This is a genomic window from Pseudomonas fragariae (ex Marin et al. 2024) (assembly GCF_059621105.1).
Map to the genome: position 1 here is coordinate 2810364 of NZ_CM184369.1, position 56523 is coordinate 2866886.

Genomic DNA, 56523 nt, shown 5'->3' on the forward strand with positions numbered 1-56523 from the left:
CCGAGAGCATTCTGGACGCCCGCTGGGTCGATAATGGCCCTGGCTGGGTCGCACTGCGGCTGAAAGATCGTGCAACCGTTCTTGCTCTGCAGCCTGACCATGTTCAACTGGACGGCTTGAAAATCGGCGTTATCGGAGCGTGGGACGCTGATGTGGACGGTGTAGATGCCCAATTCGAGGTGCGTGCGTTTGTTTCCGGCGACGGTATGGCTGAAGACCCGGTGACCGGCAGTCTCAATGCCGGCATCGCTCGCTGGTTCCTGGAGGAAGGCCTGGCACCGGAGCGCTATGTCGTGAGTCAGGGCACTGCGCTCGGACGCAAGGGGCGGGTGTCCGTTCAGCGTGCAGGTGAGGATATCTGGGTGGGCGGCTCGACTGTGACGTGCATCGACGGAAGGGTTACGCTCTAGAGGATCGGGCTGGAAAGCCCCATGTGCGAGATACAGGCAGCACCAAAGCCTTAGACTCCTTTGCCCTTGATACCAGGCAGCAGATGTGTGACGCGGAGCGTCACGAAATGCATGCCAACTCGGAGCATTGGCGCGTTAGTCAAAACAGACTTGTGTATACCGACGCGCTCAATCCTTCAGCGCAATCTTCTTGCCGCGTCTGGCGGCGATGTCGCTGGCCTGGCCGTCACGCTGCTTGCCGGTGCGGGCCTGGGTGATCAGGGCAGGGATCAGCGGGCCTTCCGGCAGGTTTTTCCAGAAGCGCGAAGGGAAGTGACCTTCCATGACCTTGGGGTTCAGGCGCGCAGGGTTGAAGATGTGGCTGTAGTAGGTCAGCCACAGTTCGCCATGCGGGTCTTCCACCTGCCGGGCCATGGTCTGCCAGGCTTGCGGGCAGCGTCGCTCATGAATCAGTTGTTGGCCGTCGTAATACACGCCGTCCTGAGGCGTGGCGATCATCCAGCGATGCTGACCCATACGGCCGATGAAATGCTCGCTGGCACTGAGCAGAATATCGTGGGCCGGTTCGTGCCAGGCCACGTACTGCGGACGCATCAGAGCTTCGTCGGCAGCCACGGGCGGCAGCGCGACAAACCGCAGAAACGCATGCAGATGATGGGCCTCACGCCTTACCGATTTGAGGCGGCGATGCAATTCACTGCCGAGTTTGTCACCGGCCATCATGGCGGTGCGATCACCGTGGGTCACGCGCCACAACACTTCGTACAGAAGGCTCCAGCGCTGATCGCCCCGATAGTGCGAGGCGCTCTCCAGCAACTGCACCAACTCCAGCGGAACCCGTGCCTGAAAAGGCCCGGCTTCCCTGGGGTACTCTTCTTCACTGCCGAACAGGTCGGCGGCATCCGGCGACTTCCAGCTGACCTGGCTGGGGTCGATTTCATGGCTCAACAGCCAGCGAGCCTGTTGTCGCCAGGTCTCGAACAGGTCGTCGCAGTCGAGGCAGATCATCCCCACAGGCCCATTTGCTGAGGCTGAGGCCGGTCGCGCAACTGGTGATGCAGGAACTCGCTGGTGGTTTCCGCGTGCGGCGGGTGGTAATCACTGGTAATGATGAACGGCTTGGCCTTGGCCAGTATGCAGCGCATGCGGGTGAGGTCTTCGTAGCGGATGCGTCGCTGTCTGCGCAGCTCGACCAGCCGCTGCGTGGTGCGGATGCCAATACCCGGCACCCTGGCGATCAGCGCCGGGTCCGCCTGGTTCAGGTCCAGCGGGAAAACCTGGCGGTTGCCCAGCGCCCAGGCCAGTTTAGGGTCGATGTCCAGCGCCAGATCACCGGGGCCGTCGAGCAGTTCACCCGCGGTAAAACCATAGCCGCGCAGCAGAAAGTCAGCCTGATACAGGCGATGCTCGCGCATCAGAGGCGGTGCCGCCAGGGGAACGCTGTTGGGGCTGTTGGGTATCGGGCTGAACGCAGAATAGTAGACCCGGCGCAGCTTGAAGTTGCTGTACAGCGACTGCGCGCTGTGCAGGATGGTGCTGTCGTCGGTGGCATCGGCACCGACAATCATCTGCGTGCTCTGCCCGGCAGGCGCAAAGCGCGGCGAGCGAGGCTCGTTGCGCACCGTCTGCTCACCGGTGTAAATCGTCTGCATGGCCTGCTTGATCGACGCGACGTCTTTTTCCGGGGCCAGGGTCTGCAGGCTCAGGTCAGTTGGCAGCTCGATGTTCACGCTGAGACGGTCGGCGTAGCGGCCGGCCTTTTCGATCAGCGCCGGATCGGCGTCAGGGATGGTCTTGAGGTGGATGTAGCCGCGAAACTCATGCACCTCGCGCAACAGCCGGGCAACTTCGACCAGTTGCTCCATGGTGTAGTCCGCGGAGCGAATGATCCCGGAACTCAAAAACAGCCCGCTCACGCAATTGCGGCGATAGAAGTCCAGGGTCAGGGTGACCACTTCTTCGGGAGTGAAGCGCGCACGGGGCACATCGCTGGAGCGACGGTTGACGCAGTACTGGCAGTCGTAAAGACAGAAGTTGGTCAGGAGGATTTTCAGCAGCGACACGCAACGCCCGTCCGGCGTATAGCTGTGGCAGATGCCCATGCCATTGGTGGAACCGAGCCCGGACTTGTCCTGCGAGCTGCGCTTGGGTGCTCCACTGCTGGCGCACGACGCATCGTACTTGGCGGCGTCTGCCAGAATGCTGAGCTTGTCGATAAGCTGCATGAAGTGCCCCTTGACTGTTTGTATATACAGTATAGGGAGGCGTGCAGTGTCACAAGTACCGCACGGCGGAGTTGTGCGTGGCGATTCTGAAACTGATCTGCGCGGGAGTTTATCTGCGTGGCTGGAAAGCAAGGTGCCGGCATGAATGTTATTTAATAACATTTATCCGGTTGATATGTAATACTGTAACAAATAGTTGCAGGTTACTTTTACTTGAAAAATCCTCCTGACGCTTCGACAGCAAGCGCTTCGATAGCAGGTTCCGTGCTGGCTCAGTCGGCCTGGAAGCGCGTCCTGTTTTCCCTGGCGATACTGATATTGCTCTGGCTGGCCATTGGCTGGTCGGTGGCGATTCCATGAGTGCCGCCATCGCTCTGGAAAACCTCACGGTGGCGTATGAACGCCGCCCGGCCGTGCACCACATCAGCGGGCGCTTCGAGGCCGGTAGCCTGACGGCTATCGTCGGGCCCAACGGCGCGGGTAAATCGACGCTGATCAAGGCCATCGCCGGCACCATGAAGCCTGCTCAGGGGCGCGTCGACCGGGGGCGTCTGGCAACCCGCACAATTGGCTATCTGCCGCAGGCCGCAGAAATCGATCGCAGCTTTCCGCTGAGCGTTGCGGATACGGTTTCGATGGGCGCCTGGCACAGCATCGGCCCGTTTCGCAGCCTGACCCGCAATCACGCGCGTCTGACCGGCGAGGCGCTGACGACTGTCGGCCTTGAGGGTTTTGAAGGGCGTAGCGTGGGCTCGCTGTCGTCTGGCCAGTTTCAGCGGGTGTTGTTCGCCAGGCTGCTGTTGCAGGACGCCTCGGTGATTCTGCTGGATGAGCCGTTCACTGCCATCGACGCGCGCACCACGCGTGATCTGTTGCAACTGGTGCGCGCCTGGCACGGGCAGGGGCGCACGGTGATTGCCGTACTGCACGATATCGAACAGGTCCGTCAGCACTTTCCGCAAACCCTGTTGATGGCTCGCGAAGCCATTGCTTGGGGTGAGACCTCGCATGTGCTTAGCGACGCCAACCTGCGCAAGGCGCGCAACATGGCTGAATACTGGAGCCCGGATGCCTTGTTGTGTGATGCCGAGGACGACGCATGATGCTCTATAGCCTGGTGGTTGAGCCGTTTATCGAATTCGGCTTCATGCGCCGCGCGCTGGTGGCGTGTCTGGCGCTGGGCATCGGCTCGGGGCCGGTCGGCGTGCTGTTGATGTTGCGGCGTATGAGTCTGGTGGGCGATGCGATGAGCCATGCGGTGCTGCCGGGCGCGGCGGTGGGTTTCATGGTCGCCGGTCTGTCGTTGCCGGCAATGGGGTTCGGCGGCCTGATCGCCGGGCTGGCAGTGGCCTTGCTGTCCGGTCTGGTGAGTCGACTGACCTCGTTACGCGAAGACGCCAGCTTTGCCAGCTTCTACCTGACCTCGCTGGCCGCCGGGGTGCTGATCGTGTCGCTGCATGGTTCCAGCGTCGATCTGCTGCACGTATTGTTCGGCACCATTCTGGCCATTGATGACACGGCGATCTACATGGTCGGCAGTATTGCCTCCTTCACCCTCATTCTGCTGGCGATCATCTATCGCCCGCTGGTGCTGGAGTGCTTCGATCCGGGCTTTCTGCGTGCGGTCGGCGGGCGCGGCTCGCTGTACCACGTTCTGTTCCTGCTGCTGGTGGTGCTCAACCTGGTCGCAGGCTTTCAGGCGCTGGGCACACTGATGGCGGTGGGCATGATGATGCTGCCGGCAACCGCCGCACGTTTCTGGACCCACTCGCTGAGTGGCCTGATGATGATTTCGACGCTGCTCGCGACCTTGTCCGGGCTTATCGGGCTGATCGTTTCCTACCACCTTGGCGTCGCCTCGGGGCCGGCCATTGTGCTCACGGCCAGTGCGTTCTACGGCATCTCCCTGTTGTTCGGGCGCACGGGCATCGTGCGCCGGCTGTTTCCCAAACCTCACCTGGCTCACTGAAAAAGGTACGTCATGAAACGATTGATGATGTTGAGTTCCCTGGCTGCACTGGCGCTGTCGGCATTCGCCAGCCTGGCCCAGGCCAAACCGCTCGAAGCCGTTGCCTCGTTCACGGTCATTGCCGACATGGTCAGTACGGTCGGCGGTGATCGTGTGCACGTCAGATCGCTGATCGGTCCGAACGGCGATCCACACGTCTACGAGCCGACACCCAGTGACGCCCAGGCACTGAAAAACGCTGATCTGGCATTTGTCAGCGGCCTGCATCTGGAGGGCTGGATGGATCGTCTCATCAAGGCTTCAGGCTACAAGGGGCAGCCGGTGGTGCTGTCCGAGGGTATCAAGACCCGCAGCATGGATGAGGACGGCAAGCGCATTGTCGACCCGCATGCCTGGAACAGCGCGGCCAATGGCGTGATTTATGTGCGCAACATCATCGCAGCGCTGAAGAAAGCCGATCCGGAAGGGGCCAGCGTGTATCAGGCCAATGGTGATCGCTACATCGTCGAGTTGCAGCAACTGGATACCTACGCCCGTGATCAGATCCGTTCAATCCCGGCTGCCAGACGCAAGATCCTTACTTCTCATGACGCGTTCGGCTACTTCGGCGATGCCTACGGAGTAACCTTCCTGTCGCCGCTGGGCTTGTCTACCGAGTCTGAGGCGTCGGCCGCCGATGTGTCGAAACTGATCCGTCAGATCAAGACTGAACATGTCAGTGCCTATTTCTTCGAAAACTCCAGCGACCCGCGTCTGGTCAAGCAGATAGCCGAAGCCAGTGGCGCTCAACCAGGGGGTGAACTGTACGTGGAATCCCTGTCGCCAGCCGACGGCCCGGCACCTACCTACGCGAAGATGTTCCGTTACAACGTCGATACCCTGACTGCGGCAATGAAGCGCAATCAGTAAGCCTGAAGCTGCCCGGCGCTCTGATCACAGGCGCCGGGCAGCTCAACGCTTTAGTCGTTGAGGAATTTGAACACAGTGGTCTGGGTGTAGGCCTTGCCGGGATCCAGTCGGGTGCTGGGGAATTTCGGCTGGTTGGGCGCATCGGGATAGTGCTGCGTTTCCAGGGTAAAGGCGCCCCAGTGCGGGTAGACCTTGCCAGCCTTGCCGTGAATGCTGCCATCCAGGAAGTTACCGGTGTACAGCTGTACGCCGGGCTCTGTGGTGAACAGTTGCAGTCTGCGGCCTGATTGCGGATCGCTGACCTCGGCGGCCAGTTTCTTCACGTCACCCTTGGTGTCGAGCACCCAGTTGAAATCAAACCCGCCTTGCTTGGGTTCGGCATATTTCAACTGCTGGTGATCATCCTTGATGTGTTTGCCGAACGCGGTGGGCTTGAGAAAGTCCATGGGCGTGCCAGCCACGGCAGGCAGTTCACCGGTCGGGATCAGCTTGTCGTTGACCGGGGTGTAGTGCGAGGCGTGAAGGGTGGCGACCTGTTTGAGCACATCACCACTGCCAGCGCCGGCCAGGTTGAAATAGCTGTGGTTGGTCAGGTTCAGCACCGTCGGTTTGTCGGTGGTGGCGCGGTAGTCGATCTTCAGCTCGTTTTTTTCATTCAGGCTATAGGTCACTTCAGTCAGCAGGGCACCCGGAAAGCCCATCTCGCCGTCCGGCGACAGGTAGGTCAGCTTCACGCCGACCGAATCACCGCTCTTGGTTTCTTCTGCCTTCCACAGACGCTTGTCAAAGCCCTGCGTGCCGCCGTGCAGCGCGTTGGTCTTGTCATTGAGCGGGACCTGATAGGTTTTGCCATCCAGACTGAATTTGCCGCCTGCGAGGCGGTTGCCGAAGCGGCCGATGGTCGCGCCGAAATAGACCGTACCGTTGTTCTGGTAGCCCTGCACATCGTCGAAACCCAGGACGATGTCTTCGACCTTGCCGGCCTTGTCAGGTACCAGCAGCGATTGCAGCGTCGCGCCGTAGGTGATGATGCTGGCCTGCACGCCGTGACTGTTGCGCAGGGTGTATTTTTCGACGGCAGAGCCGTCGGGCAGTTGGCCGAACGCGCTGTGTTCGCTGGAGAGTGCGGCGGCCTGTGCGGTCAGGGTGCTGATCATCAAGGACAGTCCAAGGGTGCTGAGAAGCGCATGTTTTTTCATCTGATCTGCCTGCTTTTATTGTTATTGGTAAGACTATTTGATCGGATTCAAGCCGATGCATGGATGTATAGCCTATAAAATGGTGCTTGAAAAATAAATTGTAATACTATTTAGTAGTGCCATCGTCGCGGAAGGCTTGTGACTTACCTTAGCCGATCTGTCGAATTTTTTGCCATGCAGCCCGAACGCCGTGCAACGGGTCGGCGCAGGCAGAGGTTGGACAAGACCGCGACACAAACATCCAAAAGTGCCTTTACAACAATAACAAAGGACATTTTTCATGAACTGGCTGCCCGTTTCCGAGCACCGCTTCAAGCTGGCCGAAGGCGCCTTCTGGGATGCCGAGCAGCAGGCTTTGTACTGGGTCGACATTGCCGGGTTTCTGGTGTGTCGTCTGGTCGCCGGGCAGATCCGCCAATGGCGCATGCCGGAGCCAGTCTCCGCATTTATTCCGACCGAGCAGGGTGATGCACTGGTGACACTGGCCAGCGGCGTCTATCGTTTGGACCTGGACTCCGACAAGACTTCCTTGCTGCCGTTCTGCGTGGCAGATCCCACACCCGGCAATCGCGCCAACGAAGCCAGGTGCGATGCACGCGGCCACCTTTGGCTTGGCAGCATGCAGAACAACATCGATGCCGAGGGCGGCGACGTGCCTTTAGTGCGTCGTTCAGGCGGGTTGTTCCGCGTTGAACCTGATGCCCGGGTGACTCGTTTGCTGGACGGGCAGGGCATCGTCAACACCCTGCTGTGGAATGAAGAGGGCAGTGTGCTGTACAGCGCCGATACCCTGGACGACGTCATTTATCACTATCCGGTGCTTGCAGACGGTGGTCTGGGGCCACGCAAGGTATGGGCGGAAAAACACCATCGAGGCTCACCCGACGGCTCGGCGATGGATGCCGAAGGGTATGTCTGGAATGCGCGCTGGGGTGGCAATTGCCTGATCCGCTTTGCCCCGGATGGCAGCGTTGACCGGGTTGTCGAGCTGCCGGTCAGCCATCCCACCAGTTGTGTATTCGGCGGTCCTGGCCTGGAAACGTTGTACGTCACCAGTGCCGCGCCTGCCGATGCAAATGGTCGCTTCGACGGCGCGCTGCTGATGGCGCAGGTTGGCGTCAAGGGCACGCCGTGTCAGCGGTTCGCCGGTTGAGAGGTTGAGAAACACGTCGCGCCGCCGTCTGTTTACGACGGGAGCGTGGTTGTAGATGCAAGGGTGACATTAGGTTACATAGCGGTCATCCGTTATATGGTATGACTATTTGATCGGCTTCGGACGCTCCGGCGTTTGCAACCGCCACCTCGCTGGTCGCTGTAGCTATTCAATAAAAATAAGGAGTTAGCTATGTTGAGTCGTCACGGGATTCGTTCCCTGTGCTGTGCCGCTGTCACTACCGCCATTCTGGGCATGAGTGGCATCACCTCCGCTGCCGAAGAAGTCAAAATCGGCTTTCTGGTCAAGCAGGCCGAAGAGCCGTGGTTCCAGGCCGAATGGGCCGCTGCTGAAAAAGCCGGCAAGGAGCATGGTTTTACCGTCATCAAGATTGCCGTGCCCGATGGTGAAAAGACCCTGACCGCTATCGATAACCTCGCCGCCAACGGTGCCAAGGGTTTTGTGATCTGCCCGCCTGACGTGTCGCTCGGCCCTGCGATTGTGGCCAAGGCCAAAGCGCTGGGATTGAAAGTCATGGCCGTGGATGATCGCTTTGTCGACGCCAAGGGCAACTTCATGGAGGACGTGCCTTACCTGGGGATGGCGGCATTCGAGGTCGGCCAGAAACAGGGCGCCGCCATGGCCACCGAAGCGAAGAAACGCGAATGGGACAAGGATGGCTGGAAGGGCACTTACGCGATCATCAACACCTACAACGAGCTGGATACCGGCAAAAAACGTACGGATGGTTCGGTGAAGTCGCTTGAAGAAGCCGGCTTGCCGAAAGATCACATTCTGTTCACCGCACAGAAAACCCTTGATGTACCTGGCAGCATGGAGGCTACCAACTCGGCTCTGGTCAAGCTGCCGAGTGACTTCAAGAACCTGATCATCGGTGGCATGAATGACAACACGGTCATCGGCGGCATACGCGCTACCGAGTCCGCTGGCTTGCGCCCCACCTCGAAAGAAAACAGAGTCATCGGGATCGGCATCAATGGTACTGATGCGATCGAGGAGCTGAAAAAACCCGATAGCGGCTTCTTTGGCTCAATGCTGCCAAGTCCTGACAAGGAAGGCTACAACACTGCACTTCACGTCTATAAGTGGGTCACCGAGGGCGTGGAGCCACCCAAGTACACCGCCATGGACGACGTGACACTGATCACCCGCGCCAACTTCCAGGAAGTGTTGACCAAAATCGGTCTGTGGAAGTGAGCTGAACGAGGGGCCTGATGTTCAGGCCCCTCACACGTGCGAGGAGATTGGTTCATGCAACAGGCTATCGAGCAATACGCCGCAGGCGGTGCCTTGCGCTTCAACGGCATCGGCAAGGTCTTCCCCGGCGTCAAGGCGCTTTCGGACATCAGTTTCGAAGCGCGCCCCGGCAGCGTCCATGCATTGATGGGTGAAAACGGTGCCGGTAAATCCACGCTGCTGAAAATTCTCGGCGGCTCTTATCAGCCCAACAGCGGCGCCTTGCAGATCGGCGAGCAGAGCTATCAGTTCAAGTCCACCGCCGAGAGCATCGCGGCGGGTGTGGCAGTAATTCACCAGGAGCTGCATCTGGTGCCGGAAATGACCGTTGCCGAGAACCTGCTGCTCGGGCACATGCCCAATCGCTTCGGTCTGATCAATCGCGGTGCGATGTATCGCCGCGCCGGCGAGCTGCTCAAGGGGCTGGCTGACGAAATTGACCCGCACACACGCCTGGGCGACCTTTCGCTGGGGCAGCGGCAATTGGTCGAGATCGCCAAGGCCATGTCGCGCAATGCTCATGTCATCGCCTTTGACGAGCCCACCAGCAGCCTGTCGGCGCGTGAGATCGACCGACTGATGGCAATCATCGTGCGCCTGCGCGACGAGGGCCGAGTGATTCTTTACGTCTCGCATCGCATGGAAGAAATCTTCCGCGTCTGTGATGCGGTGACGGTGTTCAAGGACGGACGCTTCGTCAAGACGTTCGAGCAAATGGCCGATCTCGACCATGACCGACTGGTGACCTGCATGGTCGGTCGCGATATCCAGAACATCTACAACTACCGTCCGCGCCAGCATCAAGGGCCAAGTCTGCGTGTCACCGGTCTGCTGGGGCCCGGCCTGCACGAGCCGGTCACCTTCGCCGTGCAGAAGGGCGAAGTGCTGGGCTTCTTCGGCCTGGTCGGCGCCGGGCGTACCGAGCTGTTTCGCCTGCTCTCGGGGCTTACCCGCAGCTCTGCAGGCACCCTGCAACTGGACGGCAAACCGCTGACACTCAAGTCACCACGTGATGCCATCGAGGCCGGAATTCTGCTCTGCCCGGAGGACCGCAAGAAAGAAGGCATCGTGCCGCTGTCCAGCGTCGCAGAGAACATCAACATCGGTGCGCGCCCCCGGCACGTGAACCTCGGTTGCCTGATTCAGGGTCGCTGGGAGCGTGACAACGCACGCAGCCAGATCAAGTCGATGAACGTCAAGACGCCATCGCCCGAGCAGCAGATCATGTTCCTCTCCGGCGGCAATCAACAGAAGGCGATTCTTGGCCGCTGGCTGTCGATGCCCATGAAAGTCCTGCTGCTGGACGAGCCGACTCGCGGGATCGACGTCGGGGCCAAGTCCGAGATTTACGAGATCATTCACAACCTGGCCGCGGACGGTATTGCGGTGATTGTGGTCTCCAGCGATCTGATGGAAGTGATGGGTATTTCAGACCGCATTCTGGTGATGAGCGAAGGCGCAATCACCGGCGAACTCAATCGCGACGAGGCTGACGAGTCGCGACTCCTGCAATTGGCTCTGCCTCGCACGCGCGGCTGAAAATCGGTTCCTGACCATGAACAATAAAAAAGAGGTGCGTATGTCTACCGAATCCAGCCTGCAGGCTCCCCGTCAGGGCATGAACCTGCGTCGTTTTGCCGATGACTGGGTGATGCTCCTGGCGGCCGTGGGGATCTTCCTGCTGTGTGCCGTGTTCATCGATAACTTCATGTCGCCGCTGAATATGCGCGGTCTGGGCCTGGCGATTTCCACGGTGGGTATCGCTGCCTGCACCATGCTCTTCTGCCTGGCGTCCGGGCACTTCGACCTTTCGGTCGGTTCGGTGCTGGCCTGTTCCGGGGTGATCGCCGGTATCGTCATCCGCGACACCGACAGTGTATTTCTGGGCGTCTCGGCAGCCCTGGCGCTCGGCCTGGTAGTGGGCCTGATCAACGGCATCGTGATCGCCAAGCTGCGTATCAATGCCCTGATCACGACCCTGGCAACGATGCAGATCGTGCGCGGCCTGGCGTACATTTTCTCCAACGGCAAGGCTGTCGGTGTCTCCAACGAGGACTTCTTCATCTTTGGCAGTGGCCAGATATACGGCGTGCCAGTACCGATTCTGATCACCATCGCCTGCTTCATATTCTTCGGCTGGTTGCTCAACTACACCACTTACGGGCGCAACACCATGGCCATCGGCGGCAACCAGGAAGCCGCGCTGCTGGCGGGTGTCCACGTGGACCGTACCAAGATCATCATCTTCGCCGTCCACGGCCTGGTCGGTGCGCTGGCGGGTGTGGTACTGGCCTCGCGCATGACCTCGGGGCAGCCGATGATCGGGCAGGGTTTCGAGCTGACGATCATTTCTGCATGCGTATTGGGCGGGGTTTCGCTGAGTGGCGGCATCGGCATGATCCGTCACGTCATCGCCGGGGTGCTGATTCTTGCAATCATCGAGAATGCGATGAACCTGAAGAACATCGATACGTTCTACCAGTATGTGATTCGCGGCACGATCCTGTTGCTGGCGGTGATCATCGACCGCATGAAGCGCCGCTGACCGGCCAGCGCAGTTAAAGAGCCCTTGTCTATGTATGGCAGGGGCTTTTTATTGCGGGTCAACGGGCCGACTGCGGAAGTCGAGTCCTGCCCGGGTGCCCAGCGTCGGCATTGACTCCAGCGTCAGTGTCCACTGAAAGCGTTCACAGATACGTCGCACCAGAAACAGCCCGAGGCCTTTGCCACTGCCCGTCCTGATCGGGTTTCTCAGCAGCGACAGGTAATGCCGGGAAGCCTGCTCGGTGTCGAACCCTTCACCCGAATCGGTCACGCTCAACACATCATCCTTGAGTCGCACAGCGACGGTGCCGTCGTAGGTGTTATCCGCCGCATTGCGCAACAGATTGCCGACGGCAATGCGTAGCATTGCTTCCGGCACGTGCAGAGTCAGGGTCTGGTGGATCTGCACCGAGAACTTCACCGGCTTGCCGTCGAGCAAATGCTCATGATCCTTGACCAGGCCGGGCAGCAGGCGGTCGAGCTCGATCGGGTCATCCCGGTTGGAGGTCAACGGCTCACGCGACAGGTAAAGCAGTGCAACCATGATTTCCGTCAGGTTTTCCACGGTGGCTCGCATGCGTTGCAGTGGCGGCGCTGCACGCGGCGGCAGTTTCTGCCTGGCGAGGATATCCAGCGCACCGCTGATCACGGCGATGGGCGTGCGGAACTCGTGGCTGGCCTGATCCAGCAGCGCGCGTTCGCGGGCCATGAATTGTTCGACCCGTTCCAGGTGCGCGTTGATGCCGCAGGCAATGTCCTTGAGCTCTTCCTGAGCGTAGTGCACTGACAATCGCTGAGCGGGGTGTTCCGGGTCGAGTTGCTTCATGCCCAGTGCAAGCCCCTGAACCGGAAGATGCAAGCGCACGTACAACCAGGCGATCACAGCAATGATCAGAATCAGATTGAGTACCAGAAACATCGCCCCGATCAGCGCGATGAAGTTCTGCTCCCGCTCCAGATCGCTGATATCGATGGCGGCGATCAGGCGCTCTCTGCCAAGCGAGGTCACCAGCACCGCATAGTCGCGATCGCCATTGTCAGCGTCCTGGCGGTCCAGATCGCCCTCACTGTAATAGCCAGGTGCGAGTGCAGCGAGAGAGGGCGGCATGCCGGCTGCCGGCGTGCTGCCTGACAGTTTCCAGACCTGGATCCTGGCGTCTTTCTGCGCCGCGGGCAGCACGTCGTCTGCAAGCGTGTTGGCGGTCGCGGTCTCAAGCAGATCCTTCCAGATCGGATGATCAACAAGGTCCTGGCTCATGAACGCGAGGGTGGTCAGGCCGGTGGTCATCAGCAGCCCGAAACCGAGAATTATCACGCTGACGAGGCGATGCAGGCTGCCACGTCGGCGAGCGAAGTCAATCATGTGCGCACACGCACAGACGAAAACCGATGCCCTGCACGGTATGCAGCAATTTTTGCCCGGCAGCACGCTCGCCATCAATGGTTTTTCTGAGCAGGTGCATGTGCGAGCGCAGCAGATCGCCATCGGGCACGCTGTCACCCCAGACGAGTGATTCGAGTTGCGTGCGTGTGACCACGTGCGGTGAGTTGCGCATCAGCACCTCCAGCAGCGTTCGTCGGATCGGCGAGAACGGTAACGGTATGCCATCGCGCGTCACCAATTGCGTGCCGAGATCGAAGCGCAGGTCAGCGATTTCCAGTATTTGTCGCCTGTCTGCCCGCGTGTGGTTACGCGCTGCCAGCACTCGCAGGCGAATCTCCAGTTCAGGCAAGGCCAGTGGTTTGACAATGTAGTCATCCGCACCCGATTCAAAGCCTTCCAGCTTGTCATCCAGCTGGTCCTTGGCAGACTGGCACCGGGTTATTCAATTCATTGCGCAGATGACGCAGCAGTGAGATCCCGTCCATGCGCGGCATCATCCAGTCCAGCACAATGACGTCGTAACGGTTTTCCGCGAGCAGGCGGATGGCCGACTTGCCATCCGGTGCGGCGTCCGGCGTATGCCCGCAAGCCTCCAGGTAATCAAACATGTTGGCGGCCAGCGCCAGGTTATCTTCGACAATCAAGACGCTCAGTGATCGTTCGAGCACGGCGAGCTCCCGGTGAGTTGTTTCAAGGCAGCATAGGGTGGTAGTTCAGCATCAGAACTTTCGCGATATGCCGATGAACATCGACGTCGAGCTGTCTGTGTCGTGCTCCAACAGCGGGCTGTCGCTCAGTTCATCCGGCAGGGCGCTATAGCGCAGGTTACCCGAGACTTCCCACTGTTTACCGATTGGCTGAGAAAAGCCAATGCCGACATAGGACACTGTGGCGCTACCGGGACGATACTCGGCAATGCCGCGTCGTTCTTCCTCGTTCAGGGTGCCGTAATAGTAATCCACCCTATTGCCGGACAGGTGGGTGGCACCGATGTTGGGTTTGAAGCGGGTGTTGCCCAAGGTAAAGGGGTACGCGTATTCGAGGTTTAACGAATAGCCATCGCTGGCACCGCTGATATCGTTTTTGGCGACCAGTTCAAGCAGGCCGGCATCACCGCGCAGCTTTGCCGCCAATCCGGCGTCGATGCCATTGTCGCGGTCTTCCAGCAGGTCGCGGTTGATGCCGTTTCGAGCCAGTTCGCGACGACCGAAATCGTCACGATCAATACCGTCCATCTGCAGCGCAAGAATGGCATCGAGGGCAAACGACTCGGTGTTGATCAGGTGGTAACCCGCTGTTACGCCGTTGACGTAAAAGCGTTCTCCTTCGTACCTGATCAGCGGGATCGGGTTGACCTGCGTGCCGACGCCTGCGTAAGGGCTTTCGCTGATGGCGGCGCCCAGGCCCAGACTGAAATCGCCCGGTTCGGCGTGGGCCAGCTGTAAAGACAGGGCAGGCAATACGACAACAGTCAGTGCAGGAAGGAAAAGGTGCTTCATGTCGAGGCTCTCTGAGTGGTCTTTCTGGCGTGCATCAGTGTGCGACTGCGCGTGTCGCCTGCATGTCGGCGTCGCTGCCAGCGAGAGAGTCAGGTGTGCGAGACAGGGTGGCCAGGTAACGCTGGACTGCCGGTACGAAATCGTCCGTGGCGGTCAGGCCGACGTACCCGTCGGGACGTATCAGAAAGATGATGTTTTCCTGAAGGCTTACGCCGTAAGCGTCACGTGCCTGACCGGTTTCATCGACCAGACCGTAGCGGTCATTACTGACGTGCGCGGGGCGAACCGCAACTGCCTGCAGGAATCGCTCGTCGCGGCTGCCGAAAGTATTTATTGCAGCGATGGCCTGCGTACCGAAGGCCAGCAAGGTGAAATGCCCACCTCTGAAAACGTCGAACAATCGTGTGCGTCCGCCGTGCTGCTGCGAGCAGGTGGCATCGGGTGCGCGATCACCTGCCTGGACCTTGCCATCGACGATGTCGGCGCTGTTCACGGAAAGCGAGCTGGCGCGGTAGTTGAGTAATAACTGCCGCTCCTTGTCGCCACGCCTGAATGTGGGCAAGCCGGTGCCAGTGGTGTTATTGAAGAGTTCGCTGGACAACTCCAGCACCGCAGCAGCTACAGGCCTGCGTTCCTCTTCGTAAGTGTCGAGCAGTGCCTCGGGCGCGCCGTCCAGCACCGCTGCCAGTTTCCAGCCCAGATTCCAGGCGTCCTGCACGCCCGTGTTGAGGCCTTGAGCACCTGCGGGGGTATGCACATGGGCGGCGTCGCCGGCGAGGAACACCCGCTCGACCCGATAGCGCTCGGCCAGCCGCACATTGGGGCGGAATACCGAAAGCCAGGTCGGGCTGTGCAGGTGAATCTTCCTGGAGCCCGTAGCTGCCAGCCAGCGGGTCTGGATAGCATGCTCTGAGAGTTCCGGAGCGGGTTCGTCGGCGTCCAGACGCATCATCAGCTGGAACAGGTTCGAATGCGGAAGCGGACACAGGCCGATCATTCCACCTTTGCGCGTCGGCCATATGTGCCATGCATCCCGGGAAAGCCCCTCTACGTGCAGATCGCCAACGATCATCCGGCCTTCCTGAGACGTGGAGCCCGTGAAGTTCACGCCCAGCTGTTTGCGCACAAAACTCTTGCCGCCGTCAGCGCCGACCAGATAGCGGGCATGCACGATGCGAGGCTCTCCCTGACGTGCAACCCGAACAGAGACACCTTCGGCATCCTGTTTGATCTGGAGTGCTTCAGTGTTCCATTCAACCTGAGTGCCCAGTTCAGCCAGTCGATCACGCAACACCTGCTCTGTGCGCCATTGCGGTACGAGCCAGACGTTCGGGTACGGGATATCCGCTGTCTGTTTCTGGTACTTCATCATGTTCCATTTGATCTTCAGGAAAGAAACATGAAACTTCATCGGCGGATAAAGCTGACCGACGCCCAACAATGGCTGGGCGACGCCAAGGTTATCGAACACCTCGATCGTTCGTGGTTGTATGCCTTTGCCGCGAGAACCATTGAAGGGGACAGCCGATTTTTCAATGATTCTGACCTTGATCCCGCGCCTGGCCAGATCGCAGGCCAGCGTCAGTCCGGTCGGCCCCGAGCCGATTATCAGGACGTCGCAAACGTCCTGCTCAACAGGCTGATGTGTATTCAATTTAAAGGTGTTTGACTGGAAATGAATATCGCCGTCTGACATACCTGAACTCCACTTTTGTGTAGGCCACTTCCAGCGGCAGGTGGTTGCCTCTCCTATTTCGGATACGATGTATCCGAAATAGGGTTGTGTCAATAAATCAGATCATTCACAAGGCAGCCAAGCAGACGGACGGTGATCCAGGTTGGCGCATCACCGGGGTGGCGGTAATCGATCACGTTGGGCTTATAATCTGCAAATGACTGAAGACCTGAATTGCCAAGCCGTTCCTGGAAGCCCTCGCTGGTGGATGAACCGCGTACGTCGCGTGGAAAAAAGCAGAAGTCGAGGCAGGCCTTCCGTTTCGGCAGAACGGATCATTGCAACTGCCCTGGAGGCGGTCGACGAGGTCGGCGCGCAGGCGTTCAATATGCGCATGCTTGCGGAGCGGCTCGAGTCCGGTACAGCGACGCTCTATCGGCATTTCGCCAGCAAGGACGAGATACTGGTTTACGTGGTCGATAGCGTGCTGGGCGAAATGAGTGCGGATCAATCCGATGCCGCTGAAGGAGCACCGCAGGAGCAGGGCGGCGATGAGCATGCCTGGCAAAAAGCCTGCGCATCAGGCGCCGAACGCCTTTATCGCGTATTGCGCAAGCATCCGGGTATCTTGCCGCTGTTGGTGTCTCAGATACCGATCGGACCTAACGGGCTCAAGCGCCGCGAGCAGGGCATTGCGTTGTTTCTGGCCAACGGGTTTCCTGCCGAACTGGCTGCCCGCGCCTATACGTCGGTCGCTCACTATGTACTGGGCTTCGCCATACAGCAGCATTCAAACGTTGCAAGCAAAGCCTCGGACGGCGAGGACCTGGTCGAGTTTTTCTCCGCACTGGGTGCGGATGAATACCCGGCGATTGCGGCTGCCGGACGCCATTTACCTGGCGTTTCCGTGGAGGATGAGTTCAGGTTCGGCTTGCAGCTCATCATCGACGGTCTGGATCTTGCGCTTGCCGGGCTCCAGCAAGGCACCGGCAAGCGCTGAAGCAATGACTGCGCCGTTCAGCGGGGATGCGAAGCGAACGCCGAGCTGCCCAGCCGGGTCAGTCCGTAAAGCGCAGCACCGACCGCCAGCATGATGCCTGCCCGCAGCCAGGTTTCCGGACCTTGCTGAGTGAGCAGCAACAGGCACGAAAGAATGCCCAGCAGCGGGATAACCCAGTGGACCTGAAAGTGCCCGGCTTCGACCTTGTCGCGCTTGAGTACCAGCACGGCGATGTTCACGCTGAGAAACACGAAGAGCAGCAACAGCACGACGGTTTCGGCGAGGATGGTCAGGGTGCTGGTGAAGGACAGGGCAATGGCCACCAGTGTGGTCGCCAGAATTGCCAGCCCCGGCGTGCGCCGCTTGGGCAGCACCGAACCCATCACCGCAGGTAACAGGCCTTCGCGCGCCATGCCGAAGGTCAGTCGGCTGGCCATGATCATGGTCAGCAGTGCGCCGTTGGCCACCGCAATCAGTGCAATGACCGCAAACCACGGCGCAGGTATGCCAAGGCCCGAGGCACTGACCACGTCCATCAGGGGGGCTTGCGAATCCTTGAGTTGCTCGACGGGCAGGACCATCGCTGCGCCCATGCCAACCAGCATGTACACCGCACCCGCCGCCAGCAGCGCGCCGAACAGGGCACGTGGATAGACCTTGCGCACGTCCTTGATCTCTTCGGCTAGATTGGCCGAGGTTTCAAACCCCACGAACGAATAGAACGCCAGCAGCGATGCGCCGAGAATCGCCGTCGCAGGCGAGGCGCTATCCAGTTCGAACACCCGTTGCGGCACGCCTTGCCCCTGGCTGACGAACCAGATCGCTGCCGCGATCACCATCAGCAAGCCGCTCAGCTCGATGACCGTCATGACCAGATTGGCTGAAAGCGATTCCTTGATACCGCGTGCATTGAGCAGGCCGACGATGACCAGAAATGCCACGCAGACCCACTGCGCAGGCCAGTCGAGCAGCGCCTGGAAGTAGTCGCCGGCGAACGCCACGGCCAGCCCGGCAGCGCTGGTAACGCCTGCTGCGACCATGGAGAAGCCAACCAGAAACGACAGCAGCGGCTTGCCGAAGGCTTTTTCGGCGTACACCGCGGCACCGCCCGCACGCGGGTATTTGGTCACCAGTTCGGCGTAGGACGCTGCGGTCAGCAAGGCAAAGCACAGGGCAATCAGCAGGGGCGCCCAGATAGCTCCGCCGACGCGTCCGGCGATCGTGCCGGCCAATGCGTAGACGCCCGCCCCGAGCACATCGCCAAGGATGAACAGGGTCAGCATGGGCGCCGTGATTGCCCGGCGCAGCGATGAAGTCTCGGCAGTGGCCATGGTCAAGGATTCCTTTCTCTGCAGGTGCGGGTATCAACAGCAGAGCGTCGCGCGACAGGTAAATTCAAAACGATGGTGGCTGGCCTGGACCAGCGGCGCTGTTTGCCGGCTTGATGCTGCAATAGACACTGCTTGCAAAAAAGGTGGAGCATTGCGTCGCGCAGAGGTCTCAATGAGACATTTGATGGATCAGCCAAGAGGCGCACATGAGTCATAGCAGCCAACAACAGTTCAGGTCAGTCTGGGCAACCCTGCAAGTGTTACGCAAGGAAGTGGCTGATCTGCAGCTCAGTGAACTCGAGCGTGCCGAAAGCCTGCGCGGTCATCAGACGGTGGACGACAGGGAGGTCATTGAACAATCGTTCGCGACGCTGGAACAGGCCATCGATGATATGGAAGTAACGCTTGCCAGCATAGGTGAGGCCACTGGAGAGATCGGCAAGCTTTGAGCGAATGGCAGCGCCATCCTCAAGCGTGCGGCGTGAACCATAAGCAATTTTCCAGGTCTTATTCCGGCCCTGAAATTGATGCCACGCTGTTTCCTTCCAGAGTCTGTTCTCATGCCCGCATTGCCCCGTTTTTCCTGGCGCATCTGGTTGTATCTGGTCGCTCTGTTGCCGATCTACGCGAGCCCTGTCAGTGCTGCCGAAGAACGACAACTGGTCCAGGCAATCAATGATTTTCGCGGCCAGCCGCAGCGTTGCGAAGCGCGTACGACAAACATCTCCAGAGCCCTGGCGCTCAATTCCAGCGTGGTACTGCCGATCGGTTTCAGCGGTAATTTACGTGACGCACTCAAGGCATCCGGCTATCAGGCGGTCACTGTGCGGACCGTACGACTGGCCGGTGTGCAAAGCGCCGACGCAGCGTTCGACATGCTCAGGAGCCGCTACTGCGGTGCGTTGCTCGACCCGCAATACGCGGACATCGGCATCACCCGGCAGGGGAGCGACTGGCGTGTGGTGCTGGCGAAACCGTTGATCGACGAGAGCCTTGAAGACGCGCGCTCGGCTGGACGGGCGCTGCTGGCGCAGGTCAACGCCGCGCGTGCCAAGCCGCGCATGTGTGGCAAGCGGCCTTTCCCGTCGGCTCGGCCGTTGAGCTGGAATACCACCCTGGAAACGGCCGCGCAGGGGCACAGCCAGTCTATGGCCAGCGAGAATTACTTTACCCATCGCGGTTTCGATAATGACTCGCCGGCAGATCGCGCGCGTGCTGCCGGTTACGGCGGACGGCAGATCGGTGAAAACATCGCCGCGGGGCAGAGCACGGCCAGCAAGGCCATGGCGAGCTGGCTGGCCAGCCCGGGGCATTGCGCCAACCTGATGAACCCGATGTTTACCGAAGTCGGCGCGGCTTATGCGACGGCTACCCATGCTGATTACGGTGTGTACTGGACCATGCTGTTTGGTGCGCCCTGATCAGCAGCCAGCACCGTAGCGATCTTGCTCACCTGGCAGTCAGGCCGGGTACCGTTTGTCGCCTGTTCGATGTTATTTGAAAACCGCCGCTGATGAGCAAGGGTCGGTTGTACCACAAGAGGCGCGCTTGAACGGTGCGTCCGGTGGCAACGTCAGCGAGGTGTAACAGACGTCATGAAACGAACCATTGATGCTGCAGAACTGAATATCTGTTTCAGCGAGGACCTCGAAAAGGCCTTATTCAAGTGGTTCGTCGCCAGCTTTCTGATGGGCAAGCGCATTCAGGCAGACATTGCCTGCGAGGCCTATCGCGTTATCGTCGAGAAGCATCAGCGTGACACTCCGCGCAAGCTTGCTCACTGCACTCACCGGGAACTGGTCGCCATGCTGGGGCAGGCACATTATGTGCGCTACGACGAGTCAACGGCGCATCGACTGTCTGCACTGTGCGCAAAGCTCAATGACGAATACGCGGGCAAGATAGGTCGAATTCGCGAAGTGAGTGAGGATCGGAAGCAATTCGAGAAGCGACTCTGCGAGTTTGCCGGTGTCGGCCCCAAGACTGTTGAGATATTCATGCGCGAAGCCGGCAAGGTGCTGTATTGATTATGCCGCCAGTTTATATCGGTTGTGCAGGCTGGAGCCTTGCGCGTGAGTACTGGCCCGACTTTCCTGAACAAGGCAGCCATTTGCAACGCTATGCTTCGCGCTTCAACGCGGTCGAGATCAACAGCTCGTTCTATCGCCCTCATCGCGCTCAGACCTACGCACGCTGGGCGCAGGCGGTGCCCGCCGGGTTTCGCTTCTCGGTCAAGATGCCGAAACTCATTACCCACGAACACCGACTGCGCGAGTGCGAGACCGTTCTGACCACGTTCCTTTCTCAATGCACTGCGCTGGGTGACAAACTGGGCTGTCTGCTGGTCCAGCTTCCGCCCTCTCTGGACTATGCACCGCAGGTAGCTGAGAGGTTTTTCAGAGCATTACGCAATCAGTACGCCGGCAGCGTGGTATTGGAACCGCGCCATGAATCCTGGCGGCAGGCTCAGGCGCTGCTGATCGAGCATCACATTGCGCAGGTAGCCGCCGATCCGTCAGTAATCAGTGAAGGGCACTTGCCCGGTGGGTGGCAGGGTGCTCACTACTGGCGCCTGCACGGGGCGCCGAAAATTTATCACAGTGCCTATTCCGTCGAGCATCTGGAAGGTTTGGCTGGGCGAGCGTCGGCGTCTGTGGCGCGGGAAATCGAGACCTGGTGCATCTTTGACAACACGGCCAGCGGAGCCGCCGTCCGTGACGCGCTCGCGCTGCAGGCACTGGTTGAGCGCAACAGGGCTGGGTAATAGGTGCGAACGGGTGCAGTGCTCAGACCTCAAGCAGCTCACTCAACGCTTCGCTCAGTTGCTCGGCACTGAACGGCTTGGCGACGCAACGCCGGTTGAGCCACGCGTCGGGGATCCCCAGCCGGCCGTACCCCGAGCAAAACATGAAGGGTATGCCGCGATCGGCAATGGCGGCGGCTATCGGAAACGAGTTGCCGCCGATAATGTTGATGTCCAGGATGGCCAGGTCGTACTCGCCGTTACGCGCATATTCAATGCCGTCGTTCAGCGTGCTGGCGTGGTAGGCGGTCGCAAAACCCAGATCCTCGAGCATCATCTCCATCAACATGGCGAGCATGGTCTCGTCTTCCACCAGGAGCACTTTGGGGTGCGAGGTCCGGTCGTCTGATTCTGAACTCATAAGCGGCTTTCCGGTTTGTCTGGCCAGGGAATCAGCATTGACCAGATGATTCCTGTACGGGCGAACTGAATGTCGGCCTGGCCTTTGAGCTCTCGCTCGATGCTGCGGCGTATCAAGCGCAAGCCAAAGCCTTTCACCGTGGTTGCGACGACCGGCGGGCCGCCTGTTTCCTTCCATTCGATCTTCAGCGTCGGGGGAGTGTGTTCGGCAGTCAGCGTAGAGGTCACTGTCACCTGACCTGAGGCCGAAGAAAGCGCACCGTGTTGCACTGCATTGGCCATCAGCTCATGGAGCACCATGGAAAGTGTCAGTGAAAAACGCGGTTCCAGGGTCACCGGATCGCCTTCGAAACTGATCCTGTGTGCCCCCGAATCCTGCTCCTGCAGCTGCTCGATCAAGTCGACCAGTTCGGTAGAGATCCATTCCGCACGCGCCAGTGCATCGTGCGCCTGGCTCAGGGCAAACAGGCGCGCGCCGAAGCTCTTGTGAAAGGATTCCAGTGACGCAGAGCTGTTGACGGTGAGAGAGGCTATGGCCTGAACGGTCGCCAAGGTGTTTTTTACCCGATGATTCAGTTCGTTGAGCAATCCGGCGCGGGTCAGCCGGTCTTCCAGTTGCTGGCGTTCCAGTTTGCTGGAGATCGATTGCGCCAGCCGATGGGTCGTACCGCTCTGCTTTAAAAATGTCGTTTCGCCAATACTGTCCGCCCCCTGATGTACGGGCAGGGTGAAGGAAAATACGCTTCCCGAATCCAGTGAGCTGTCGGCCCACAGACGCCCGCCGTGGGCCGTGATAATGCCCTGGCAGATATACAGGCCCAGGCCGTTGCCGCGTGGGTTGCCTTCCTTCACGGACCAGTAGCGCTGGAAAATGAAAGGCAGGTGTTCGGCCGGAATGCCTATGCCGTCATCACTGACCCTGAACAGCACTTCGTTCTGATCGGCTACCGCATCGATGTTGATTCGGCCACCTTTCGGGGTGAACTTGATGGCGTTACCGACCAGATTGGAAAGTACCTGAAAGATTCGTTCCGGGTCCGCATCGATCACCAGGCCTTGCGCGGCGGTGCAGTTGAGCTCGATGTTCTTTTCGGCGGTCAGCATCACCAGCAGGCCGCAGGCTTCTTCCAGCAGGCTGGTGACACTCAGCGGCAGGCGCGAAAGCTGGTAGCGGCCGGCTTCGATCTGCGCGGTATCGAGCAGGTCTTCCAGGAGGCTGTTCATGCGCGTCGTGGCTTTCTCGATGGTGCCCAGCGCACGCCGGATGTTGCGATTTTCAAAGTGTGTGTCGCCCACCGCCCAGCTTTGCATCATGCCGCACTGCATGATGATGATCGACATCGGGTTACGCAGGTCATGGGAAACCACGGCGACCAGCTCATCACGCAAACGGACCGCTTCCTGTTCGCGCTGCACCTGGCGCTCAAGGTCGCTTTCCAGAGCAGAACGACGAATGTCTTCAGCGCCATAAAGATCTGCGCGCGACCACGGGCTGGCAATGCCGGTAACCTCTTGCTCCCAGACATCGAAAGACTGCCTTGGGTGCAGACGATGACTCGCGGAACTCTCCGGACGGGTACTGACGTGGTGGGTCGGGTTACCGCTCCAGTTCATCGTGGAGGTGAGTTGGGCGCGAAACCACATCACTGCATTATCAATCGGCTTGGGCAGCGTGAACGCGATGACGCCGCTTGCGATGTCTCTGTAAACGGCGCTGTCGGGAAGCTCCCTCTGCATGGAGTTGGTGTGGAAAACCCCCAGACCCTGCAAGCCCGTCGCCCGCTGTCTGGATCGCTGACTGGCCAGGCCGGTGTCGCGTATCCAGGTGTACAGCTCACGCACCTGTTCGATTGAAGGGCAGGTGCCGAACAGATAAACCTGATCGTCAATCAGCACCGCGGCACCGTCTGCCAGGGTCAGCGACATGAGAAGCTCGGGCCGGCTCACCAGCCCGTCGAGTACTTCATGATTGGCGCGACTCATGGCGTCTGCCAGTTGCCCGAGCAGGACAACTTTCTCTTCCCGCTCGCGCTGGATATTAGTCGCGACAATGGCGGAAATTTTCACCGACAGTAACTGACCGATCATCGCGCAGGCATCGCGCAACTCTCTGGACACCCGCAACGGTTCGGGGTGACCGCAGGCAACCAGGCCCCAGAGCTCGCCGCCGTCCAGCAAGGAGATACTCATCGACGAGCGCACGCCCATGTTCTTGAGGTATTCGCAATGCACCGGGGACACGCTGCGCAGCGTCGAGAAGCCCAGGTCGAGCGGTTGCCCGGTCGCCGGGCGCAGTGTTGGTATCAGGGGTACGGGAACGTAGGTGGCGTCCGGAATCACACGGATCCAGTTCAGCCGATACAGCTCTCGCGCCTGGGCGGGAATGTCCGAACCGGGGAAGTTCAGGCCGCTGTAGCTGGGCAGTGGCCCGGTCAGTGCCTGCGCAACGACTTGGCCATGGCCCTCGGGCTCGAACCGGTAAATCATGACCCGGTCGTAACCGGTAAGCGCCTGAATCTCGTGCACACTGATATCGAACAGTGTTTCCAGCGTCGTGGCTGCCTGCAGGTTGCGCAATACCCGGGTAATGATTCTGGACTGCCCATGACCGGTTTCCACGAAGGGCTCCAGCTCGATTATCAGCACATCGTCGGCACGCTGCAGCGAGGCGCTGTAGTGGGCTGTTCCGATCGTCAGTTTTATCGGGTCAATGTGTGGGGCAGCGGGGTGGCCGTACGCATGGTCGATGAGGGCCGACTGTTCGGGCGATAACAGCCATGACAAAGGCTTGCCCAGCAACTCGTCAGCGGCCATTCCGAATTCTGTTGCGCAATTGGCGCTGACCTGCTCAATGCAAAGGGGATCGCCTGCAACGCTGAGCAGTACGCCATGCGGCTGAATCGCGCCAGGAACACGGATCGGCTCTCGGGCACATTCGGCCAGCGCAGCTTCAAGCGCTGCGTCAGGCTTTGCATCCAGCATGTCCTTGATCAATTGCGTGAACTCCATAGGGTGTTTCAGCCGGGAACAGCCAGCCGCTGCTTGGTACGACGTGCAGTCGTTCAACGCTAAACGCGGTTCAGATGGTTTTTTTGTCGGCCGCAACGAAAATTTGAGCGGCCAGCGGCCCGGATGGACAGCGCAAGAAAATGCGAGGTTGCCGCGAAAGTGCGGCGTGGAGACCTGGACGATGCGCTCTGCTGATACAAGCCAGAGATGGAAGGAAGTAGGCCACCATAACAGGTGCCCGTTGAACGCGTAGCTTTAACTGACTATGTCGGGGAAATGCCTGCAAGTTGGCAGGTGTGGGCCTTTTGAGGCCCTGCCTGCCATTTTTTAGCGAATTATCGGCAAGTGCTGGGTTGCTACAGGCCCGCTTGGGCAATCAGCCCTGGCCGTTCAACTTGCGTTCCAGCTCACGATTCTTTGCGCGAAGCGTTTCGGCATCCTGCTCTTTTTCCTTGATGGACGTCGGGGTGATGACCTTGTCTACGCCTTCGGTTTCGGGGTTTTCCTGCGCAATGTCCTTGCGCACCACATCAACCGGCTTGCCGGACTGGTCTGTCGTTGGCGCGGACTGTACAGGCGTGTGGCTGGAAGGCTTGTCAGTATGCTTGCTCATTGCAGTTCCTCTCTGTGTGTCGTCCTGCTTGGAGGAACGAACGGCGCGAAGAGTTCGACGTGTTTTCATGTCGGCACGGTTTGCGTGAGAAAGCAGCTGCAAAAAAAAGCCCCGCCAGACGAGGTCTGGCGGGGCTTTGCTCAAGCTCTGAAAGCCTTAGAGCGCCATGTCACTGGCTGGATTGCTTTTCGCTGGCTGTGCAGCAGGTGCAGGTGTTGGAGCATTACCTGTCTTGTTCACCGGCGGCGGTGGAGTCAGTTGCAGGACTTCGGCGGTGTAAGCCCATTCCTCGGCAACACGATCCGGATTGTTGTTCAGCTTGGTGCCGTAGCTAGGCACGATCTGGTGCAGTTTTGCCTGCCATTCCGGAGTCGCTACCTTGTCCTTGAAGACTTTCTCAAGTACGCCCAGCATGATCGGCGCTGCAGTCGAGGCGCCTGGCGAAGCACCCAGCAGGCCGGCAATGCTGCCGTCCTTGGAAGCAACGATTTCGGTACCCAGCTTCAGTACGCCGCCTTTCTCTTCGTCACGCTTGATGATCTGTACGCGCTGACCGGCTTGCATCAGGCGCCAGTCTTCTTTCTTGGCGTTCGGGAAGTACTCTTTCAGAGCAGCGAAGCGATCGTCGTCAGACATCATCACCTGACCGGCGAGGTATTCGATCAGCGGGTACTGTTCGATACCGACGCGAGTCATCGGCCACACGTTATGCGTGGTAGTGCTGGTCAGCAGGTCGAAGTAGGAACCGTTTTTCAGGAACTTGGTCGAGAAGGTCGCGAATGGGCCAAACAGGATCACGCGCTTGCCGTCCAGAACACGGGTGTCCAGGTGCGGAACCGACATGGGTGGCGCGCCAGTCGACGCGATACCGTAGGCCTTGCCCATGTGCTGCATGGCCAGGGTCTGGTTGTCAGTGACAAGCCACGAACCGCCGACCGGGAAGCCGCCGTATTCCTTGGCTTCAGGAATACCGGATTCCTGCAGCAGATGCAGCGCTGCACCGCCGGCACCGATGAACAGGAACTTGGTGTCGGTTTCGGTAACGGTACCGTCCTTCAGGTTCTTGTACTTGACGCGCCAGGTGCCGTCGTCGTTGTGATTGATGTCTTCGACTTCGCTCGACAACTGCAGATTGAAGTTCTGCTTGGCTTTCAGGTTGGCGACGAACTGACGAGTGATCTCGCCGAAGTTGACGTCGGTGCCGATCGGGCTCCAGGTCACGGCCAGCTTCTGCGCCGGGTCACGACCTTCCATCATCAACGGGACCCACTTCTTGATCTGCTCGTGGTCTTCGGAGTACTGCATGCCGCTGAACAGCGGGCTGGCTTGCAATGCTGCGTAACGCTTGCGCAGGAACTGGATGTTGTTGTCGCCCCACACGAAGCTCATGTGCGGTGTGGAGTTGATGAACGAACGCGGGTCTTTCAGGACGCCGGTCTTGACCTGCCAGGACCAGAACTGACGGGAGATCTGGAACGCTTCGTTGATCTCGATGGCCTTGGAGATGTCGACGTTGCCGTTCTTGTCTTCAGGGGTGTAGTTCAGTTCGGCGAGCGCCGAGTGACCGGTACCGGCATTGTTCCAGCCGTTGGAGCTTTCTTCGGCAACGCCGTCGAGGCGCTCGACCATTTCCATCGACCAGCTCGGCTCCAGCTCGTTGAGCCAGACAGCGAGGGTTGCACTCATGATGCCGCCGCCGACGAGCAGTACGTCGACTTTCTTGGTTTCAGCCGCCTGCACGGGCATCAGGCCCATGGAAATGGCCAGACCCAGGAGGGCCGTGTTCACTTTCTTAAACATTCTGTCATCCATCTGATAAACGCCATCCGCCGACTACTCCTGGGGAAACGGCCTGTCACATGCATCGAGCCTGCGACAAACACTCGCACCCACGGGGACTAGAGGTGGACATACAAGGCCAATATAATACCGCTCGAGACCTCAATTTATGTCCTGCTGCGCTGACTTCTTATCATCATTGGATTCAGCGTCATGAGTGACATTTGCTCTGTTGGTGCGCTGCGATGCCCGAGGGTCTTGCCCTCTGAGCCACGTGCGAAGACACACCTGGTCAGCCTGTTCACGGAGTCTGGGACGCCGCATCGGAGCATGGAGGCACGCCTGACGCGCAATTTTTTGTACGCGTACTGCGACACATCCTCGGTGGCATACCGGCAAAGACGCGGTATTTTCGCATAATGTGCACCCCGGTTGCGAGGTGCCATCATCAAATTGGCCACGAATGCGTTGATTTAGACACTTCACAGCCTTCCACTGCCTATCTGTATCGGCATTTTCGCCCGGGTCTTTAGCCGTCAGACGGATATAGCCCTCACTCGGTCTGAAACCCGCTCCGAACAACGCGCTCATCCGGCTCCCATGCATTCATGAGCCAGACTCATAACGGCGTGTGACTTTACCTGGCTAATCATCGCGCCGACGCCCTGTTAGGTTCCTTATACGGCTGCCATGTCCGTGGCCGCAATGTTCGGATACAGACGTCCGTCAAACAGTTGGAACTTTAGTAGCGCAGACCAGTTAAACACTTGTAACGGGTGATAGCGTTTTGGCTTTGATTACCCCCTGAAAATAAAGGCAGCACGTCAGTGAGCAGGAGTACGCCCGGGCCGCTGACCACACCATAACGCCCGTCGCTTTACAGCAGCGACGGCTATTACCGAGTGATCCTGATGACCGAACCCAAGAAGCACAAGGAAACTGCTGGCGACAGCAGTACCGTGCAGCCCTCACGCCGAAACTTTCTGAAGTTCGGTGCCTCCGGCATTGCTGCGGCCACGCTGTCTACCTGGATCCCTTCCGACGGCCTGCTGCAGGCGGCGCCTTTGGCACCTGCGGCCCCCGTGGTCGAAGACAGTGACGCACCCGCAGCGGGTGAGCAGCGCATCCAGTTGAAGGTCAATGGCCAGGTTCATACCCTGAACGTGCCGGCCAATGCCGTTCTGCTCGATGTGCTGCGTGACCGCCTGCAACTGACGGGCACCAAGAAAGGCTGCGATCACGGCCAATGCGGCGCCTGCACGTTGTTGGTCAACGGCGTGGCGATCAACTCCTGTCTGTCGATCGCCGTTCAGCATCAGGGCGACAGCATTACCACCATCGAAGGGCTGGCCGAGAACGGCAAGCTGCACCCGGTACAGGAAGCGTTCTGGGAACACGATGCCTACCAGTGTGGTTATTGCACCTCCGGACAGATCATGAGCGCGGTCGCGATTCTCAAGGATCCGAACATTGCGTCCGACGACGCCAGCGTCAGAGAGGCCATGAGCGGCAATATCTGCCGCTGCGGTGCCTACAAGAACATTCTGTCTGCCGTGCAATCTGCGCGCTCGAAAATGGGAGGTGTCGCCTGATGCGAACTTTTGACTACGCTCGTGCCGCTTCGCCCGCGCAGGCTTACAGCACAGCCTCTGGCGAGGGGCTGCGCTTCTACCTGGCCGGCGGCACCACGCTGCTGGATCTGGTCAAGCTCGACGTGATGCAACCGCAGCAACTGGTGGACATCAACCATCTGGCGTTGAAGCAGGTCGAGTCGCTGCCCGATGGTCGCCTGCGCATCGGCGCGCTGGTCAGCAATACCGACCTGGCCAGCCACCCGCTGGTGCAGCAGCGCTACCCGGTGTTGTCCGAGGCGATTCTTGCCGGTGCTTCGACCCAATTGCGCAACAAGGCGACCACCGCCGGCAATCTCATGCAGCGTGTACGCTGCCCGTATTTTCGCGATGGTATTTCCGCCTGTAACAAGCGCCAGCCGGGCTCTGGCTGCGCAGCGATCGGCGGGATGAACCGCAGTGTGCACGCAGTGCTGGGCACCAGCGAACACTGCATTGCCACGCATCCGTCAGACATGTGTGTCGGCATGGCGGCCATCGGCGGGCAGGTTACCGTCCAGGGCGTCAACGGCTCGCGGGATATCCCGCTCGCCGACTTTCATTTGCTGCCGGGTGATACGCCAGAGCGCGAACACGCGCTGGCGCCCCATGAGCTCATCACGCATGTGACCCTCGACGCGCCGCTGTCAGGCAGCCGCTCTTCTTACCTGAAGCTGCGCGACCGAACCTCTTACCAGTTCGCCCTGGCATCCAGTGCCGTGATTCTGGTGATGGACGGCAAGCGCATTACCGATGCGCGCATTGCGCTGGGTGGCGTGGGCACCAAGCCGTGGCGTGCCCTGGAAGCGGAACGTGCGCTGATCGGTCAGCGTGCCGACCCGGACACCTTTGCGCAGGTCGCAGCGCTGGCGATGAAGGGCTCGCGGGCCTATGAACACAACGCCTTCAAGATCCCGCTGGGTCAGCAGGTCATCGTCCGCAACCTTCGTGACCTCACGGCCTAGGAATTTCTCATGAGTGAAAACATCATTGGTGTGCCGCAGCGTCGTATCGACGGCGGCAAGAAAGTCAGTGGTCAGGCGCGCTATGCCGCAGACCATCCGATGGGCAAGATGCTTTACGCCTATGGCGTCTACAGCACCATCGCCAACGGGCGCGTGCTGGCCATAAAGGATCAGCAGGCCAAGGCGATGCCTGGCGTGGTCGATATCTTTCACCACGACAACTTCCCCACGTTGCACCGTACTCCGAACACCAAACTGAGCTTTGCCAAGATGCTCTCGGCCAGCAAGGCGGACGAGCATCGCTTGCCGTTCGAGGATGACCGTATCTATTACCCTGGTCAGTTTGTGGCCCTGGTGGTGGCCGAGAGCTTCGAGCAGGCGAGGGCGGCGGCCTATCGCGTGACGGTGGATTACGACGAGCGTCCGGCGGTCAAGGACCTTGCCGAAGGCATGCGCGTCAACGGCGCCCGCGATGGCGGTGCCGGGCACAACCGGGGCAATCCGGACAGCGCGTTCGATGGCGCAAAAGTCAAAGTCGACCAGACCTACACCACGCCGGTGGAAGTGCACAACCCGATGGAAATGCACGCCAGCACCGCCTGGTGGCAGGACGGCAAACTGTTCGTCTACGAAAGCACCCAGGGCGTGGTCAACCACCGCAACCTGCTGGCCAACGTCTTTGACCTTTCCCCCGACCGGGTGGAAGTGCGCGCGCCCTTCATAGGCTCGGGCTTCGGCGGCAAGCTGTGGCCGTGGCCGCATTCGGTCGCAGCCTGCGCCGCTGCCAAAGTCACCGGGCGACCGGTGCAACTGGTGTTGCCGCGTGCGCAGATGTTCACCACCGTGGGCCACCGTCCGGAAACTCGCCAGCGCCTGCGTCTGGCCACCGATGCGAGCGGCAAGCTGGTGTCGATTCGTCACGAGTCGTTCAACAACACCTCGATGCTCGATGACTACACCGAAAACTGCGGTGGCGTGACCAAAAGCCTGTATGCCTGCGATAACGTACTGGTCAGCCACAAGATCAGCCCCATCAACCGCGGTACGCCGACCTCCATGCGTGCGCCGGGCGCGGCACCGGGTCTGTTTGCACTGGAGTCGGCCATTGATGAAATGGCGCTGGCCAGTGGCATGGAGCCTCTGGCATTCCGCAAGCTGAACCTCTCTGACAAGGATCAGAGCGCAGGCCTGTCGTGGTCCAGCAATCACCTGCCTGAAGCCATCGACAAGGCCGCCGAACGGTTTGGCTGGCAGGCACGCAAGGCCGACGTCGGTTCGATGCGCGAAGGCGATGAAATCATTGGTTACGGCATGGGCGCCTGCAATTGGGAAGCCTATCAGGTGCCCACTGATGCGCGGGTCATTCTGCGTTCCGACGGCACGGCTCTGGCTCAGTGCGGCTTGCAGGACATCGGCACCGGCACCTACACCATCGTCGCGCAAACCGTCAGCCAGTTGACCGGCATTCCCATGGAGCGCGTCGAAGTGGAACTGGGCAGCTCGTCGTTCCCGGCAGGCCCGGTGTCCGGTGGTTCGTGGGTCACTGCCAGCGTAATGCCGGCGATTGCCGGCGCCACCCGCGAAGCGTTGCAGAAACTGCGCCAGTACGCCGTCAGCAAGGATGCCGTGTTCGCCGGACAGGACGCCGAAGCGATCAAGGTCGAGAACGGTCAACTGGTCATGGGTGAGCAGCGTGCGAGCTTCGTCGATGTGCTCAATGGCCAGCGTCTGTCGCGTGCCGAGGGCACGTTCCAGAGTGGCATGCCTGAGGCCGGCAAGTACTCATTCCGCTCGTTCGGCGTGCATTTTGTCGAGGTGCGCTGGGACCCGGGCATTTCCAGCCTGCGCGTTTCGCGGGTGGTCAGCGCCATTGACGTGGGCAAAGTGGTCAACCCGCTGGCGGCACGCAATCAGGTGGAAGGCGCGATTGTGATGGGCATCGGCATGGCCTTGTTCGAGGCCGGTGAATACGATCCGCGCAGCGGCATGCCGGTCAATAACAACTACGCCGAGTACGTGGTACCGGTGCATGCGGATCAACCGGACATCGACGTCCTGCTGCTCGATTATCCGGACTACAACCTGGGTGAATTCGGCGCACGAGGTATCGGCGAGATCGGTGTGACCGGGCTGGCCGCAGCAGTGGCCAACGCGGTGTATCACGCGACCGGCAAACGGGTGCGCAGCCTGCCGATCAGCAAGGAAAAACTGATGGCAGGGTTGTAACAATGAAACAGCTTGATTTGCAGGTAGTACAACAGGCGAGGGACTGGCTGGCCAGCGGCAAGGCGGTCTGGCTGTGCACGGTTCTTTCCACGTTCGGCTCGGCCCCACGCGGGCCGGGTGCGATGCTGGTGGCGCTGGGCAGCGGTGAGCATCGCGGCTCTCTGTCGGGTGGTTGCGTGGAAGAGGATTTTCTCGAGCGCGTTGCCGCGGGGCAGTTCGAGCCGGTCAATCAGGTGGTTCGCTATGGCGACGGCGGCTTCGCGCCAACGCGGGCCTTGCCGTGCGGCGGTGTGCTGGATGTGCTGATCGAGTTCATTGCGCCAAAACCTGAGGCCGATGCACATCTGGCGGCCATCGAGCAGGCGCTGGCCGGGCGCGAACTGGTCAGCAGGCAGGTGCACCTGGGCGGTGTGCAGAGAGCGATCGGGCCGGCGACGATGGGCGAGTCGCGTGTGCAGGTCGATGGTGAACGGATCAGCATCCGCATGGGCGCGGTGTATCGTGTGCTGCTCGCCGGGCTGTCGCCGGTGGCAGAGTTCTGCGCCAGTTTTGCCGTTGCGATGGGCTATGAGGTGATCGTCTGTGACCCTCGTGTCGAAGTGACCTCAGGGTTTTCAATGCCAGGTGTCGAGGTGCGTGGCGTGCTGCCTGCGGTGTTCATTGCCGAGGGCGGCTGCCACAGTTCGACGGCCGTGCTGGCGCTGACGCACGATCCGAAGCTGGACGATCTGAGCATGCTCGAGGCGGTACGTACCGAGGCGTTCTACATAGGTGCAATGGGCTCGATGCGCACCAGCAGCAAACGTCTGGAGCGTCTGGGGCGGATTGGCGGGCTGGACGCTCAGGTCCTGGACCGGATCCACGCGCCGATCGGCCTGAACCTGGGCAGCAAGACGCCTTCCGAGATCGCCATTGCGGTAATGGCCGATATCCTGCGGGTGGCCAACGGTGTCAGTCGTGCCGAGGTGTAAGGTGTTGCCGGCAGGCTTCTGCCAGCGCTGAAGGGGTGTCGGCGTCGCGCAGGATGCCAGGGTCATCGCAATACAGTAGGTCACACGCCTCGGGGTTATTCGTGATCAGGGCCTTCGCGCCCTGATCGCTTTCCAGTTTCAGCAGTGCCGGCCAGAATCGTCGACCGATGATCACCGGATGGCCACGCTGGCCTTCATGCATTGGCAGGACGATGCGCTGGGGATCGGCCATTCTGGCCAGGTCATGCAGGGTCTGCGGCTGTATCCAGGGCATGTCCGCAAGAACAACGGCAACCGCATCGGCAGAGGAGTCCATCACTGCCGCAACGGCGCTCGCCAGGCTGTGGCCCATCCCCAGTTCGGCCTGTTCGCTGCGGATGATCGTGATGTTCGAGGCAACCCCCAGCGCATCCGCCTGGTCATCAGGGCGCAATACCACCGCCGTTTTGGCGAATGCGTTTTGCGCGTTTTCCAGGCTTGCCGTCAGCAGGGTCCGCCCGCACGGCAGAAGCGCCTGCCGCTTGTCACCGGCAAAGCGCCTGCTGCGGCCGGCTGCGAGGACCAGGGCGAACACTTCGGGGATCTGGCTGTCTATGCTGCTCAATCCGAAACCTTATGAGTGGGTGAAAGGAGAGGGCGCGTGCGGTTTGCGCGGCGCACCCTGCAGTTCTGCCGATGCACGCACAATGCCTTATTTCGCTGCCTTGCCGGTAGCGGCACGAATCATGTTTTTCGAGGGTTTCAAGTGGACAATCATATTCGTCCTGTCGAACTGGAAAAAGCCTACCGTTTGCTCAACCACGGGCCGACCGTGCTGGTCTCATCCAGCCACGAGGGCACGCATAACGTCATGGCTGCGGCCTGGGCCTGTGCGCTGGACTTCTCGCCACCGAAGGTGACGCTGGTCATCGACAAGATGACCAAGACCCGCGGACTGGTGGAGAAGAGCGGCTACTTTGCCCTGCAGGTGCCCAATCTGGATCAATTGCAGATGACCTTCGACGTCGGCACCCAGAGCAAGGTCTTCACTCCGGACAAGCTGGACAAGGCCAATGTGGACCTGTTTCGCATTGACGGGCATGACTCGCCGCTGGTGGCCGGATGTTCGGCCTGGCTGATCTGCAAGGTCATTCCCGAGCCGCACAATCAGCAGACTTATGACCTGTTCATTGGCGAAGTGGTGGGCGCCTGGGCTGACAACCGCGTGTTCAACGACGGGCACTGGGAATTCGAAAAGGCCGACCCGAAATGGCGCAGTCTGCATTACGTCGCGGGCGGGCATTTCTATACGATCGGTGAGCCTGCGGTGGTGGATACGGGCGACGAGTAATCGCGATGTCTGGCCCTGACGATCCTCGCCGACCGTAAGGGCCTCTTCGTGAGCAAGCTCACTCCCACACAAGCACACTCATTGGTCCCACAGATGGCTCCCGTGGTAGCGAGCTTGCTCGCGAAGGGGGACTGACTGATCAGTCAATACTCAGCGGCTACACCTGCTCCTTGGTGAGCAACGCGAATCGCCATCCCGGCCAGTCCCGCAAGGGCTGTGTATCTTCTGCACCCTCAGTGACGATCCCGCCACACAGTCTGTGCATTGCAGAACTCGCGTACTCCAAAGTGCGACAGCTCACGGCCAAAGCCGCTTTTCTTCACGCCGCCAAAGGTCACGCGCGGGTCTGACGCGCTGTAGCCGTTGATGAACACACCGCCGGTTTCCAGTTCCTCGGTCATGCGCTCTGCCAGTTGCAGGTCGCGGGTATAAATCGTCGCGGTCAGGCCGAAATCACTGTCATTGGCCAGCTCCAGAGCGTGCTGCGCGTCGCGGGCGGTGATGATCGACGCAACCGGCCCGAACAGCTCCTGCCTGAACGAAGTCATCCGGTCGGTGACGTCACCGAGCACGGTCGGCTCGTAATAATTGCCCTGGCCTTCAGCCTTTCTGCCGCCCAGCAACAGCGTGGCGCCTTCGGCGAGCGTGTCCTGTACCTGGGCATCCAGCTCGTCGCGCAGATCGAAGCGCGCCATGGGGCCAATGTAGGTTTCGCCGGAAAGAGGATCGCCCGTTACCAGTTGACGCGTTTGCTCGACGAACCTGCGGGTGAACTCCTCGACCACGCCTTGCTCGATGATCAGACGCTTGGCCGCTGCACAGACCTGCCCGGTGTTCTGGAAGCGGCCAATCACCGCGGCCTTCACAGCCTGATCCAGGTCCGCATCATTGAGCACGATGAACGGGTCGGAGCCGCCCAGTTCCAGCACGCACTTCTTCAGTGCCGCACCGGCCTGGGCGCCGATGGCCTGGCCGGCACGCACGCTGCCGGTCAGAGTGACAGCTGCGATGCGCGGGTCGGCAATGGCGTTTGAAACGCCTTCCGGGGTCACGTTGATGACCTCGAACACACCCTCCGGGAAGCCGGCACGCTTGAAGGCGCCGAGCATCAGGTAAGCGCAGCCCATTACGTTGGGCGCGTGCTTGAGCACATAGGTGTTACCGGCCAGCAGGGTCGGAATCGCGCCGCGCAGCACTTGCCAGACCGGAAAATTCCACGGCATTACCGCGAGAATCGGGCCCAGCGGACGGTACTCGATCCGCGCCTTGTCATGCTCGACCTGAGTTGCTTCGGCCACCAGCATCGCCGGGCCTTGTGCCGCGTACCAGTCGCACAACTGGGCGCATTTCTCGATCTCGCCTCGGGCCTGGGCGACGGGCTTGCCCATTTCCTGGCTGATCATGCGGGCAATGTTTTCGACGTCATCGCGCAGGGCCTGGCCCATGGCGACGATCAGTTGCGCACGTTGCTGAACCGGCGTGCGCTTCCAGCCGGCAAAACCGGCAGCCGCACGCGACAGGCTTTGATCCAGCGCAGTGGCGGATTCGAAGGCATAGTGGCCGATCTGCTCGCCGGTGGCAGGGTTGATCGAGATTGCATGGGTGTTGCTGGTGACAGTAGTCATTGCGCCATCCTGTTGAGGTGGAAGTGGGACCAGAATATAGGCGTGCAATGCTTTCTAAAACTGAATAATAATGAGCGTAACGTTCATGTTTGGAGAGTGATATGGATCTGGTTCAGCTGGAGATCTTCAAGGCAGTGGCTGAACACGGCAGCATCAGCGCCGCCGCGCAGCACATCCACCGGGTGCCCTCGAACCTGACCACGCGCATCAAGCAGCTGGAGCAGGATCTGGGCGTCGACCTGTTCATTCGCGAGAAGCACCGCTTGCGCCTGTCTCCTGCAGGCTGGAATTTTCTCGACTACACGCGACGCATCCTGGATCTGGTGCAGGAAGCGCGTTCTGCTGTGTCCGGGGAGGAGCCACAGGGGCCTTTTGCACTGGGGTCGCTGGAAAGCACGGCTGCGGTCAGGATTCCTGCGCTGCTGGCCGCCTACAACCAGCAGAACGCCAAGGTCGAGCTGGACCTGTCCACTGGCCCGTCCGGAACCATGATCGACGGCGTGCTGGCCGGTAGACTGGTGGCTGCGTTCGTCGACGGGCCGGTGCAGCATCCGTCGCTCGACGGCGTGCCGGTCTTCGAAGAGGAAATGGTCATCATCGCGCCGCTCAATCATGCGCCGGTCAAGCGCGGGCGGGACGTCAGCGGAGAGAGTATCTATGCGTTTCGTGCCAACTGCTCGTACCGCCATCATTTTGAACGCTGGTTCACCGATGACGCGGCAGTGCCGGGCAAGATCCATGAAATGGAGTCCTACCACGGCATGCTCGCCTGCGTCAGCGCCGGTGCCGGGCTGGCGCTGATGCCGCGCAGCATGCTGGAAAGCATGCCCGGCTGCGCCACGGTCAGTATCTGGCCGTTGTCCGAGAAGTTTCGCTACCTGCACACCTGGCTGATCTGGCGCCGGGGCACGGTGTCGCGCAGCCTGGCCCGCTTTGTCGAACTCCTGGAACAGCGCAGCGAACCGGCGAACGTTTAACGGCCTGCAGAAACCCGCTCGGCAATCGCCGCGCCGACTTGCTGAGTCGAAAGCGTGCCGCCCAGATCCGGCGTGACGTCGCCGTTGGCGATCACTTGCTCGATGGCGGTGATGATCTCGTCATGGGCCGCGGTGAAACGCTGATCGCCCTGGCCGAGGAACTCCAGCATCAGCGCCCCTGACCAGATCATCGCGATCGGGTTGGCGATGTTCTGGCCGAAGATGTCCGGGGCCGAGCCGTGGACCGGTTCGAACAGCGACGGGAAGTGGCGCTCGGGGTTGAGGTTGGCTGACGGCGCAATGCCGATGGTGCCTGCGCACGCCGGGCCGAGGTCGCTGAGGATGTCGCCGAACAGGTTGGACGCCACCACCACGTCGAAGCGCTCGGGTTGCAGCACGAAACGCGCGCAGAGAATGTCGATGTGTTGCTTGTCCCAGCTGATGCCGGGGTACTGGCTGGCCATCGCTTCGGTGCGCTTGTCCCAGTACGGCATGCTGATGGCCATGCCATTGGATTTGGTCGCCGAGGTCACGTGCTTGCGCTCGCGTTTGCTGGCCATCTCGAAGGCGAACTTGAGAATGCGGTCAACACCACGACGGGTGAATACCGATTCCTGCAACACGAATTCGTTGTCGGTGTTTTCGAACATGATCCCGCCCAGCGACGAGTATTCACCTTCGGTGTTTTCCCGGACCACGACAAAGTCGATGTCGCCCGGTTTGCGATTGGCCAGCGGGCAGGGCACGCCGGGAAACAGCCGCACCGGGCGGATATTTGCGTACTGATCGAATTCGCGGCGAAACTTGAGCAGCGATCCCCACAGCGAGATGTGATCGGGAACCTTTTCCGGCCAGCCCACGGCGCCGAAGAAGATCGAGTCAAAGCCCTTGAGCTGTTCGAACCAGTCGTCTGGCATCATTTTGCCGTGCTTCAGGTAGTAATCGCAGCTGGCCCATTCGAAGTATTCGAACTCCAGTTCCAGCCCGTGCCGTGCGGCGGCGGCCTGCACCACGCGCACTCCTTCGGGCAGCACCTCCAGGCCGATGCCGTCACCGGCGATGGCAGCGATACGCAGTTTCTTGTTGTTCATGGTGGCGCTCTCTCTGAATCGATCCATTGCGGGTGTGCAATCAATGAGTTGCACAGGCCATCCATGCTATAAGCGCACGATATAAAGATAATCAGCTGATTAATGGACTGAGAAAACACGAATCGTGAATAAATATCCCAGCCTCGATGATTTGAATGTGTTCGTTCATGTGGCCCGGCGTTCAAGCTTCGTCGGGGCTGCGGATGAGCTGGGCATGTCCGCGGCCTACGTCAGCAAACGTATTCGTTTGCTGGAGCAGGGTATGGGTGTGGTGTTGCTGCACCGCTCGACCCGGCAGGTGTCGATTACCGAAGATGGCGAGCGCGTCTACGAGTGGGCCAAGGGCATGCTCGATTCAGTGCAGCAGATGGGTGACGAAGTGGCGGCGCTGCACGGCGAGCCGAGTGGCTTGTTGCGGGTCGTCAGCAGTCAGGGCTTTGGCCGCCGTTTCGTCGCGCCTGCGTTGTCGGAGCTGGCGGCGCGTTATCCGAAGCTGGATATCCGCCTGGACATTCAGGACCGGCTGGTCGATCTGATCGAGGAGGGCGTCGATCTGGATATCCGCGTCGGCAACGAAATCGCCCCGCACCTGCGCGCCAGGCATCTGGCCAACAACTGGCGGGTTCTGTGCGCGAGCCCCGGCTACCTCGACGTTCATGGCACGCCGCTTAATCTTGGTGAGCTGGCCAATCACGATTGCCTGGTGATCAAGGAGCGCGACCGGCCATTCGGCATCTGGCACCTCAACGGGCCGCAGGGTGCCGAAACCGTCAAGGTGACCGGCAGCCTGTCTACCAACCACGGCGAAATCGCCCGTCAGTGGTGCCTGGACGGGCGCGGGGTGTTGCTGCGTTCGCTATGGGATGTGCGCACTGACCTGGCCGAGGGCCGGCTGGTTCAGGTGTTGCCGGATTACCGCCAGGATGCAGACATCTGGGCGGTGCATACCTCGCCGCTGATGAGTTCGGCCAAGGTCCGCGTCACGGTGGAGTTTCTGCGCGACTACCTTGCCCTGCATCCTTCGCCGGTCAACCATTGAGACACGCAATGCCCTGTCAGTGGGTGCCGGCTGCCTTGTTCAGGTCGCTGTCGGTCCACTCGGTGTAGATACAGGCGTCTGCGGCCGCCCAGCGCACGCGCACCGGGTCGCCCGCCTTGAGCGACATGCCGTTCGCGGAAAGCGCTTTGACGGTCATGGCAGTGCCTCCGGCTGAGACCACCGAGCATGTCTGGCTCTCGCCGAGAAAAAGCACTTCAGCAACCGTGGCGTTTACCTCGTTCCAGCCTGCTTCAAGCGGCATGGCCGCTGCCTGGGACACGCTCAGCGCCTGGGCTTTCTCCGGGCGCACCATGAGCAGCACCTCCTGATCGGTCTTCAGCCCTGCGGTCAGGCGAATCGCCAGTGTGCTGCCTTCGAAGGTCGCCACGGCATTGCCCTGGGCCTTGAGCCTGAGGAAGTTCGAGTTGCCGAGAAACGAGGCGACGAAGGCATTCGGCGGATCCTGATACAGGTCATAGCCCGAGCCCAGACCGACGATCTTGCCATGGCTGAAAATGGCGATGCGCTGTGACAGGCGCATGGCTTCTTCCTGATCATGGGTTACGTAAACGATGGTGATGCCCAGCCGGCGATGCAACTGGCGCAGTTCGTCCTGCAGGTCTTCGCGCAGCTTCTTGTCCAGTGCGCCCAGAGGCTCGTCCATCAGCAGGATGCGCGGCTCGTAAACCAGCGCTCGGGCGATGGCGACCCGCTGCTGCTGGCCGCCTGACAGTTGCGACGGGCGCCGATGAGCAAAGGCTTCCAGCTGAACCAGCTTGAGCATCGCATCGACTTTCTTCTCGCGCTCGGCCGCAGGCAGCTTGCGGATCGCCAGCGGGAAGGCAATGTTGTCGCGTACCGACAGGTGCGGGAACAGCGAGTAGCGCTGAAACACCATGCCGATGTCGCGCTTGTGTGGCGGCACATTCACCAGCGATTTGCCACCCACCAGAATCTCGCCCGAGCTGGGCGTTTCGAAGCCGGCGAGCATCGACAGCGTGGTGCTTTTTCCCGAGCCGCTGGAGCCCAGGAAGGTCAGGAATTCGCCGTCCTGGATGTCCAGGGAAATGTCGTCGACGGCGGCGAAATTTCCATAGTGCTTGTTCAGATTACACAGGCTGACCAGTGTGTTGTGTGGCTGATGGGCGGGGTCTTTGATCACGGCACTCATGACGTACTCCTGGCTTCGTTGCGGCGACGCAGGGTCGCGGCGATGAACATGATCAGCACCGACAGGGCGATCAGCAGCGTTGAGGCGACGGCGATGACCGGCGTCAGGTCCTGACGCAGGGTGGTCCACATTTTCACGGGAAGGGTTTGCAGGGTCGGGCTGGCCATCATCACGCTCAGCACCACCTCGTCCCACGACACCAGGAACGCGAACAGCGCGCCGGCCATCATGCCCGGCCGGATCCCGGGAAAGGTCACCTTGTAGATGGCCTGCAAGCGTGAAGCGCCGCAGATGACCGCAGCATCCTCGATGGACTGGTCGAACAGCTTCAGCGAATTGATGATCGAGATGATGGTGAACGGCAACGCGACGATCACATGGCTGACGACGAAGGAAAACAATGTGCCGGTGTAACCGAGCTTGAGAAACAGCGCGTAGACCGCGACGGCGATGATCACCAGCGGCACGATCATCGGCAGTGTGAAGACGCCGTACAGAAAATCACGCCCCGGAAACCGGCCACGCACCAGTGCGAACGCGGTGGGCAGGCCCAGCGCCACCGAGGCGAGGGTGGTCAGGATCGCGACCTTGAAGCTGGACATGGCCGCGGCCATCCAGTCCGGGTTGGAAAAAAACTGCTGATACCACTTCAGCGTCCAGCCGGGCGGCGGGAACACCAGCCACTGCGAGGAACCGAACGACAGCAGGACGATGAACAGGATCGGCAGCAACAGGAACAGCGCGATCAGGGCGGTGGTCAGGTACAGGCCCGTACGCAAGCCGGGGCTCATGGCATTGGGTGTCAGGAGCATGGCGGTTTACCTCGCGTTGCTGGCGCCGACCGGTGATTCCGGCTGGAGCTTCAGGTAGAAGTAGAACAGCACCAGCGTGATCAGCACCAACAACGCAGCGGCGGCACTGGCCAGCCCCCAGTTGAGGAACGACTGCACCTGCTGGACGATGAATTCGGGCAGCATCATGTTCTGCGCGCCGCCGAGCAGTGCCGGGGTGACGTAGTAACCGAGTGACATGACAAACACCATCAGGCCTCCGGAAAACAGCCCAGGACGGCACAGTGGCAGAAACACTCTGAAGAAATTGCTCCAAGGGCTGGCACCGCAGATCGAGCCCGCCTGCAGCACCATGGGATCGATGGCCTGCATGGTCGCCTGCAATGGCAGGACGATGAACGGAATCATGATGTAGCTCATGCCGATCACCACACCGGTCAGGTTGTGCACCATTTCCAGCGGTTGATCGATGATACCCATGGCCATCAAGGCCTTGTTGACGACCCCGGAGGCCTGCAACAGCACCAGCCACGAATAGGTGCGGGCCAGCAGGCTGGTCCACATCGACAGCAGCACGATATTGAGAATCCAGCGGCCCCAGCCGCGCGGCACCAGGGTGATCACCCAGGCGAGCGGAAAGCCCAGCAGCAGGCTGAACAGCGTCACCAGACCGGCTACGGAAAAGGTATTGAGCAGCACCCGCGAGTAGGCCGAGTTGGCAAACAGTTGCTCATAGTTGCCAAGGCCCGGCACCGGCTCAAGCACGCCGCGCAGCAGTAGAGCAATCAGCGGCGCGAAGAAGAACAGTCCGAGGAAGATCAGCGCCGGAAGCAGATTGCGGCTGCCACGCCAGCGCTGTGCGACGGAAGGGGATGGCGGCATGCCCGGCGCCTTCTGGCTGGCCGCGCCAGCGGCGCTGGAAGCACCCCCGGCCGGCATGGATTGACGAGGAGCAACCGCTGTCATCTTTACTTGACCAGCCATTCGTTCCACCGTGTCGCAATATCAGCGCCGTTCTTGGCCCAGTATGCGAAGTCGAGAGTGATTTGATCGGCAACGTGCGCGGTCGGCAGGTTAGGTGCCAGCGTAGAGTCCAGGCGCGCAACGCTCTGGGTATTGACCGGGGCATAGGCACTGAGGTTGGAGAAGTCTGCCTGGCCTTTGGCGCTGGTCGCGTTGGCGATGAATTTCATCGCGGCGTCCTTGTTTTTTGCACCCTTGGGTACGACCAGAAAGTCAGCCATGACCAGGTTCTGCTTCCAGCTCACCCCCACCGGGGCGCCATCCTGCTGCAGGGCGTAGACCCGGCCGTTCCACATCTGCCCCATCGACACTTCGCCGGAGGCCAGCAGTTGCTGGGACTGCGCACCGCCGCCCCACCAGACGATGTCCTTCTTGATGGTGTCGAGTTTCTTGAAGGCGCGGTCGAGGTCCAGCGGGTAAAGCTTGTCGGGCGCTACGCCATCGGCCAGCAGGGCCAGTTCCAGCACGCCGGGGCTAGGCCACTTGTACAGCGCGCGCTTGCCCGGGTAGGTCTTGGTGTCGAACATCGCGGCCCAGTCGCCAGGCGCCTTGCCGCCGACTTTACTTTCGTTGTAGCCGAGCACGAAGGAGAAGAAGAACGAACCGGCACCGTGGTCAGTCACGAAGCGCTTGTCGATCTCGTCGCGTTTGATGGCGCTGAAGTCCAGAGGCTCCAGCAGGCCTTCGCTGGCGGCGCGCAGGGCGAAGTCGGCTTCGACATCGACAACGTCCCACTGCACGTTACCGCTTTCGACCATGGCCTTGAGTTTGCCGTAGTCGGTAGGACCATCCTGCACGACGGTGATACCGCTGGCCTTGCTGAATGGAGCCGCCCAGGCCTCCTTCTGGAAGTCCTGCGTGGAGCCTCCCCAGCTCACAAAGTTGACGCTCTCGGCGGCAATAGCGGCGACACTCGAAAAAGCCAGCACGCCAGCGGCCAGGACTGCTGTTGCACGTTTGTTCAACACCATTTTTACGCCCTCATTTGTTGTGTTTTGAGCGGGCTTTTCTTGCCCGCGTAATCGGGAGCAGTAGGTCCAATGGGCCTTGAAACCTTGTACAGGTCAGGTGCTGTTATTAGTGCTGTCCCTTGTCGGGCGCGTCTGACCAGATCTTGTATTTATGGAATGTCATATTATGGTATTCCAAACTTTCTGCAAGCGTTTTGCCCTCTCAAAACGCCTTCATGGTCCGGTTTCCGGTCAGCGCCTGTGGTTGCAGGCGGCGGATTATCGGGCTCGCGTGACGAGTTTTTGCCTGGTCAGCCGGGAAACGGAATACTTTCAATCACTTCCAGATCGTAGCCGGTCAACCCTGCATATTTCAGTGGCGGGCCGAGGTGGCGCAGCTTGCCGACGCCCAGGTCCTGCAAGATCTGTGCGCCCGTACCGACCTCGGAATAAATGCGCGATTGCGAGCGGGTGTATTGGCGGGGCAGCTGGGTGAGCTGCGGGATGCGCTCCAGCAGCGCCTGGGACGATTCGTGATTGGCCAGCACCACTACCACACCGTGACCTTCCTGCGCGACACGTTGCAGGGCGGCCCAGAGTGTCCAGTTGGCAGGCCCGTTGTATTCGGCGCCGACCAGGTCGCGCAGCGGGTCGACCACATGCACGCGTACCAGCGTGGCGGCGTCGCGCCGGATGTCGCCCATCACCATGGCCATGTGCACGCCACCTTCGATGCGGTCTTCGTAGCTGAACAGACGGAAGGTGCCGTGCACGGTCGGCAGTTCGCGCTCGCCAATCCTGACGATGGTGTGTTCGGTGCTCAGGCGGTAATGGATCAGGTCGGCGATGGTGCCGATGCGAATACCGTGCTTTTTGGCGAACACTTCCAGGTCGGGTCTTCGTGCCATGCTGCCGTCATCATTCATGACTTCAACGATGACCGACGCTGGCGTGAAACCGGCCAGCCGGGCCAGGTCGCAGCCCGCTTCGGTATGCCCGGCACGGGTCAGCACGCCGCCGTCGCGAGCGCGCAATGGAAAGATATGGCCCGGCTGCACCAGGTCCTCCGGTACTGCGTGCGGGTTGACGGCGGCCTGCACGGTACGCGCACGATCTGCCGCGCTGATGCCGGTGGTCACACCCGTCGTCGCTTCGATGGATACCGTGAACGCGGTGGCGAATACGCTGCCGTTGCTGGGCACCATCTGTTCCAGGCCCAGACGCTGACAGTGCTCGTCGGTCAGCGTCAGGCAGATCAGACCGCGCGCTTCGCGAGCCATGAAACTGATTGCCTGTGGTGAACAGCAGTCGGCGGCGAGTAGCAGATCGCCTTCGTTTTCCCGGTCTTCGTCGTCGACCAGCAACACCATCTTGCCCTGGCGGTAGTCTTCAATGATGTCTTCGATGCGATCGAACGCCATAGTCAGTTTCCCGGTTTTATGGGTGGATGAATCGTGGTATACCATAAGACAGAATATTTCACAGATTGCCTATCAATGAAACAGTGAGCTCGCGATGAAAGCCTATTGGATTGCACACGTTGATGTGACCGACCCCCAGCAGTACAGCGAATACACCCAACGCGCCCCGGCGGCTTTCGAGCTGTTCGGTGGCAGGTTCCTCGCGCGCGGCGGGCGTTCCGAGGCGCTTGAAGGGCGCGGCACGCCGCAGCGCACGGTGATTATCGAATTTGAATCCTACGAAAAGGCGCTGGCCTGTTATCAGTCGCCCGAGTATCAGAATGCGATGAGCCACAGGCAGGGCGCTTCCAAGGCCGAGATCGTGATCGTCGAGGGGCAGTTTTAGACGTTCAGTGGCGAGCTGAAAGCTTCAGGCGTTCACCGGATAAAGTGCACCTTGCCGGTGTCGTCGTTGCCGATATAAATACCGTAGACACCGGCCTGACGTTCTTCGATATAGCGTTCCAGTATCTGCCGGATAGCGGGGTAATAGATGCTGTCCCACGGGATGTCTTCGGCGGCGAAGAATCTGTAGTCCAGGGTTTCCGGGCCGAACTGGCCGGTCACCTCCAGCGCGATGGCACGGAACACGATGTAGACTTCGCTGATGCGCGGCACGCTGAAAATGGAGTAGGGCGAAAGGATCTCGGCGCGTACACCGGTTTCTTCCCAGACTTCACGCAGCGCCGCCTGCTCGGTGGTTTCACCGCTTTCCATGAAACCGGCAGGCAGTGTCCAGGTGCCGGGGCGCGGCGGGATGGCACGCTGGCAGAGCAGGTACTTGCCTTCCTGCTCGATGATGCAACCCGCGATGATCTTCGGATTGACGTAGTGAATGTACTGACAGCCGCCACAGACCAACCGCACATGCGTATCGCCCGACGGCACACGCTGAACCAGATCAGCGCTACCGCATTGGGGACAGAAGCGCGGTGTGGCCATTTCAGCGACCTATGCGAGGTTCTTTCAGCGCGACGGGGGCGACGATGTCGCGGACTTTGCTGACTTCATCCTGCTTGGATTTGAGGTATTCCAGCGCCACGCGTGCGGCGTTGCGTACGTGATCGACCGACGCCTGATGCGCGGCCAGCGGGTCGCCGCTCTTGATCGCTTCGACCATGAGCTCCATTTCCTTGTTGCTGGCACCGCGGCGGTTTTCCTGGGATACCGAGGTGGCGCGCAGGTAGCTGATGCGCGCCTGCAACTGGCGTAACTGGGTCGCGGCCACATGGTTGCCCGAGCCTTCCAGCAGTACATCGTAGAAACCCTGGACCGAGTCGATCACCTGCTGCAGTTCGCCTTCCTTGAGCGCCTGACGATTTTCCTCCAGGGCTTTTTCCAGTGCACGAATGTCCTTGGGTTTGGCCCGCAGGGTAAACAGCTGAACGATCAGGCCTTCGAGCACGCAGCGCAGCTCGTAGATATCGCACGCGTCAGCCAGCGTGATGATGGCAACACGCGGGCCCTTGGCATCGGCGAACTCGACCAGACCTTCGGATTCCAGGTGGCGCAGTGCCTCGCGTACCGAGGTGCGGCTCACACCGAGGCGGTCACACAGATCACGCTCGACCAGACGGTCACCCGGCAGCAGCTGAAAGTTCATGATTGCGCTGCGCAGCTTGTCCAGCACGATCTCGCGCAGCGTGACGGGGTTGCGGTTGACCTTGAAGGTGTCGTCGAGAGGCAGGCGTTTCATCGGGTGTGCTCGGAATGGGGCTGTCAAAGTAAAAACGTGACTGGAAATAAAGTCTCGCTCATGTCGGCAACCCGCACACTGCGCGGGCTGCTGCATGGCCCGGACGGATGAACCCGGGTCGTGGTCGAGTTTATCACGCCCATGCCTGCAACCACCAAAACCGCCCTGAGCCGCCTCAGACGATGGCTGGCAGTGCGCCCATCTTGCCCCGGTGATAAACCATCGGTGTGACCGGCGTCGCGGGCAGGATCAGGTTTTTCACCCGACCGACAATGATCGCGTGATCGCCGCCGTCGTATTCGCGCCACAGTTCACACTCGATGATCGCTGTGGAGTTGCCCAGCAGCGGGTTACCCAGCTCGCTCAACTGCCACTCGATGCCCTTGGTCTTGTCCTTGCCCTTGCTGGCAAACGCATAGGCTTCTGTCTGCTGATCGGCAGACAGCAGGTGAATCGCGAATTTCCTGCTGTCGCGCAACACCGGGTAAGTGTCCGATTCGTAGTTGGGGCAGAACAGCACCAGTGCCGGGTCGATGGACAGCGCGCTGAATGCGCTGGCAGTAATGCCGACCAGATTGCCCTCAGGGTCCAGGGTGGTGACGATGGTCACGCCCGAAGGGAATGACGCCATGACTTCTTTGTAAATACCGGGTTCTATCATCGCAGCGGCCTCGTTAACGCATGACAAATGGATCAGGCATGGGCGCCTGCGAAAGGTTGATCCACACCGTTTTCAGTTCGGTGTAGGCCAGCACGGAGTCTATCCCGCTCTCACGACCGTAGCCGCTATTTTTGAAACCACCGATAGGCGCCATGGCCGACACGGCTCGATACGTATTCACCCAGATGATACCTGAGCGAATATCCCGCGCCAGGCGGTGCGCGCGTCCCAGGTCGCGGGTCCAGATGCCGGCGGCGAGGCCGAACTGGGAGTCGTTGGCGATGGCCAGCGCTTCGGCTTCGTCCTTGAAACGAATCACCGAGGCCACCGGACCGAACACTTCTTCCTGCATGATCTTCATCGAATTGTGATCGCACTCGAACAGCGTAGGTTCATAGAACCAGCCTTTGCTGTCCAGCTCCGGTCGCTTGCCGCCCAGACGCAGGCGTGCACCTTCGGCCAGCGCGTCGGCTACCAGGCCTTCTACCACGGCCAGTTGCTGGGCGGTGGCCATCGGGCCCATTTCGGTGCCTTCATCCTGCGGATTGCCGATCCGGATCCGACTGGCGCGTTCGGCCAGGCGTTCCACGAATTCGTCGTAGATTTCGTCCTGCACCAGCAGTCGCGAGCCGGAAACACAGCTTTGCCCGGACGCCGCATAGATGCCGGCGACGGCGCCATTGATGGCGCTGTCCAGGTCGGCGTCGGCGAAGATGATGTTGGGTGATTTTCCCCCCAGCTCCAGTGACAGTTTGGCAAAGTTCTCCGCGCTGCTGCGCACCACATGTCGCGCAGTGGCCGCGCCACCGGTGAAGGCTATCTTGCGCACCAGCGGGTGCCGGGTGAGGGCTGCGCCAGTGGTCGGGCCGTAACCGGTGATGACGTTGACCACGCCAGGCGGAATGCCGGCTTCAAGTGCCAGACGCGCCAGTTCGAGCACGGTCGCCGAGGCGTGTTCCGAGGGTTTGAGGACGATGGTGTTGCCAGCAGCCAATGCCGGGGCCAGCTTGATGGCGGTGAGGTACAACGGGCTGTTCCAGGGGATGATCCCGGCCACCACGCCCATCGGTTCGTGCACGGTGTAGGCGAACAGGTCCGGCTTGTCGAGGGGCAGGGTGCCGCCTTCGAGTTTGTCAGCCAGCCCTGCGGTGTAATGAAAGAACTCCGGCAGGTAGCCGACCTGCCCGCGGGTCTCGCGAATCAGTTTGCCGTTGTCGCGGCTTTCCAGCTGCGACAGTTGCTCCTTGTTTTCGGCAATCAGGTCGCCCAGCTTACGCAACAGCTTGCCGCGTGCCGTGGCCGTCAAGCCGCGCCAGGCCTGACCCTCGAAGGCTTTCTGGGCGGCCTGAACGGCTCGTTCGACGTCGGCTGCGTCAGCATCCGGCAATTGCGCCCAGGGTTCGGCCAGCGCCGGGTCGAGGCTGTCGAAGGTCTTGCCGGACAACGCATCGACCCACTGACCGTCGATGCACATCTGAAAGCGGGTAAGGCTCATGCAACAATCCCCTTGATCGAATGGTGAGCGGACGCCGGTTTGTCGAGGCCGATCTTTTCGAAGAAACCGAGCAGCACCTGGTTGACCAGACGCGGCGATTCAACCGGCATCATATGGCGTTGATCGGGCAATATCGCGACCTCGGCACCGGGGATACGCGCGGCCAGTTCGCGGGCCATTTCCGGCGTCGATCCCGGGTCAAGTTCGCCCGTGGCGATCAACGTCGGTGCGCGAATATCGCCCAGATCATCGGCGCGGTACATATCCTGAGTGGCGAACAGCTTGTACGTGGTCAGGTAACCTTGCGGATCGTTGCTGGCCAGGTTGTGCCGAATGGCTGCAATCTGCGCCGGGCTGGCCGCCTGATACTCACGGCTGAACCAGCGCGAAAGCGCTTCGCCTGCGTTGGCGTCCGGGCCATGCTCGGCAGCCTGGCTGGTGCGCGCTATGACGCTGGCACGCTGTTCCGCGCTGCGATTGAAGACGCTGCTGAGCACTACCAGCCCCGACAGGTGCTGGGGGAACTCCAGCGCGAACGCACGCGCCACCAGGCCGCCCATGGAGAAACCGACGACCGCCGCCTGCGGCAACTGCAAATGTGTCAGCAGCTCGTGCAGTTGTTCGGCATAGCCCGGCAGGCCGGTGTCCGGATCGGGGCGCGGGCTGGCGCCGTGGCCGAGCATGTCGTAGGCGATGACCTGATAATGCGTGGCCAGCCCGACGATCTGGCCGCCCCACATTTCCTTGTTCAGGCCCACCCCGTGAATCAACACCACGGGGTGACCTTGGCCGGTAGCCAGATAGCTGGTACCCGCCGGGGTGTGTTCAGCGGTGAGCTGAATCATGGATCGCTCCTGCGCGGACGTTAAAGGGGATGGATCACTGGGCCTTTTCGGCGGCCAGCTCTTCCAGGTCGATATACCGATTGCCGATTCGCGGATGCAGGCGTCCGCCGTTGGCGGCGCCAAGGACTATGATGATTTCGTCGGCGCGGGGCGAATCTTCGATGTGCATTTCCAGGGTGATGTAGTGCGAGCGCAGCCCTTCATCGTCCTTGTGCATCATCGGAATCTGGATCGACGTACCTGGGCCGCCGCGTTTGTTGGTGAAGCTCAGGTAGCTCTTGGCCTGGACGGCCTCACGGTAATGATTGCCAAAGCGCAGGGTATGGATCACTGCCGAGGCGTGTTCGATTTCACCTTCTGCGCCGACCACTGCAGCCTTGCCGTAGGCCTCGATTTTTTCCGCACCGCCAATCGCATCGGTGAGGCGCTTGACCATCAGCTCGCCCAGTGCGGAGCAGTTGGCGCGGATCTCCGGTTTCAGGTCTTCGACGAAGCCACGGCCCAGCCAGGGGTTCTTGATCACCGCCGCCAGTCCGATCATGGTGACCGGTTTGTCGGTGGCTTTGCCGCCCTCGATAAAGGTTTCTTCGGTGTACGTGACGATCTTGCGAATTTCAAAGCTCATGAATGACTCCCGGAGCGAGTAATTTTGTATTTCGTCTGATGGTATACCATAAGATCGAGCATGCAAATCCTTTATTTGCGGCGGCTACCGGGCTTGTCGTTCATCTCATTTACCTCAATCCATACGCGCCCACAGCTCTAGCTCGCACTCATCGATGACCATTCGTCAGGTGTAAAGGCAATCGCTTTGAACAGGCGCCTTCTGGTTGTGACAGATATTCGGTGAGCCCTAAAAAGCCCTAACGAATTTTTTACTGAGGAGACTCCGAACATGAAAGCCATCGTCTATAGCGGTCCGCGTGACGTCAGTGTCAAAAACGTACCGGATGCGAAGATTCAGAAGCCGACAGATGCGCTTGTCCGAGTGACCTCCACGAATATCTGTGGCTCGGACCTGCACATGTACGAAGGCCGCACGTCGTTCGAGACCGGGCGCATTTTCGGCCATGAGAACCTCGGCCAGGTGATTGAAGTGGGCGCCGGCGTTGACCGCATCAAGGTGGGCGACTGGGTGTGCCTGCCGTTCAACATTGGCTGCGGCTTTTGCGAAAACTGTGAGAAGGGCCTGACCGGTTATTGCCTGACCGCCAACCCTGGCAGCGCTGGCGCGGCCTATGGTTTTGCCGATATGGGCGATCACGAAGGTGGCCAGGCCGAGTTGCTGCGCGTGCCGTATGCCGACTTCAACTGCCTGCTGTTGCCCGAAGATGCCGCCGAGCGTGAAGAAGATTACGTCATGCTCTCGGACATCTTTCCTACCGGCTGGCATGCCACCGAGCTGGCCGGGCTGCTGCCTGGCGAAAGCGTTGCCATCTACGGTGCCGGCCCGGTCGGTCTGATGGCTGCCCACTCGGCAATGATCAAGGGCGCCTCGCAGGTGTTCGTGGTCGACAACCATCCTGATCGTCTGGCCCTCGCGGCGAAGATGGGCGCGACGCCGATCAACTCGCTGGAGCAGGGCGCGGTGGATCAGATCCTCAATCTGACCGATGGCAAAGGCACCGACCGAGGCTGTGAGTGCGTCGGTTATCAGTGCTGCGACCGTCATGGTCACGAGGCCAATCACGTCACCATGAACAACCTCGTTGCCTCGACCAAGGCGACTGGCGGAATCGGTGTCGTGGGCGTTTTCGTGCCGCAGGATCCGGGCGCCAAAAGCGACCTCGCCAAGGAAGGCAAGATGGCCTTCGACTTTGGCTCGTTCTGGTTCAAGGGCCAGCAGATCCGTACCGGTCAGGCCAACGTCAAGGCTTACAACCGTCGCCTCGCCGAGCTGATCCACCACGGTCGCGCCAAGCCGTCGCAGATCATTTCCCATCGCCTGAAGCTTGAAGAGGGCCCTGACGCCTACAAGCACTTCGATGCGCGTGATGAAGGCTGGACCAAGGTAGTGCTCAAGCCAGGTGCGTGATAGCCGCGTTTGACCAGCCCTTTGGTTGAAAGCCCTTGTCCTATCCGCCACAGGCGATCGGCAAGGGCTTCAGCACTTCAGTCAGAACTTTTATTCAGCGAGATTTATTCAGATGAACGAAGAATACCCAAAGCCGCCATTTGCCAGTCAGCCACAGGAAGTTCCAGGCATGCAGGGCAAGATGGACCCCTATCCCGATTGCGGTGAAAAGAGCTACAAGGGCTCCGGACGTCTGCAGGGCAAGATCGCTCTGATCACCGGCGCTGACAGCGGCATCGGCCGCGCAGTGGCGATTGCCTTTGCACGGGAAGGCGCGCAGGTCGCGATCTCCTACTTGAACGAGCATGAGGACGCGCAAGAAACCAAGCGCTGGGTCGAAGAGGCGGGCCGCAAATGCCTGCTGTTGCCGGGCGACCTGGCACAGAAGCAGCAATGCGAAGACATCGTGAGCAAGACCGTTGCAGAGTTTGGTCGCATCGATGTGCTGGTCAACAACGCTGCGTTCCAGATGACGCATGAAACGCTGGACGAAATCTCCGACGAAGAGTGGGTCAAGACCTTCGATATCAACATCACCGCGATGTTTCGCATCTGCAAGGCTGCGGTTCCGCATATGCCACGGGGCGGCTCGATCATCAATACCAGTTCGGTGAATTCGGACATGCCCAAGCCGACGCTGCTGGCCTACGCGACCACCAAGGGCGCGATTGCCAACTTCACCGGTGGCCTGGCGCAGTTGCTGGGCGAGAAGGGCATCCGTGTGAACAGCGTGGCACCCGGCCCGATCTGGACGCCGCTGATCCCGGCGACCATGACCGATGAAGACGTGAAAAGCTTCGGCAGCGAGACACCGCTGGGACGCCCGGGGCAGCCGGTGGAAGTTTCGCCGATCTATGTGCTGCTGGCCTCGGACGAAGCCAGTTACATTTCCGGCTCGCGCTATGCAGTGACGGGCGGCAAGCCGATTCTGTAATTACCCCGACAACGCCTTTTTTGTTGAAACGGTGCCCAGACAGGCACCGTTTTTTCAGGCGTCAATGGCACTCTGTATCTGCACTAGCGGGTACTGCCATTGATCACCTAATTTCCAGGCTGATTCATCCGTGTTTGTGCATATCGGACAGGCTGGCCGGTCGCCATGACCAGCGACGAAAGCGTGTCGGCATTCATCTGCAATAATAAAGTCCGGGTCGTTGTGTTGCTCAAGAACTCTTGTTTTCGCTGTGCCGGGGTGCGCGCATTCTTGGTCAACGCCTGCATAGCGGCTATATAGTCGGCAGGATCAAATTGTTCTTCGTCGGGGCCATGCTGCGAGATTTCTCTTAATGACATTCGGATCTCGCTGGACCACGCCTCGACCTGTGCAGCATCCGCTCCGTCGACGAGGAGCTTGCCAGCATCCGTCAGATAATAAAACGCATCCATCGTATTCAGTTGGACATGGGAGGCCTCATGAATAATGGATCGTGCAACTTCCAGCGCATCGTAGTTGGCAAGCAGGGAGGCCGACACCCCAATCCGTGCGACCGATTCCTGAAACTCGCCTTGAAAACGAGTCGATGCGAGAATGTTTTCGGGTCCATTAAAAAGAAACAGCGTCAGATCGGATTCTGGACTGCCGATGCCCTCAATGAGCTCCTGCATCTGCCGTAAGGAATCCTCCACGTCGATACTCGTAGCGGCGCGAGCGCTGGGGGCCAGCGCCCCAAAGGTTGCGTCGAATGCCTCCTTTACGTCTTCACTTGGTGATGCTTTTAACAGCTCGGAACGCGTGAACGTCAATAACGAAACGGCAACATCCCTGGCGGCAAATATTTTAAATTGCTGCTCAGGCTTGAACTCGGAAAGGTCGTCTGCGACGACTGTAAGGGGAACGTCGTGGGGAGCAGCCCCTTGTTGATCAGCAAACCGCAAAGGCGAATTCCTGACAAAACGATATAGATTCATCCCGTCCACTGTGCCCGCCGGATCCGGATTGATCCATCGCTGCAACCATGGCGCGTAATAGCGCAAGCCGTAGTAGTACAGCCCTGTTGCATCGCGTTCCTTGCCAGAATATCGAATGGTTTTATAGCTGGCTTCAATCGTACTGCGCCCTGCCCACCACGAGGTACCACCAAACGGGTAGTAACTTTCCTGGCTGATGATGTGCGCGTTTTTATCCAGCTCCAGGGTGCCGGACCCCAGATGATCGGCGAAGCTGTAGCGAACCTGATCGTTTTCAAGTCCTTCGGGTTGACCCGCCTGCCAGTGCAACACCCGTACCTGGTTGCGCCCGGCCTGGGTGACGATAACGTGCAAAGTCTCGGCTGTGGCGCTGTTGCTGTGCAGCTCCAGGCCTGGTAAATAGCGCACTTCGGCACTGTGCACGACGGCTTTCGCCCTGGTCGTGTGGACTTTGCGCAGGCGTTGCCCACTGGCGTCGTAGACATAGCGCTCTCTGTCGTCGTCACCCGCTGCCCGGACCACCGGCCGCACTTGCTGCAACTGATTACGCCAGTCCCAGCTCATCGCTTGCCCGGCTTGCAACTTATTCAGATTGCCATTGGCGTCGAACGCGGCAGCGATGGCTGCTTCATCTGGCGGTTGATCGTTGATGACCGGCAGGCTGCGATTGCTGGTTTGCGAAGTGACCAGAGTGCGCGAGTGAGACTGGGTGCCAGTGTGAGTCAGTTGCAGCAGATTGCCGCTCGCATCATAACGATAGGTTTGCCTGTAATTGGCTAGCTGCGTCGGGTCGGGGGAAACCTGGAATGATGGAAAAACCGGGCCTTTATTGAGTTTCGCGGACTCCGTGCCCGTAGCCTGGATCAACTGATACAGCGTGTCGTATTGATAAGTCGACACCGGTTCAAGGCGCTGATTGCGATAGTACCGCGTCGGCTGAGCGCGATCTTCAATACGCAGGACATTGCCCACCGGGTCGTAGTCATACAGCAGATGTTGCAGCAGTTGGCCATCTGCTCGTGTGCCTTTGAGTTCAATCAGACGGCCATTTGCGGCGTCATGCAACGCCTTGGTCATAACACCGTTGCCAGCCGTTTCCGAGGTTACGTGGCCTTGAGCGTCGTAATCGATCCTGTGAATCAGAATTCGCTCTGTCTGCCCGGGGAGGCTGAGTGAAATGGCCTCGATATGACCTGCCACACTATGGGCAAAGGTCTGGACGTTACGCTGGGCGTCCGTCTGCGAGATGACATCGCCAGGCGGACTGCGTGCCCAGCGCGTAGTTGCGCCTGGACCAGATTCGAGCAAGGCGTCACGTTCTGTCAGCGGTTCTGGCCAGTCGACATTTTCGGGATTGAAGAGAAAATGCCGCGTCTGTTCAAGCACGCCACCCGCCAGGGCGAACTCGTCATCCATTCGCGAACCAGCCGGGTCATCATGGCGTATACATTGGCCGCACTGGTTATGGCCCTTGGTATCCGGCCCGCCGTATTGCCGCCGCTCGACGCAGCGTCCGTTTTCAATGATGGCAACGGGTCTGAGCAGGGCGTCATACTGCACGCTCCGCTCAGTCCCACGGCCATCCCAGCCAGCCACGACCGCGCCGCTGTCACCGGCCAGCATCAGCCGCCAACCGGCATCGACACTGTCGCTGAGAAGCGCCTGACCACTCAGGGAAAACACAGTGGCAAGATTGACCGCAGCCTGGCTTTCCCAGAGCCTTGCATCCCAGCAGCTGACCGGATGCCCGGCAGCGTCATGAGCTGCGCGGTTTACCAGTCGTTCCGGCGTGTCGATTAACGGGTTGCGCCGAAAATCAATCGCGCGAATCTCCAGACCGCGTGGATCAATGACAGTCAGGCGGGGCGTATGATGATGCAGTGCGGCAGACTGTGCGTTCATGATCCCGTCATCCCTGACTGGTGGCTCGAATCCAGGCTGTGTAAGTTAAATATTGTCGTAAGTGCAGCATAGCGCAGGCCAATGAGACCATTGCCCCAACGTATTGCGAACTTGTCTAAGCGCGTGACGATGCGTCGGAAAGTCGACGAGCCGTAGCGCTTGGTATTTTTGCCGATGGCCGGTGCTGATCAGCGAGTCTGATCCATCGGCCACACCGTTTCTTTGAGCGACTTATGGAGAAAGTGTTTATGTATCCAGACGTACAGCTTTATATCGATGGTCAGTGGCGCGCCAGTCGCGACAACCGCACGCTGTCAGTCATCAACCCGGCGACGGGCGAGGCGCTGGGCACTGTGGCGCATGCCGGTATCGCCGATCTTGATGAAGCCCTGGCGGCGGCCGAGCGTGGCTTTGCCACCTGGCGTGCGACCTCGGCTTATGATCGCTACAAGCTGATGCAGAAAGCTGCAAACCTGGTTCGCGAGCGTGCGGACAGCATTGCCCGAATCATGACGCAGGAGCAGGGCAAGCCTCTGGCCGAAGCGCGCATGGAAACCTTGTCGGCGGCGGACATCATCGACTGGCTGGCCGAAGAGGGGCGTCGCAGTTATGGCCGTCTCGTGCCATCGCGTAACGTGTCCATCGAGCAGAAGGTCATCAAGGAACCGGTCGGTCCGGTTGCTGCGTTCACGCCGTGGAATTTCCCGATCAACCAGGTGGTGCGCAAGTTGTCCTCGGCGCTGGCTGCGGGCTGCTCGATCATCGTCAAGGCCCCGGAAGAGACGCCGGCGTCGCCTGCCGAGCTTATCCGCGCATTCGCCGATGCGGGCGTTCCAGCGGGCGTCATCGGGCTGGTGTACGGCGACCCTGCAGAAATCTCCGGTTACCTGATCCCGCATCCGGTCATTCGCAAGGTCACGTTCACCGGCTCCACGCCGGTCGGCAAGCAGCTGGCCGCATTGGCTGGCAAGCACATGAAACGGGCGACCATGGAGCTGGGCGGCCATGCACCGGCGTTGGTGTTCGATGATGCGGATATCGATCTCGCCGCTCGCGTGCTGGCCACCGCCAAGTTCCGTAACGCCGGGCAGGTCTGTGTATCGCCGACGCGAATTCTGGTGCAGCGCAAGGTGCTGGATGCGTTCACCGAGAAATTCGTCGGGCTGACCCGTGAAATCAAGGTTGGCAACGGTCTGGAGGCGGGCACTACCATGGGCCCGGTGGCCAATGATCGACGTATTCCTGCGCTGGTCGATCTGATCGATGACGCGGTGCGCGGTGGTGCGACGCTGTCTGCGGGTGGCAAGGCTGGCGAAGGACCGGGCTATTTCTTCGAGCCGACGGTGTTGAGTGGCCTCAAGCCGCACATGCGCATCATGAATGAGGAGCCTTTCGGCCCTGTTGCGCTGCTGGTGCCGTTCGACACACTAGAGGAGGCGATCGCCGAGTCCAACCGCGTGCCGTTCGGGCTGGCATCCTATGCCTTCACCACGTCGATGAAGACTGCTCAGGCGCTGAGCACCTATATCGAAGCGGGCATGCTGTCGATCAACCATCAGGGCATCGGCTTGCCGGAAGTGCCGTTTGGCGGGAT

Annotated in this window: 51 protein-coding genes and 1 pseudogene (2 of these 52 running past the window's edge); 25 read left to right on the plus strand and 27 right to left on the minus strand. The window is 60.2% G+C overall.

All coding sequences use genetic code 11. The features are described from left to right. Nucleotides 1-410: the 3' portion of a PhzF family phenazine biosynthesis protein gene (locus AC54XV_RS12515; protein ID WP_011267624.1), read on the plus strand. The gene continues 433 nt to the left of window position 1, outside the view; only the last 410 of its 843 coding nucleotides appear in the window; its start codon lies beyond the left edge, outside the window; it ends in the stop codon at nt 408-410. Nucleotides 411-578: 168 nt separating this feature from the next. Here the strand turns inward: AC54XV_RS12515 and AC54XV_RS12520 are convergent, their stop codons facing one another. Both AC54XV_RS12520 and AC54XV_RS12525 read right to left on the minus strand, forming a co-directional pair. Beyond that, nucleotides 579-1418 carry a TIGR03915 family putative DNA repair protein gene (locus AC54XV_RS12520; protein WP_011267625.1) on the minus strand — a complete coding sequence of 280 codons (840 nt, stop codon included), beginning with the start codon at nt 1416-1418 and terminating at the stop codon, nt 579-581. Further along, nucleotides 1415-2635 carry a putative DNA modification/repair radical SAM protein gene (locus AC54XV_RS12525; RefSeq protein ID WP_003405604.1) on the minus strand — a complete coding sequence of 407 codons (1221 nt, stop codon included), beginning with the start codon at nt 2633-2635 and terminating at the stop codon, nt 1415-1417. Before AC54XV_RS12525 ends, AC54XV_RS12520 begins: the two co-directional genes overlap by 4 nt. A gap of 213 nt (nt 2636-2848) precedes the next feature. Here AC54XV_RS12525 and AC54XV_RS12530 point away from each other — a divergent pair, with 213 nt between their 5' ends. Genes AC54XV_RS12530 through AC54XV_RS12545 form a run of 4 tightly spaced genes read left to right on the plus strand, consistent with a single transcriptional unit; the run spans nt 2849 to nt 5513 of the window. After that, nucleotides 2849-2995, plus strand: coding sequence for a hypothetical protein (locus AC54XV_RS12530; protein ID WP_153795665.1), 147 nt, complete (start codon nt 2849-2851; stop codon nt 2993-2995). Then, complete coding sequence (gene aztA, locus AC54XV_RS12535; RefSeq protein WP_003405598.1) at nt 2992-3738, plus strand: zinc ABC transporter ATP-binding protein AztA; 747 nt, start codon at nt 2992-2994, stop codon at nt 3736-3738. The genes AC54XV_RS12530 and aztA overlap by 4 nt, the downstream gene beginning before the upstream one ends. Next, complete coding sequence (locus tag AC54XV_RS12540) at nt 3735-4604, plus strand: metal ABC transporter permease (RefSeq protein WP_058398498.1); 870 nt, start codon at nt 3735-3737, stop codon at nt 4602-4604. Before aztA ends, AC54XV_RS12540 begins: the two co-directional genes overlap by 4 nt. Before the next feature lie 12 nt (nt 4605-4616). Continuing rightward, nucleotides 4617-5513 (plus strand): metal ABC transporter substrate-binding protein, encoded by an 897-nt coding sequence (locus tag AC54XV_RS12545; RefSeq protein ID WP_058398499.1) that lies wholly within the window; start codon nt 4617-4619, stop codon nt 5511-5513. 50 nt (nt 5514-5563) lie between these two features. Here the strand turns inward: AC54XV_RS12545 and AC54XV_RS12550 are convergent, their stop codons facing one another. After that, nucleotides 5564-6712: an aldose epimerase family protein gene (locus AC54XV_RS12550; RefSeq protein ID WP_058398500.1), complete on the minus strand. Its 1149-nt coding sequence runs from the start codon at nt 6710-6712 to the stop codon at nt 5564-5566. A gap of 280 nt (nt 6713-6992) precedes the next feature. Between AC54XV_RS12550 and AC54XV_RS12555 the strand changes: the two genes are divergently transcribed. The 4 genes from AC54XV_RS12555 to araH all read left to right on the plus strand — a co-directional run bounded on the left by AC54XV_RS12555 (nt 6993) and on the right by araH (nt 11667). Then, nucleotides 6993-7865, plus strand: coding sequence for an SMP-30/gluconolactonase/LRE family protein (locus AC54XV_RS12555; protein ID WP_058398501.1), 873 nt, complete (start codon nt 6993-6995; stop codon nt 7863-7865). 192 nt (nt 7866-8057) lie between these two features. Further along, complete coding sequence (locus AC54XV_RS12560; RefSeq protein WP_024643219.1) at nt 8058-9083, plus strand: substrate-binding domain-containing protein; 1026 nt, start codon at nt 8058-8060, stop codon at nt 9081-9083. A gap of 54 nt (nt 9084-9137) precedes the next feature. Continuing rightward, nucleotides 9138-10661, plus strand: coding sequence for an L-arabinose ABC transporter ATP-binding protein AraG (gene araG / locus AC54XV_RS12565; RefSeq protein ID WP_024643220.1), 1524 nt, complete (start codon nt 9138-9140; stop codon nt 10659-10661). Between the two features lie 40 nt (nt 10662-10701). Continuing rightward, nucleotides 10702-11667 (plus strand): L-arabinose ABC transporter permease AraH, encoded by a 966-nt coding sequence (gene araH / locus AC54XV_RS12570; RefSeq protein WP_024643221.1) that lies wholly within the window; start codon nt 10702-10704, stop codon nt 11665-11667. Nucleotides 11668-11715: 48 nt separating this feature from the next. On the opposite strand, the gene AC54XV_RS12575 is transcribed toward araH, so the two are convergent. The 4 genes and pseudogenes from AC54XV_RS12575 to AC54XV_RS12590 all read right to left on the minus strand — a co-directional run bounded on the left by AC54XV_RS12575 (nt 11716) and on the right by AC54XV_RS12590 (nt 16203). Further along, the gene (locus AC54XV_RS12575) at nt 11716-13029 is read right to left on the minus strand and encodes a sensor histidine kinase (RefSeq protein ID WP_024659712.1); all 1314 of its coding nucleotides are present in this window, start codon (nt 13027-13029) and stop codon (nt 11716-11718) included. Further along, nucleotides 13022-13718, minus strand: a pseudogene (locus AC54XV_RS12580) (response regulator transcription factor). The gene AC54XV_RS12575 and the pseudogene AC54XV_RS12580 overlap by 8 nt, the downstream one beginning before the upstream one ends. Nucleotides 13719-13769: 51 nt before the next feature. Then, a complete protein-coding gene (locus tag AC54XV_RS12585; RefSeq protein WP_058398502.1) occupies nt 13770-14549 on the minus strand; it encodes a MipA/OmpV family protein in 780 nt (259 codons plus the stop codon). Nucleotides 14550-14583: 34 nt separating this feature from the next. After that, nucleotides 14584-16203, minus strand: coding sequence for an FAD-dependent oxidoreductase (locus AC54XV_RS12590; RefSeq protein WP_201025280.1), 1620 nt, complete (start codon nt 16201-16203; stop codon nt 14584-14586). Between the two features lie 289 nt (nt 16204-16492). Here AC54XV_RS12590 and AC54XV_RS12595 point away from each other — a divergent pair, with 289 nt between their 5' ends. Then, a complete protein-coding gene (locus AC54XV_RS12595; RefSeq protein WP_496718785.1) occupies nt 16493-17224 on the plus strand; it encodes a TetR/AcrR family transcriptional regulator in 732 nt (243 codons plus the stop codon). A 17-nt stretch (nt 17225-17241) separates the two neighbouring features. Here AC54XV_RS12595 and AC54XV_RS12600 read toward each other — a convergent pair whose 3' ends face one another. After that, nucleotides 17242-18555 (minus strand): APC family permease, encoded by a 1314-nt coding sequence (locus AC54XV_RS12600; RefSeq protein ID WP_024643222.1) that lies wholly within the window; start codon nt 18553-18555, stop codon nt 17242-17244. A 206-nt stretch (nt 18556-18761) separates the two neighbouring features. Here AC54XV_RS12600 and AC54XV_RS12605 point away from each other — a divergent pair, with 206 nt between their 5' ends. The 4 genes from AC54XV_RS12605 to AC54XV_RS12620 all read left to right on the plus strand — a co-directional run bounded on the left by AC54XV_RS12605 (nt 18762) and on the right by AC54XV_RS12620 (nt 21319). Beyond that, nucleotides 18762-19004, plus strand: coding sequence for a hypothetical protein (locus AC54XV_RS12605; RefSeq protein WP_057457933.1), 243 nt, complete (start codon nt 18762-18764; stop codon nt 19002-19004). 111 nt (nt 19005-19115) lie between these two features. Further along, on the plus strand, nt 19116-19976 hold the full coding sequence (locus tag AC54XV_RS12610; RefSeq protein WP_057457934.1) for a CAP domain-containing protein: 861 nt from the start codon (nt 19116-19118) through the stop codon (nt 19974-19976). 174 nt (nt 19977-20150) lie between these two features. After that, a complete protein-coding gene (locus AC54XV_RS12615) occupies nt 20151-20582 on the plus strand; it encodes an HhH-GDP family DNA glycosylase (RefSeq protein ID WP_003405571.1) in 432 nt (143 codons plus the stop codon). A gap of 2 nt (nt 20583-20584) precedes the next feature. Then, nucleotides 20585-21319 (plus strand): DUF72 domain-containing protein, encoded by a 735-nt coding sequence (locus AC54XV_RS12620; protein ID WP_003405569.1) that lies wholly within the window; start codon nt 20585-20587, stop codon nt 21317-21319. 22 nt (nt 21320-21341) lie between these two features. Here the strand turns inward: AC54XV_RS12620 and AC54XV_RS12625 are convergent, their stop codons facing one another. From AC54XV_RS12625 to mqo, 4 genes are all read right to left on the minus strand, one after another. Continuing rightward, nucleotides 21342-21719, minus strand: coding sequence for a response regulator (locus AC54XV_RS12625; protein ID WP_011267640.1), 378 nt, complete (start codon nt 21717-21719; stop codon nt 21342-21344). After that, complete coding sequence (locus AC54XV_RS12630) at nt 21716-24727, minus strand: ATP-binding protein (protein WP_496718790.1); 3012 nt, start codon at nt 24725-24727, stop codon at nt 21716-21718. Before AC54XV_RS12630 ends, AC54XV_RS12625 begins: the two co-directional genes overlap by 4 nt. A 376-nt stretch (nt 24728-25103) precedes the next feature. After that, nucleotides 25104-25340, minus strand: a complete 237-nt coding sequence (locus AC54XV_RS12635) for a hypothetical protein (protein ID WP_011267642.1) — start codon at nt 25338-25340, stop codon at nt 25104-25106. Nucleotides 25341-25496: 156 nt separating this feature from the next. Further along, nucleotides 25497-27140 (minus strand): malate dehydrogenase (quinone), encoded by a 1644-nt coding sequence (gene mqo, locus AC54XV_RS12640; RefSeq protein WP_024651478.1) that lies wholly within the window; start codon nt 27138-27140, stop codon nt 25497-25499. Between the two features lie 890 nt (nt 27141-28030). Here mqo and AC54XV_RS12645 point away from each other — a divergent pair. The 4 genes from AC54XV_RS12645 to AC54XV_RS12660 are packed head-to-tail and all read left to right on the plus strand — an operon-like array spanning nt 28031 to nt 32891. Then, the gene (locus tag AC54XV_RS12645) at nt 28031-28711 is read left to right on the plus strand and encodes a (2Fe-2S)-binding protein (RefSeq protein ID WP_024659718.1); all 681 of its coding nucleotides are present in this window, start codon (nt 28031-28033) and stop codon (nt 28709-28711) included. Continuing rightward, on the plus strand, nt 28711-29694 hold the full coding sequence (locus tag AC54XV_RS12650) for an FAD binding domain-containing protein (RefSeq protein WP_111522191.1): 984 nt from the start codon (nt 28711-28713) through the stop codon (nt 29692-29694). The genes AC54XV_RS12645 and AC54XV_RS12650 overlap by 1 nt, the downstream gene beginning before the upstream one ends. Nucleotides 29695-29703: 9 nt before the next feature. Next, a complete protein-coding gene (locus AC54XV_RS12655) occupies nt 29704-31920 on the plus strand; it encodes a xanthine dehydrogenase family protein molybdopterin-binding subunit (protein ID WP_058398507.1) in 2217 nt (738 codons plus the stop codon). A gap of 2 nt (nt 31921-31922) precedes the next feature. Then, nucleotides 31923-32891, plus strand: a complete 969-nt coding sequence (locus AC54XV_RS12660) for an XdhC family protein (RefSeq protein ID WP_032653657.1) — start codon at nt 31923-31925, stop codon at nt 32889-32891. Here the strand turns inward: AC54XV_RS12660 and AC54XV_RS12665 are convergent. Beyond that, on the minus strand, nt 32872-33495 hold the full coding sequence (locus tag AC54XV_RS12665; RefSeq protein WP_057457939.1) for a nucleotidyltransferase family protein: 624 nt from the start codon (nt 33493-33495) through the stop codon (nt 32872-32874). The genes AC54XV_RS12660 and AC54XV_RS12665 overlap by 20 nt on opposite strands. Before the next feature lie 141 nt (nt 33496-33636). On the opposite strand from AC54XV_RS12665, the gene AC54XV_RS12670 reads away from it, so the two are divergent. Beyond that, the gene (locus tag AC54XV_RS12670) at nt 33637-34221 is read left to right on the plus strand and encodes a flavin reductase family protein (protein WP_024638824.1); all 585 of its coding nucleotides are present in this window, start codon (nt 33637-33639) and stop codon (nt 34219-34221) included. A gap of 233 nt (nt 34222-34454) precedes the next feature. Here AC54XV_RS12670 and AC54XV_RS12675 read toward each other — a convergent pair whose 3' ends face one another. Then, nucleotides 34455-35846 (minus strand): aldehyde dehydrogenase family protein, encoded by a 1392-nt coding sequence (locus AC54XV_RS12675; RefSeq protein ID WP_058398508.1) that lies wholly within the window; start codon nt 35844-35846, stop codon nt 34455-34457. Between the two features lie 101 nt (nt 35847-35947). On the opposite strand from AC54XV_RS12675, the gene ptrR reads away from it, so the two are divergent. After that, nucleotides 35948-36823: a putrescine utilization regulator PtrR gene (gene ptrR / locus AC54XV_RS12680; RefSeq protein WP_024651472.1), complete on the plus strand. Its 876-nt coding sequence runs from the start codon at nt 35948-35950 to the stop codon at nt 36821-36823. Here ptrR and AC54XV_RS12685 read toward each other — a convergent pair. Next, nucleotides 36820-37914: a tartrate dehydrogenase gene (locus tag AC54XV_RS12685; RefSeq protein ID WP_032653648.1), complete on the minus strand. Its 1095-nt coding sequence runs from the start codon at nt 37912-37914 to the stop codon at nt 36820-36822. The genes ptrR and AC54XV_RS12685 overlap by 4 nt on opposite strands. Nucleotides 37915-38038: 124 nt before the next feature. Here AC54XV_RS12685 and AC54XV_RS12690 point away from each other — a divergent pair, with 124 nt between their 5' ends. After that, the gene (locus AC54XV_RS12690; protein ID WP_024651470.1) at nt 38039-38953 is read left to right on the plus strand and encodes a LysR substrate-binding domain-containing protein; all 915 of its coding nucleotides are present in this window, start codon (nt 38039-38041) and stop codon (nt 38951-38953) included. A gap of 16 nt (nt 38954-38969) precedes the next feature. Here the strand turns inward: AC54XV_RS12690 and AC54XV_RS12695 are convergent, their stop codons facing one another. The 5 genes from AC54XV_RS12695 to ribBA form a co-directional block, all read right to left on the minus strand. Beyond that, nucleotides 38970-40124: an ABC transporter ATP-binding protein gene (locus AC54XV_RS12695; protein ID WP_024638822.1), complete on the minus strand. Its 1155-nt coding sequence runs from the start codon at nt 40122-40124 to the stop codon at nt 38970-38972. After that, a complete protein-coding gene (locus tag AC54XV_RS12700; protein WP_003405538.1) occupies nt 40121-40936 on the minus strand; it encodes an ABC transporter permease in 816 nt (271 codons plus the stop codon). Before AC54XV_RS12700 ends, AC54XV_RS12695 begins: the two co-directional genes overlap by 4 nt. A gap of 6 nt (nt 40937-40942) precedes the next feature. After that, nucleotides 40943-41899, minus strand: coding sequence for an ABC transporter permease (locus tag AC54XV_RS12705; protein WP_080277914.1), 957 nt, complete (start codon nt 41897-41899; stop codon nt 40943-40945). Continuing rightward, complete coding sequence (locus AC54XV_RS12710) at nt 41884-42909, minus strand: ABC transporter substrate-binding protein (protein WP_003405534.1); 1026 nt, start codon at nt 42907-42909, stop codon at nt 41884-41886. The genes AC54XV_RS12705 and AC54XV_RS12710 overlap by 16 nt, the downstream gene beginning before the upstream one ends. Before the next feature lie 290 nt (nt 42910-43199). Continuing rightward, nucleotides 43200-44309 (minus strand): bifunctional 3,4-dihydroxy-2-butanone-4-phosphate synthase/GTP cyclohydrolase II, encoded by a 1110-nt coding sequence (gene ribBA, locus AC54XV_RS12715; protein WP_103713348.1) that lies wholly within the window; start codon nt 44307-44309, stop codon nt 43200-43202. 94 nt (nt 44310-44403) lie between these two features. Between ribBA and AC54XV_RS12720 the strand changes: the two genes are divergently transcribed. After that, a complete protein-coding gene (locus AC54XV_RS12720; RefSeq protein WP_003405529.1) occupies nt 44404-44694 on the plus strand; it encodes a DUF1330 domain-containing protein in 291 nt (96 codons plus the stop codon). Between the two features lie 32 nt (nt 44695-44726). Here the strand turns inward: AC54XV_RS12720 and AC54XV_RS12725 are convergent, their stop codons facing one another. The 6 genes from AC54XV_RS12725 to AC54XV_RS12750 all read right to left on the minus strand — a co-directional run bounded on the left by AC54XV_RS12725 (nt 44727) and on the right by AC54XV_RS12750 (nt 49670). Beyond that, nucleotides 44727-45290 (minus strand): NUDIX hydrolase, encoded by a 564-nt coding sequence (locus AC54XV_RS12725; protein ID WP_011267657.1) that lies wholly within the window; start codon nt 45288-45290, stop codon nt 44727-44729. Nucleotide 45291: 1 nt separating this feature from the next. Continuing rightward, nucleotides 45292-46044: a GntR family transcriptional regulator gene (locus tag AC54XV_RS12730; RefSeq protein WP_003405525.1), complete on the minus strand. Its 753-nt coding sequence runs from the start codon at nt 46042-46044 to the stop codon at nt 45292-45294. Between the two features lie 175 nt (nt 46045-46219). Continuing rightward, the gene (locus tag AC54XV_RS12735) at nt 46220-46705 is read right to left on the minus strand and encodes a flavin reductase family protein (RefSeq protein ID WP_024659726.1); all 486 of its coding nucleotides are present in this window, start codon (nt 46703-46705) and stop codon (nt 46220-46222) included. 13 nt (nt 46706-46718) lie between these two features. Continuing rightward, nucleotides 46719-48200, minus strand: coding sequence for an aldehyde dehydrogenase (locus AC54XV_RS12740; protein WP_024659727.1), 1482 nt, complete (start codon nt 48198-48200; stop codon nt 46719-46721). Beyond that, entirely contained in the window at nt 48197-49045 is an 849-nt protein-coding gene (locus tag AC54XV_RS12745) for an alpha/beta fold hydrolase (RefSeq protein ID WP_024659728.1), read from the minus strand. Before AC54XV_RS12745 ends, AC54XV_RS12740 begins: the two co-directional genes overlap by 4 nt. A gap of 34 nt (nt 49046-49079) precedes the next feature. Beyond that, entirely contained in the window at nt 49080-49670 is a 591-nt protein-coding gene (locus AC54XV_RS12750; RefSeq protein ID WP_058398510.1) for an amino acid synthesis family protein, read from the minus strand. Between the two features lie 270 nt (nt 49671-49940). Here AC54XV_RS12750 and AC54XV_RS12755 point away from each other — a divergent pair, with 270 nt between their 5' ends. Further along, nucleotides 49941-51080 carry a glutathione-independent formaldehyde dehydrogenase gene (locus AC54XV_RS12755; protein ID WP_003405501.1) on the plus strand — a complete coding sequence of 380 codons (1140 nt, stop codon included), beginning with the start codon at nt 49941-49943 and terminating at the stop codon, nt 51078-51080. Nucleotides 51081-51192: 112 nt separating this feature from the next. Further along, nucleotides 51193-52053 (plus strand): SDR family oxidoreductase, encoded by an 861-nt coding sequence (locus AC54XV_RS12760; RefSeq protein WP_011267661.1) that lies wholly within the window; start codon nt 51193-51195, stop codon nt 52051-52053. A gap of 107 nt (nt 52054-52160) precedes the next feature. On the opposite strand, the gene AC54XV_RS12765 is transcribed toward AC54XV_RS12760, so the two are convergent. After that, nucleotides 52161-54929: an RHS repeat domain-containing protein gene (locus AC54XV_RS12765; RefSeq protein ID WP_496718802.1), complete on the minus strand. Its 2769-nt coding sequence runs from the start codon at nt 54927-54929 to the stop codon at nt 52161-52163. Nucleotides 54930-55177: 248 nt separating this feature from the next. Between AC54XV_RS12765 and AC54XV_RS12770 the strand changes: the two genes are divergently transcribed. Next, on the plus strand, nt 55178-56523 hold the 5' portion of the coding sequence (locus AC54XV_RS12770) for an NAD-dependent succinate-semialdehyde dehydrogenase (RefSeq protein WP_024642542.1). Its footprint extends 85 nt past the window's final position; only the first 1346 of its 1431 coding nucleotides appear in the window; the start codon lies at nt 55178-55180; its stop codon lies off the right edge, out of view.

Excerpts from the sequence above, each read along its gene's own strand:
- AC54XV_RS12520 (WP_011267625.1), bottom strand. The coding sequence starts at position 1,418 with ATGATCTGCCTCGACTGCGACGACCTGTTCGAGACCTGGCGACAACAG.
- AC54XV_RS12525 (WP_003405604.1), bottom strand. The coding sequence starts at position 2,635 with ATGCAGCTTATCGACAAGCTCAGCATTCTGGCAGACGCCGCCAAGTAC.
- aztA (WP_003405598.1), top strand. The coding sequence starts at position 2,992 with ATGAGTGCCGCCATCGCTCTGGAAAACCTCACGGTGGCGTATGAACGC.
- AC54XV_RS12540 (WP_058398498.1), top strand. The coding sequence starts at position 3,735 with ATGATGCTCTATAGCCTGGTGGTTGAGCCGTTTATCGAATTCGGCTTC.
- AC54XV_RS12545 (WP_058398499.1), top strand. The coding sequence starts at position 4,617 with ATGAAACGATTGATGATGTTGAGTTCCCTGGCTGCACTGGCGCTGTCG.
- AC54XV_RS12550 (WP_058398500.1), bottom strand. The coding sequence starts at position 6,712 with ATGAAAAAACATGCGCTTCTCAGCACCCTTGGACTGTCCTTGATGATC.
- AC54XV_RS12555 (WP_058398501.1), top strand. The coding sequence starts at position 6,993 with ATGAACTGGCTGCCCGTTTCCGAGCACCGCTTCAAGCTGGCCGAAGGC.
- AC54XV_RS12560 (WP_024643219.1), top strand. The coding sequence starts at position 8,058 with ATGTTGAGTCGTCACGGGATTCGTTCCCTGTGCTGTGCCGCTGTCACT.
- araG (WP_024643220.1), top strand. The coding sequence starts at position 9,138 with ATGCAACAGGCTATCGAGCAATACGCCGCAGGCGGTGCCTTGCGCTTC.
- araH (WP_024643221.1), top strand. The coding sequence starts at position 10,702 with ATGTCTACCGAATCCAGCCTGCAGGCTCCCCGTCAGGGCATGAACCTG.
- AC54XV_RS12575 (WP_024659712.1), bottom strand. The coding sequence starts at position 13,029 with ATGATTGACTTCGCTCGCCGACGTGGCAGCCTGCATCGCCTCGTCAGC.
- AC54XV_RS12585 (WP_058398502.1), bottom strand. The coding sequence starts at position 14,549 with ATGAAGCACCTTTTCCTTCCTGCACTGACTGTTGTCGTATTGCCTGCC.
- AC54XV_RS12595 (WP_496718785.1), top strand. The coding sequence starts at position 16,493 with ATGAACCGCGTACGTCGCGTGGAAAAAAGCAGAAGTCGAGGCAGGCCT.
- AC54XV_RS12600 (WP_024643222.1), bottom strand. The coding sequence starts at position 18,555 with ATGGCCACTGCCGAGACTTCATCGCTGCGCCGGGCAATCACGGCGCCC.
- AC54XV_RS12605 (WP_057457933.1), top strand. The coding sequence starts at position 18,762 with ATGAGTCATAGCAGCCAACAACAGTTCAGGTCAGTCTGGGCAACCCTG.
- AC54XV_RS12610 (WP_057457934.1), top strand. The coding sequence starts at position 19,116 with ATGCCCGCATTGCCCCGTTTTTCCTGGCGCATCTGGTTGTATCTGGTC.
- AC54XV_RS12615 (WP_003405571.1), top strand. The coding sequence starts at position 20,151 with ATGAAACGAACCATTGATGCTGCAGAACTGAATATCTGTTTCAGCGAG.
- AC54XV_RS12620 (WP_003405569.1), top strand. The coding sequence starts at position 20,585 with ATGCCGCCAGTTTATATCGGTTGTGCAGGCTGGAGCCTTGCGCGTGAG.
- AC54XV_RS12625 (WP_011267640.1), bottom strand. The coding sequence starts at position 21,719 with ATGAGTTCAGAATCAGACGACCGGACCTCGCACCCCAAAGTGCTCCTG.
- AC54XV_RS12630 (WP_496718790.1), bottom strand. The coding sequence starts at position 24,727 with ATGGAGTTCACGCAATTGATCAAGGACATGCTGGATGCAAAGCCTGAC.
- AC54XV_RS12635 (WP_011267642.1), bottom strand. The coding sequence starts at position 25,340 with ATGAGCAAGCATACTGACAAGCCTTCCAGCCACACGCCTGTACAGTCC.
- mqo (WP_024651478.1), bottom strand. The coding sequence starts at position 27,140 with ATGTTTAAGAAAGTGAACACGGCCCTCCTGGGTCTGGCCATTTCCATG.
- AC54XV_RS12645 (WP_024659718.1), top strand. The coding sequence starts at position 28,031 with ATGACCGAACCCAAGAAGCACAAGGAAACTGCTGGCGACAGCAGTACC.
- AC54XV_RS12650 (WP_111522191.1), top strand. The coding sequence starts at position 28,711 with ATGCGAACTTTTGACTACGCTCGTGCCGCTTCGCCCGCGCAGGCTTAC.
- AC54XV_RS12655 (WP_058398507.1), top strand. The coding sequence starts at position 29,704 with ATGAGTGAAAACATCATTGGTGTGCCGCAGCGTCGTATCGACGGCGGC.
- AC54XV_RS12660 (WP_032653657.1), top strand. The coding sequence starts at position 31,923 with ATGAAACAGCTTGATTTGCAGGTAGTACAACAGGCGAGGGACTGGCTG.
- AC54XV_RS12675 (WP_058398508.1), bottom strand. The coding sequence starts at position 35,846 with ATGACTACTGTCACCAGCAACACCCATGCAATCTCGATCAACCCTGCC.
- ptrR (WP_024651472.1), top strand. The coding sequence starts at position 35,948 with ATGGATCTGGTTCAGCTGGAGATCTTCAAGGCAGTGGCTGAACACGGC.
- AC54XV_RS12685 (WP_032653648.1), bottom strand. The coding sequence starts at position 37,914 with ATGAACAACAAGAAACTGCGTATCGCTGCCATCGCCGGTGACGGCATC.
- AC54XV_RS12695 (WP_024638822.1), bottom strand. The coding sequence starts at position 40,124 with ATGAGTGCCGTGATCAAAGACCCCGCCCATCAGCCACACAACACACTG.
- AC54XV_RS12700 (WP_003405538.1), bottom strand. The coding sequence starts at position 40,936 with ATGCTCCTGACACCCAATGCCATGAGCCCCGGCTTGCGTACGGGCCTG.
- AC54XV_RS12705 (WP_080277914.1), bottom strand. The coding sequence starts at position 41,899 with ATGGCTGGTCAAGTAAAGATGACAGCGGTTGCTCCTCGTCAATCCATG.
- AC54XV_RS12710 (WP_003405534.1), bottom strand. The coding sequence starts at position 42,909 with ATGGTGTTGAACAAACGTGCAACAGCAGTCCTGGCCGCTGGCGTGCTG.
- ribBA (WP_103713348.1), bottom strand. The coding sequence starts at position 44,309 with ATGGCGTTCGATCGCATCGAAGACATCATTGAAGACTACCGCCAGGGC.
- AC54XV_RS12720 (WP_003405529.1), top strand. The coding sequence starts at position 44,404 with ATGAAAGCCTATTGGATTGCACACGTTGATGTGACCGACCCCCAGCAG.
- AC54XV_RS12725 (WP_011267657.1), bottom strand. The coding sequence starts at position 45,290 with ATGGCCACACCGCGCTTCTGTCCCCAATGCGGTAGCGCTGATCTGGTT.
- AC54XV_RS12730 (WP_003405525.1), bottom strand. The coding sequence starts at position 46,044 with ATGAAACGCCTGCCTCTCGACGACACCTTCAAGGTCAACCGCAACCCC.
- AC54XV_RS12735 (WP_024659726.1), bottom strand. The coding sequence starts at position 46,705 with ATGATAGAACCCGGTATTTACAAAGAAGTCATGGCGTCATTCCCTTCG.
- AC54XV_RS12740 (WP_024659727.1), bottom strand. The coding sequence starts at position 48,200 with ATGAGCCTTACCCGCTTTCAGATGTGCATCGACGGTCAGTGGGTCGAT.
- AC54XV_RS12745 (WP_024659728.1), bottom strand. The coding sequence starts at position 49,045 with ATGATTCAGCTCACCGCTGAACACACCCCGGCGGGTACCAGCTATCTG.
- AC54XV_RS12750 (WP_058398510.1), bottom strand. The coding sequence starts at position 49,670 with ATGAGCTTTGAAATTCGCAAGATCGTCACGTACACCGAAGAAACCTTT.
- AC54XV_RS12755 (WP_003405501.1), top strand. The coding sequence starts at position 49,941 with ATGAAAGCCATCGTCTATAGCGGTCCGCGTGACGTCAGTGTCAAAAAC.
- AC54XV_RS12760 (WP_011267661.1), top strand. The coding sequence starts at position 51,193 with ATGAACGAAGAATACCCAAAGCCGCCATTTGCCAGTCAGCCACAGGAA.
- AC54XV_RS12765 (WP_496718802.1), bottom strand. The coding sequence starts at position 54,929 with ATGAACGCACAGTCTGCCGCACTGCATCATCATACGCCCCGCCTGACT.